Below are 57,671 nucleotides of genomic sequence, written 5' to 3' on the forward strand. Positions count from 1 at the left end.
TCGTCCCAAGAATGAAGCAAGGCGGTCGCCTGTTTTATATCGGAGCAGGTACTAGCGGTAGATTAGGTATCGTAGATGCCTCAGAATGCCCTCCAACATTTGGGGTTCCATTTGACTTAGTTATTGGTATAATTGCTGGTGGTGATACTGCTATCCGCAAGGCTGTTGAGTACGCCGAAGATGATGAAGAACAAGCTTGGAAAGATCTTGAGCAGTACGATATCAACGAGCTAGATACTGTAGTAGGAATTGCGGCTTCTGGACGTACACCTTATGTTATCGGAGGTTTGAGAACTGCTCGTAATAATGGTGTTTTGACGGGTTCTGTTTCTTGTAACATAGGAAGCGAAATTTCAAAAGAGGCAGAGTTTCCTATTGAAGTAGTCGTAGGCCCAGAATTTGTAACAGGTAGTACACGCATGAAATCAGGAACAGCTCAAAAACTGATTCTTAATATGATTTCGACCTCGGTAATGATACAGTTAGGACGTATTCGTGGCAACAAAATGGTGGATATGCAGCTTAGTAATCACAAGTTAGTAGCAAGAGCTGAAAACATGATTATCAGAGAACTAGGAATAGATAAAACTCTCGCCGAAACTCTCTTACAAGAACATGGAAGTGTTCGTAAGGCTATAGATGCTTATCGCTCTTCTTTACGTTAACAAACCATTAACACAGAGCTTAGTACTTTTAGCTTAATATTGTCGTTGAAAGAGTATAGAAAAAATTTGAGAAGTACAATTATAAGATTTTCAAAATTGACAAGGCGTTTAATACAGTTATCTCTTTTGAAAACTAATTCTTAGGATTCTCTAGCTTTTAAAATTAAATTTTACCGAAAAATCAAGAAACACATAGGTAATGATAAATAAATCATCTTTTTGTCTTTATTTTGTATTTCGAGAAGATTGGTGAAATAATATTTGGTAATAGGCTTGCTATCTTAAATTTTATTTTACTTTATTATTCAATTCCTTAAGAAACCCTTTGAATTACAAATGAAAAAAGTTGTTTTGAGCTCTCTAATACTTGCTGCATTTGCGATCAATGCAAAAGCAGAAGATTTCCCTGAAGACATCAAACCATTGATGACTAAATATACTTGTACTGCTTGTCACAAAGTAGATACTCGTTTGGTGGGTCCAGCTTACACAGATGTTGCTAAGAAAAAATATACTAACGAGAAAATCGTTGAATTGATTGCTAATCCAAAGCCATCTAACTGGCCAGGTTATCCTCCAATGGCTGCTATGAAAAACGTACCAAAAGACGATGCTATCAAAATCGCTACTTGGATTAACTCGTTAAGAAAGAAGAAATAAGAATGATACAGTTTCGAAAAACCTTGGTAATGTTGCAGTTATCAAGGTTTTTTGCTTTTAGTACTTCAAATTAATTTAAAGTACAACTAATGGTCTTTTTTTTGTGTTATGATACAAATCACTTTATGTAGATTTACTAGTGGTTCAATGGTTTATATCTAATCGCTACGACTATGCACAAATATCAGGTAATTTTTCAGTTTGAACTAGATGAAGAGTTACTCTCTAAAGTACCTCAACATCGTAACTTTATAGGAGAGTTGATTCAGAAAGGAATCATAGACTCGTATGCGATTTCGGCAGAATCTACTCAGGGCTGGATTGTCATGAATGCTAATAGTAAAAAAGAAGTATTACAAACATTAGAAAAATCACCTATATACCACAAATGGCGTGTAGAGGTGGAGCAGCTTGTGATTTATGACTCACAACTGTATCGTTTTCCTAAACTTGTTATGAACTAGTAGGTAATAAAAGCAAAGGAGTGATAGGGTAAACCTATCACTCCTTTGCTTTTATTACCTATTCAATAGTGCCTATTGAGCAGCAGTTTCTGCTTTTACTTCAAATGCTTCTGGTAGATTTTTCAAAAGAGTATTGAACCAGTTAATGATTTTCTTTACATCAGAAGGATAAACTCTCTCACGATCAAAGTCTGGAGCAACCTCACCCAATATAGCATAAAGCTCTTCGTCTGAAGCATTTTTAGTATTTAATTCAACACCCTCACTATATTTTTCTTTAAGAGCAAAGAAAATATCAGCCAAAGGAACTGAACTATCTTGATGATCAGACATATATACTGAAATATCTTTCAAAACTGATACGCGTGCATTAGCTCCTACCACAGAACGTTCTTTTTTTCCATCAAGGCTTTCTACGATAACGCCAGTACGAGTAGGTTTTAAAATTCTGTATAATCCGCTTTTACCTGAAATATTAGCTACTTCTTTTAGTAATTCCATATGATATCTTAATAATTTGTTTTTACAAAATTAGTTATTTAAGGCTTTGACAAGTGTACTTGATAGGAGTATTTCGTCAAAAAGACATAAAATTATTCTCAATTAGGGTTTAAAACCTTGATTTAGCTCATCAATATATGATAGAATCTCCTCACGACCAGTCCCATTAACGGATGAAGTCACAAAATATTGCGGCATTTCTTCCCATGTTTCTAGCATTATTTGTTCATATATGGCAAGATTTTTATTCACCGCAGTATTTGAAAGTTTGTCGGCTTTTGTGAAAATGATGCAGAATGGGAGTCCATTTTCTCCAAGTTTTTGCATAAACTCAACGTCTACTTTCTGTGGTTCATGTCTTACATCGATAAGGACAAATGTACATACAAGGTTGGTTCTGAGTGTAAGATATTCATTAATCATTTTTTCGAATTTCTCACGCTCAACTTTGCTTACCTTGGCATAGCCATATCCTGGCAAATCGACCAAATACCAGTCTTCATTAATGAAAAAATGATTGATAAGTTGCGTTTTTCCTGGTGTTTGAGATGTTTTAGCAAGGTTCTTTTTTTTCACGATGCTATTGATAAGTGATGACTTTCCTACGTTGGATCTTCCTATAAAGGCATATTCAGGCTTATCAGGCTTAGGACATTGCTGATAAGTGGAATTACTCATTAAAAAAGACGCTTGATTGATTTTCATGACGTTAAAATTTATGGTGAAAAGCGATAAGCCCTCCTTTTTTTAAATTATGGATTTACTAAGTCTAGTATTTTGTAAGAAATAGTAATATATTAGCACAAATAATACCCTCTCAGGGTGTCTTTGTGTCAAATAAGTTTGTTAGTTTTAACAAACATCCGCAAATTTACACAATTTTAATTATCCGCTCTCTTACTCTACTATATAAGAGTTAATTGTAAAATATTGTGACAGATGGGATTTGGTTACGTCTATATGACGTAATTGTAGGTGACGTGGTTTATAAATGTCACTTTTTTTTTATTGTAACGACTCGTAAATTTGTTATTAAATCCTTAACACCTGATAAATTTTTCTAACCATGAAGAAAAATTACTATTCGCTATTGTTTACAATAGCAACCCTAAGTACGGTCTCGACGACAGTCGACGCTCAAAATGACCTACCGCCTAACGCTGTTAATGGCAAGTGTTATGCGAAATGTTTGAAGCCAGCTCAGTTTACCACTAAGTCTCAGCAATTTGTCTCTAAAGAAGCAGGCAAAACGTTGTCTGTTGTTCCTGCAGTGTTGGGTACAGAGACAAAATCAATTGTTGTTAAAGAAGCTGCAAAACGTTTAGACGTAGTTCCTGCTGCTTACAAAACAGTATCGGAACAAGTATTGGTAAAAGAGGCAGGCAAAACTGTAACTGTAATTCCTGCGGTTTACAAAACAGAAACAGAAACTATCTTGGTAAAAGAAGCTTCTAAAAAGCTTGAAGTTGTACCTGCACAGTACAAAACAGTAACAGAACAAGTATTTGTAGGTGGATGTCCAACTGGCTCATATATGGCTGGTTCATGGGACAATCAACGAAGAGCTTTTGTTCGCCCGGATGGTTCTGAATTAGCAGGATCTCCATGTAAAAAATTAGAAGTAGTGCCGGCAGTATTGAAAACTGAAACAGAGCAATATGTAGCTAAGCCTGCTTCAAAAAGCTATACTGTAATTCCAGCAGTGTACAAAACTGAAACAGAAAAGTATGTACTAAAACCTGCATATTCTCGTTTGGAGGTTATTCCAGCAGAGTTTAAAACTGTAACAGAAACAATCTTAGTAAAAGAAGCATCCAAAGTATTGACAGTGATTCCTGGGACTTTCAAAAAAGTAGCAGAAAGACGTTTAACAAAAGAAGCTTCTAAAACTTTGACACCAAATGTTTTTACTTATAAGACTGTAACTGAGCAAGTATTGGTAAAAGAAGCTGCCAAAAAATTAGAAGTTGTTCCTGCTCAATATAAAACTGTAACTGAGCAAGTATTAGTAAAAGAAGCTACTACAGCTTTGGTAACAACTCCTCCTGTGTACGAAACTGTTACTGAAAAAGTAAAAATTCGTGATGAATATACAAAATACGAAAAAGGTAAAGCTGACCCATCATGTTTGTCTGCAAACCCTGATGACTGCCGTATCTTGTGTCTAGTAACTGTTCCTGCTGAGTACAAAACTATTACGAAACAAGTATTGAAAACTCCAGCGGGTACTAAAGAAGTCGTAACTCCTGCACAGTACACTACTATTACTCGTCAAATTTTGGCTTCACCAGCTACAGTAAAGGAAACAGTGATTCCTGCTGAATACAAAACTTTCTCGAAGCAAGTATTAGTAGCTCCTGCTGACTTAGCTTCGGCTAAAGATGTTGTTGCTGAATACGAAACTTATACTAAGGAAGTTGTAGACCAACCTGCTAGAGTTGTTGAAAAGGAAATTCCTGCTGAATACAAAACTATCAGCAAAATAGTTATTGCAAAATCAGCATCAACTCGTGAAACAGCTATTCCAGCTGAATATGCTTCGGTAACTAAACAAGTTTTGGTAAAAGACGCTGAAGTAAAAGAACAAGTAATTCCAGCAGTATATGCAACTCGTACAAAACAAGTAGTAGGTACTCCTGCAAAATCTGTTGAAATCGATGTTCCTACACCTTGTGTAGCTCCTGGTACAACTCCAAATGCTGCTGTGGCAAGCATCAAGCTTCCAAATGGACAAAGTTGTTATCAAGTATTGACAAAACAAATTGTAGCAGCTCCTGCATCTACTCGCGAAGTTGTAATTCCAGCAGTGTATGCTACGCGTCAAAAGCAAGTATTGGTGTCTCCAGCTACAACAAAGGTTGTTGAAACTCCTGCTCAATACGAAACTCGTGTTCGTCAGTTGTTGGCTGCTCAAGCTACAACAAAAGAAACTGAAATTCCTGCTGAGTCAAAAACTTATACTAGCACAGTCGTTAAGTCTGCTGCAAAAACTACTGAGAAAACTATTCCTGCTGAATATGGTTCTTTTGTAACTACAACAAAAGTTGCTGATAACATGTATGCTGATTGGGTAGAGGTAATTTGTGGTAACAAATTGACGGTAGAAAAAATTATCCAAATTCAACGTGCATTGAAAGTAAAAGGATATGATCCAGGACCTATCGATGATGTAATTGGACCAAGAACTCGTGCAGCCTTGACTCAATTCCAAAAAGATAACAATCTTCCATTGGGTAATATTAATATCGAAACATTGAAAGCTTTAGGCTTGAACGATAACTAATAGGATTAGATAAGGATTTTAATAGCAGAGCTCCGTAGCAACACTACGGAGCTTTTTGCGTTATAAAAGGCAGTGCTTTGGGTACAAAGATTTCTGGAAATTTGTAATTTGATGAATAATACCATTTTCTCTTGACATCCACTTTCATGAAACTGTTAACTTCTATACTAAGCTTACTGTTGTTCCTGAACCATTCGCTAAAAGCTCAGGACAAGATAATGCCTGTTGATAATATCCTAGATGCAACATTTTTTCAAGGTACCTATCAAGAAGTATTACTAGAAGCTAAAAAGTTGCGCAAACCGATTTTACTTACTTTTTCAGCAAGTTGGTGTCAGCCTTGTCAAAAGCTTGAAGCAGAAAGCTTCTCAGCGCCAGAGGTAGCCTCATTGTTAAGTTTAAGGTATGTTTCGAAAATTGTAGATGTGGAACAATTTGTAGGCATGGATGTGGCTGATGTATATAAAGTTTCAGAATATCCTATTACAATTATTTTGGATGAAAAAGGTCGTGAACTTGAAAGACTCAAAGGTTTTTTCCCCCCAGATTATTTGATAAAAACCCTTCTTAAATACAAAAAGACCTCTTCAAAATAGGAATCTTTGGGTTTATCTTCTTTTTCAAAATCCCATACCAAAATATTGCCGTATATTTGCGGTAATATTATACGAGCTAGCCTACTATGACATACATACCAAGGCACTCGAATTGCTTAATCAATGGAAAACTTACAGAACGATTTAATATTGAGGGCTGCACGTGGGCAGCAAGTAGAGCGTGTGCCTGTTTGGATGATGCGTCAAGCGGGTAGAATTTTAGCTGAATATCGTGCCGTTCGCGAAAAGGCAGGGAGTTTTATTCAATTAGCTACAACGCCAGAATTGGCTGCTGAAGTAACTATCCAGCCCGTGGATATTTTAGGGGTAGATGCTGCTATTATTTTCTCTGATATATTGGTTGTTCCCGAAGCTATGGGTTTACCTTATGTGATGGAAGAAAAAGTAGGTCCTATTTTCCCTACTACCATTCATTCGATGGCCGATGTAGAAAAACTACGTGTTGCTAATCCCGAAGAGGAACTGAAGTACGTATTGGATGCCATCAAAATTGTAAAATCAGAGTTAAATGGTCGTGTACCTTTAATTGGTTTTGCTGGAGCTCCATTTACGCTACTTTGCTACATGATTGAAGGGAAAGGCTCAAAGACTTTTTCTAAAGCAAAAAAAGCATTGTACTCTGAGCCTGAATTATCACATGCTCTTTTGCAGAAAATTACTGACACAACTATTGCTTACCTAAAAGCTCAAATTGCCGCAGGTGCTAATTTGGTTCAGATTTTTGACTCTTGGGCAGGTATCCTTTCTCCTGAACAATATCGTATTTATTCATTACCATATATTGCTCAAATTTGCGATGCAATTACAGAAGTGCCTGTAACAGTATTTGCTAAAGGTGCATTCTTTGCTCGTGAGGATATGGGTAAGTTAAATTGTGATGTTGTAGGTCTTGACTGGAATATGGATATTGCTGAATCAAGAAAATTGGTAGGAAATTCAAAAACATTACAAGGTAATCTTGATCCATGCGTATTGTATAGCTCATTTGACGAAATTAAAAAGCATACTCGTTCAATGATTCAGCAATTTGGAACACAGAAATACATAGCAAACTTAGGACATGGCGTATATCCAGATACTAATCCAGATAAAGTAAAATGCTTTATCGATACCGTAAAGGAATACCAAGCTTAGAGGAAAGTTTCGGATATCGAATGTTGGATTTCGGAAGTATAACCTCACTTTTTGGGGGAGTTTTTTTTACACTTCTGCAATCAGAAATTCCCAATCCCCAATTGTTTGATAGACATTATCAAAAAGGCTCAGTACAAATCGTACTGAGCCTTTTGAATTTCTACAAAGCTATAATGAGATGATTATAAACTGCTTTTATTGCTTACTTCGCACTGTAGTTTGGAGCTTCCTTCGAGATAGTAATATCGTGTGGATGGCTTTCTTTCACACCAGCTGCTGTGATTTTCACGAAGCGTGCTTTTTGCATTTCAGTGATATTTTTAGCACCACAGTATCCCATACCTGCTTTCAAACCACCTACCATTTGATAAATGATTTCAGATACAGAACCTTTGAATGGCACGCGACCCACGATACCTTCTGGAACTAATTTCTTAATATCATCTTCAGCATCTTGGAAATAACGGTCTTTCGAACCATCTTCCATTGCTTCAAGAGAACCCATACCACGGTAAGTCTTGAACTTACGTCCTTCGAAGATAATTACTTCACCTGGAGCTTCGTCAGTACCAGCCAACATTGATCCAATCATTACTGTACTAGCACCACCAGCGATTGCTTTTGCAATATCACCAGAGAAACGGATACCACCATCAGCAATAATAGGAACACCTAAGTCAGCTACTGCTTTAGCTGCCTCGTATACGGCTGTAAGCTGTGGCATACCCACACCAGCAATAATACGAGTTGTACAGATACTACCAGGACCAACACCTACTTTAACAGCATCGGCACCTGCTTCAGCTAGAGCTCTTGCACCTTCACCAGTAGCCACGTTACCTACGATGACATCAAGGTTTGGAAATTGAGCTTTAACACGCTTTAAAGCTTCAATTACACCTTTAGAGTGCCCGTGAGCTGTATCGATACTAATTACGTCAACACCGACTGCTACAAGCGCTTGAACACGCTCCAACAAATCTGGTGTAACACCAACCGCAGCACCTACGCGCAAACGACCCAATGTGTCTTTTGATGCGTAAGGATTGTTTTTGCGCTTGATAATATCTTTATAAGTTACCAAACCAATCAACTTGTAGTTTTCGTCAATGATTGGTAATTTTTCAATTTTAAATTCTTGTAAAATGCTTTCTGCATCGTCCAAAGAGATTCCTTTTTTAGCTGTAATCAAACCATCTTTAGTCATGATTTCATTAACAGTTTTAGTCAAATCTTTTTGGAAACGTAAATCACGGTTTGTCAAGATACCGATTAATTTACCTTCTGAATCGATAACTGGAATACCACCAATTTTGAATTCACGCATGATACGGTGAGCATCACCAAGTGTTTGACCGTCAGTAAGCGTTACAGGATCGATAATCATACCTGATTCCGAACGTTTTACTTTTCTTACTTGCGCAGCTTGCTGTGCAATGGTCATATTTTTGTGGATAATACCAATACCTCCTTCTTGAGCCATCGCAATAGCCAAATCAGCTTCGGTAACTGTATCCATAGCAGCCGAAATCATTGGAGTATTAAGCGTGATGTTGCGAGTAAGTTTGGTCTGAGTGCTAGTTTCTCTCGGAAGAATTTCTGAGTAAGCAGGAAGAAGCAATACGTCGTCGTATGTTAATGCTTCGTATAAGAACTTGGATGTGTCTAACATGGCAAATAGCTTTGATTTGTTATTTGCCAGACAAATTTACGATGAGTTTTGTACTTTTAAAAGAAAAATCAAAAAATGATTATTATTTTTTTGTAAAATTCGAAGTATGTCTTCATTTTAACTTGCCATATTATCTTCAAAATCACGCTATTTCGCTTTAATGACACTTTTGTTGTCTTGGAATCTTAAAATTATAGCAATATTTTTTTTAGTACATTTTTTAGATAAGCATCACATCTATTTAATAAATTCTTAAAATCAATTCGTTAAATTTGTTATTATTTATAATCAATCTAAATAGTTTAATTTTTAATCAAGTTTAAAAATTAAACTATTGATGATTTTGATGGTCATTGATAAAAGTATAAATACCTTATTCACTGTTATTGCTGTAACGAAAGCACCCAAACGTATGCGTAAAATCCTTTTTGTATTTCTTTTTCTTTTTTCAATTGCTTCTCAAGCTCAGGTTCTTAAAAAGAAAACCACATTGCTGATGGGAGGGAGGTTTGATATAACTGTTGTAGCGAAAGATACAGCGATTGCCAAACAAAGTATCGAGGATATTATTAATGAAATTTCTAGGATAGAATATTTGATTTCAGACTGGAAAAGTACGACTCAAATTTCGGATGTAAATCGCAATGCTGGAATCAAACCTGTAAAAGTTGACCCCGAAGTATTTGAGTTGACAGAAAGAGCACTACATTTTTCGGAAATAACAAACGGGGCTTTCGATATTAGTTTTGCAGCAATGGATAGAATTTGGAAATTTGATGGTTCTATGAAACAAATGCCAACGCCAGAGGCAGTTAAAAAATCAGTAGAAAAAGTAGGTTATCAAAATATTGAGCTAGATAAAGCAAATAGTACGATTTTTTTGAAGAAAAAAGGAATGAAAATTGGCTTCGGAGCATTAGGTGAAGGTTATGCCGCCGACCGCTGTCGCGAAATGATGTTGGCAAGAGGTATTCAAGCGGGTATCGTGAATGGCTCTGGTGATATGAATACTTGGGGTGGTCAACCAGATGGCACGCCTTGGACAGTTGGGATTACCAATCCGATGAAAAAAGATACCGTTTTCGCTATAGTACCGCTTGTTAAAAGTGCCGTAGTTACTTCGGGGAGTTATCAGAAATTTGTCTTATTTAATGGAAAACGCTATTCTCACATCATCAATCCTGTAACTGGATACCCAGCCACTGGGCTTTGTAGTGTAACGGTTTTTGGGCCAAGTGCCGAAACAGCTAATGGCTTTAGTACTTCTATTATGGTTTTGGGAAAAGACAAAGGATTGAAGCTATTGAAAAAATATCCTGAATACAGTGCTATCTTGATAACTGATGAGGGAAAGGTAGTAACTACTAAAAACTTGAATATTAAAGATTTTACCTTAAAATAGGAGGGGGAAGATATTTTTCATAGGGTGCGACTGAAGTTGCACCCTATGAAAAAAAATTAATAACAATCCGAAAGAATTTGTTCATGTGCTTGGTAGTGACTCAAAGACAGAGAAAGTTCTTTCTTACAGATTTGTTCTAAGATTAGCATCACATCTTTTTGCATAGCCAACGATCCACAAATCATAATTACGCCTCCTGTTTTCAACACAGTAGCTATTTGATTGGCATCTTTTTTAATCAAGTCCCCAACATATAGCTTCTCCGTCTCACGTGATAACGCGACGGCAAGTTTATTCAATTTCTTTTGTTGACTGTACTCGTCCAACTGAGATTGATATAGGCTAAGCGAAGATTTATCTCTGAATCCTGCATACAAATGGCAAGGAACCTGCTTATTATTTTGATTAAGCATTCCTAAAAATGGTCCAATACCTGTACCATTACAAATCATGATGACTTCGGGACTATTTTTAGGGAAATGAAAATGGCTATTTTGAACAATCTTAGCTTTGAATGTATCTCCAGCTTTGAGTCGATGCAAAAAGCCTGAGCCTAGTCCATTTTCATGTAATCTTACACTTAACTGAATTTCACTTTTATCTACAACTCCAATTGAGTACAGGCGTTCACGATGGTCGTTAGCTGGATATATCGCCAGTAAATCTCCAGATTTTACTTTTGTCCATCGCTTAGTTTTGAACTTAATCAAGAAAGTATCTTCATGTTGGCTCGAAGTATTTGACACTACTTCTAAATTCCTAAAGTTGTTAGGTTGTTTCAGAGGAGCTTTACTCGAAATACTAATGCCTGTTTTAGCTGACCAAGCTTCTGCCCAAAGCGCATAATCTTCCTCCGATTTATCATTTACTGTATGAATATCTAACAATGGTTTCGCCCAAGATTTACTGCCTAGAGAGTGATGTACCTCATAAGCAAATTGACAGAAATCGGGATAAGCACGAGACCCAAAGCCCACCACAGATATTTGGATTGATGAAGGTTGAGAAATGTCAGTCGATAATAATTCTTGAAACTTGCTTGCACTATTTGGCGCATCACCCGCTCCGTAGGTAGAGGTAAATACAACCAAATGCTCGGCACTTGGGTAACTTTGATATTCGTTGAGTGTCGAGATATAGGTTTTTTCTCCAAGTTTAATCAATTGTTGATAAAAACCATTGGCGAAATCCCATGTACTACCATTTTCAGAGCCTACTAAGATAACAAAACGGCTTTCTTCTGCTGTAAATTGATTTTTAGATTTTCCAGAAAGTCTTTTAAACGTAATAGCAAAACCAGTGTATATAAAAAATAGGATATTACCAGAAGCAATAGCCAAAATGATAGCCAAGATGATGCTCGCTCTACCTGTATGCAAATCAAGGCTGAGCGTACTCATAATTTGCGTAAAAGGGTAGGCTTGTTCGGCAAGTATTTCGCCCGTAATTTGATTTACGGCGATTTCACGGTCTTTGAGTTTGATGGTAAAATAGTCTTCAGGATCTTCCGAAAAAGGGAATTCGATACTTTTGACATCTGCCAGTGAAGTATTTTTGAAAATAGGAAAATCTTCAAGTTTCTTTTGAGGTGTATCTTTGATTTTATCAAAATCAACATCTAAGGTTATTTTAGCCGCTGGAAATACTTCGAAGCGAACTAATGAAAGATAAGCCCCTGTAAGCGCAATTAAAAGAATTGGTAGTAAAGACCAACGACTCAATATGACATGGTAATATTGTGCAAAGCTATCTTTAGGAATACCTTTAAAAAAGTTACGTATTCCTTGCTGACGCTGAATAAGGAGTAAAATGCCAGAAATCGTAATCAAGAATAACAAGAATGCTGTGAGTCCTACAAAAAAACGTCCTAATTCATGTAAAAATAAAGAACGGTGTAAAGCATTAACCCATTCAAAGAAGGCACCTTTCTGCTTGGATGCTCCCAGAAATTCTCCAGTTTTAGGATGAATATATCCCTCCTGAATATCTTTTGGGAAATCAGAGCTTTTTGCTACTAAAGAATGAAAATCATCTACCTCTATCTGACTAATTGAAGGATATTGTTTTTTCCAAAATGGAATACTTTCAGCCAGAGTTACTTGACTAAGGGGTGGAGTGCTAGGTCTGTTGATTTTTTCTAAAGCTGGCTCAAACGACAGAATAATACCTGTAATAGAGGCAAGAGCTAGAAAAAGAAAAGAAGATACCGCCAACGTGAGGTGACTGTATCTCCAGATAGAGAGATGCATATTTTGAGAGTTGGTTGAATTAAATGCAAACGGAGAAATACATAAGAATTTTGAACAGTTTTTGTCTTTTTCTCGAATATGTTATTCAATAAATAAAACACTACCGCCCTTAAATTTTCCCATCAGTTGTCAACTGAATTGATCAACTGATGGGAAGAACACAAAATAAAGCCCTGTTTTTGAATTACACGCTATGCCTTTGTGCCTTTTGTCTCTTATTTTAGTTTGCAGGACTAAATCTTACATAACGGATATAACCTGTTCCTTCGCTTTTAGCCGCTAAGCCATCAGTTGTTAGTGGAACCTCCAAATCTTTTACGTAATAGGGTTTATCCTCAACGGCACTCTCAAAACGAATTTTGTAATTTGAGTTCAACTTCGCATTTTCGATTTCAAGAACAACCACACTACGGTCGCCACCTGTTACCGATGCACCTGTGATAGCGCTTAAGTTACTAGGTTTTTTCGAAAATGCTTTATGCCATTCTTTTAGGTCTTTGTACCATTTTTTGTCAGAACCTAATACATACAAAGTTTTGTCATAAGCTCCTTTGGCATCTACGATAGATACAACCATATAGGCTCCTTCGCCCATATAGTTAGTCATTTGAATCATACATTTGTATTTCGTTGTTTGTGCTTGTGCTGTGTTAGAAACACCCAACGATACGATTAATGCAATAACGGCTAGTTTTAAGAATTTAAACATTTTACTACTTTAAAAAAGTGATAGATATTTTAGATTTTGAAAGTGATTCGTTTTCTGAAGCTAAATCAAAAGCTGTTTCGTTGAAATTAGTAACGGCTTCTTTTTTGGCACCAACCGATACCAAGTATTTCATAATGGTATCGTCTTTGGCAATCATTGCAGCTTTGTGAAGCGCTGTGATACCTTCCGAGTTTTTAGCGTTCACGTCAATACCAAGAGCCTGAATGCGTTTCAAAAGACCTAAGTCATTTTTCATAACGGCTAAGTGATATAAGGTATTGCCATTTTTTTGTGGAGTAGCGGCAGTCAATCCTTTTTCTTCCAACATTTTTAACTTGGCATCAAAGTCTTCCGTTTTTGGACCGAAGCCTACACGACCTTCGCCACCGCCTTGTGGTGGACCTTGAGAACCTCCCTGACCGCCAAAACCACCTGCGCTATAAGATTGTACCAAATAGGCTAACAAGTTTTCACCATCTTTGTTTGTTACTTTTACATCAGCACCTTTTTCTATCAGATACTTAACAACTTCAGGAGAGTTTCCTTTAACGGCTAGTGAAAGAGCCGATTCTCCTTTATTATTGGTCTGATTGATATTTGATACCTTTGATACCAACAAATCCAATGTTGCTAAATCTCTGTTTGATGCAGCAGCGAAGATAAATGGTGTATTACCTTCCTCATCTGCTTGGTTTACATTAACACCTTTTGTCAAGAAATGCTCGATAATTTCTTTTTGATTGGGTCTACGAACCAAGAAATGTAAAACGTTTTCACCAGCTTTGGTAGTAGCAGTAGGTTTTACTCCTAGACTTTCTAAGTATTCAAAGAATTCCAAATTAAGTGTAGTTCCTCTTCTACCTCCTTGCGAAGCAACCACAATAGCATTGTCGTTTGGCGTGATACCTTTTTGTGCTAAAGCTTTCAAAAGGTTAACGTTTCCACTACGAGCAGCATAGCCAAAAATATTATTTCCGTTTTTGTCAACACTCTTAAGATCTAACCCTTTTGACACTAAGTAATTAGTGATTGCCAAATCTTTATCTCCAGCAACAGCGAGTAATAAAACGTTTGCACCATCTTGGTTTACGTCTTTTTTCAAATTAGCTCCAGCTTTTACACAAAGGTCGATTACTTCTGGTGTAAGTCCGTTGCCAGCAGCAAAGTTTAATGGAGTTGTTCCATGAGCATCAACCATACTTGCTTTTGAGCCCTTACCAATCAACAACTGCATGATTTCGATATTGCCCTTTGCTGTAGCCCAGTGCAAATAGATACGTCCATCATGCGTGATTTTGTTTACATCATTTCCAGGTTGTTCCAACAAATACTTGATGGTTTCGTTCGGCGCGCCAGAGTTGATGGCCATCACGACAGCGTCCATCGCCTGACGGTTGAGTTCAGATGGGTTACTACCTTTTGCTACTTCAGCTTTTACCGCCTCAGTATTGGGTTGGGTTCTCCAAAAAGATTGTTCTAATAAGGTATTTCTTTGTGCGCTTGCAGCAAAGCTAAAAAGCGCCAAAGATGCAGCAATGAAGATTCTTTTCATTTGAAATATGTATGTTTAATCGGGTTGAAGTTTTGACGACTCAAAACAAGTAAGCTTTAGGCTTATTTAGAATTAGTACAAATATAAATTAGAATCTTTGTTTAATCACAATGCTCATTCTCAAATTTAGAAAAACCATTAAATAGACGAAGAATAGAACAATGTTTACTTTGACCTGAAAAATAAGAAAAAGTAAAGTTGTCGAATGACTTTTTTTGAAAAATGATATTAATAGTTCGGTGAATAATTTCAATGTGAAAACGCTATAAAATTAGAATAATTTTCTTTGTGTAAGAGCGACCATAAATCTATTTCCTGCTAATAGGCATAATTATTCGACCGAATGCCTTATTGAATGTATAAACTCGATTTTAGATTTTGAAATAGAAAATAATAACAAACACACATAGTAGAAAACGATTTTACTCCGTAAATCAGGTTAAGCTAAAAGATTGTTTTTGATTAACTTGTATCGTGTATGCTATCAAGTAAAAACCTCGAACATCTTAATTCTGTGAAAACGTACCCTCTTTTTTTATTTTTTTTCCTCGTGCAGATATATACTTATGCACAAGTACCCCGTAAATGGTCTTTTACACAATCCAAAATGGGGTCGCCTTTCTCCATAATAACATATAGTAATGATTCGGTAAAGGTTGTGAGAAGTATATCAAGGGCTTATCTATTGGTAGATTCGCTCAACAGCGTTTATAGTGACTATGATTTGCGGAGCGAATTGAGTGTGTTGTCGCAAAAAGGCGAAAGTCTCAAGGTGTCGGATGCACTTTGGGATATTTTGGAGAAATCTCAATATGCTTTCTTGAAAAGTAATGGTGCTTTTGATATTTCGATAGGTCCGTTGGTCAAACTATGGAGAACAGCCCGAAAGCTCAAACAGCTTCCAAGCGACACTGCTATTCGAAATGCACAGCAGCGTGTAGGGTTTAAGTTTATAAAAATGAATCCTACCACTCATGAAGTGAAGTTACTTCGAAACAATATGCAACTCGATTTGGGTGGAATCGCAAAAGGATATATAGCTCAAAAAGTAGTAGATTTTTTAACGAATGAAGGTTTAGTATCGTCACTGGTTGATGCTGGTGGAGATTTAGCGATGGGACAAGCACCACCAAGTAAAAAAGCTTGGAGTGTTGGAGTAAATATCCCTTCCTCAGAAGAATTATTACCTCGATATTTGTTTCTTCAAAATGCTGCTGTTGCCACATCTGGCGATATGTATCAATACGTAGAAATAGATGGAAAGCATTATTCACACATCGTGAATCCCAAAACAGGCTTAGGACTTATACATCAACGCAATGTGACAGTGATTGCTCCAGATGGGGCTACTGCCGACTGGCTTGCAACGGCTTGTAGTGTATTACCCGTAAAAAAAGCACTAAAACTCTGTGATAGTTTTCCGAATACAGGTTTACTGATTGCAGAGAAGAAAGGTAAAATGATTCTAAAATGGCAAAATAGCTATTTTGAGAAAATGATGGAATAGGGACAAAGTATCAAAGGCACATAGGCACAAAGTGTGTATCACTGTAGAGACGCAAGCATTGCGTCTCTATTAATATAAAATTTAAAAAAATCACTCAACCACTCAATCACCAATCACTCAATAACCACAAACAAACTGTGAGGGTCTGTTGGGTAGTCTTGGAAAAAGAAAGAGTATTTTAATAAAATATATTTCTATTTAGTTTACAGTCATCTCAATTAAACTTTGCATATCAACCTCATAATTTTTCTATGAAAAAAACTCTTTTGACCTTGAGTTTATTTACCGCTGTTTTTGGTATCTCCGAAGCTCAAAACTTCCAATCTTATGAACAAACCATTCCTAATACTACTGTCAAATTTAAAATGGTAGCGATTCCAGCGGGCGAACTATCCTTAGGTAGCTCCGAAAGTGAGTTAGGACATGAGCCAGATGAATCACCGCAGGTAAAGGTAAAACTTTCAGCTTTTTGGATGGGCGCTACGGAAGTCACTTACGACGAATATCAATTGTTTTTTGAGGAAGAACGTGACCCTGAGCCAAAGCCTGACGCCATTACTCGTCCTAGTCCGCCCTATATTGATTTTACTTTGGGCATGGGAAAAGTAGGTGGTTTTCCTGCTAATTCGATGCAGCAGTATGCAGCTTTGATGTATTGCAAATGGCTTTATCATAAAACAGGTATTTTCTATCGATTACCTACAGAAACAGAATGGGAATATGCTTGTCGTGCAGGAAGTAAAACTCGTTTCTTTTTTGGAGAAAATGAAAAAGACCTTGCTCAATATGCTTGGTATGGTGCCAACGCCGAAGGACATTATCATCGAGTAGGTGAGAAAAAGCCAAATCCTTGGGGACTATATGATATGTTGGGCAACGTAGCCGAATGGACAATGGACCAATACGATGAAGGATTTTATCAAAAACTAAGTGCAGGACAAGAGAATCCTTACTCAGAAAAGTTAAAACGCTATCCGAGTACAGTACGAGGAGGCAATTATAAAGATGAAGCAAAAGAATTACGAAGTGCTAATCGCCTAAAATCAGACCCTATTTGGAATCGTCGCGACCCACAAGTACCAAAAAGTAAATGGTGGAATGCCGATGCGCCTTTTGTAGGATTCCGTATTGTACAACCTTTACAACAGCCTTCGGCAGAAGAAGTCGAAGCATTTTTCGCAAAAGTATTAAAGTAGGTTGTGAGTGAACAGGAGCACAGGCACAAAGTGCTAAGACAAGTTGCCCTTACCGAAAGACCTAAAACTATTGCGGATTTGGGATTGCTGATTTCGGAAATATGGAAAATTACCTTTACTTTCTATAAAAAAGTATCATATACTTCCGCAATCTAGCATCCGAAATCCAACATTAAAATACCTCTCATTTTCTAAAACTAATTCTAACTATGAGTCAAACTAGACGCGATTTTGTTAAAAGTACATCGCTAATTACTGGAAGTTTAATTGCTGCTCCGTTTTTGTCGGAAGCGAGTATGTTTAATAGTCTTGTCGACGATACCATCAAGGTTGCCTTGATAGGTTGCGGTGGACGTGGTACAGGTGCTGCTATTCAGGCATTGAGCACTAAGCAAAATGTGAAATTGATTGCAATGGCTGATGCCTTCCAAGACCGTTTAGACAGTTGCTACAAAGAAATTACAGGCGATGATTTCGAAAATTTGAAATCAAAAATTGATGTCCCTGCCGACAGACGTTTTGTGGGATTTGATGCCTATCTCAAAGCAATTCCTTTGGCAGATGTGGTTATCTTGACTACGCCTCCAGGTTTTCGCCCTCTACACTTTGAAGCAGCAGTGAATGCAGGTAAACACATTTTTATGGAAAAACCTGTTGCCACAGACCCTGCTGGTGTACAACGAGTACTTGCGGCTGCCGAAAAAGCAAAAGCGAAAAAATTGAATGTCGTAGTAGGTTTACAACGTCATTACCAAACTTCTTACCGTGAACTTATGAAGCGCCTTCAAGACGGCATGGTGGGAGATATTGTATCTGCTTCGGCTTGGTGGAATAATGATGGCGTGTGGGTAAATCCAAGAAAGGCTGGTCAGACCGAAATGGAATATCAAATGCGTAACTGGTATTATTTTAACTGGTTATGTGGCGACCATATCACCGAACAACATATTCACAATATTGATGTAATCAACTGGGTCAAAAACTCTTATCCTGTCAAGGCAAGAGGAACGGGTGGTCGTGAGGTACGAAAAGGAAAAGATTATGGCGAAATTTTTGACCATCATATCGTTGAGTTCGAATATGCCGATGGGACAATTCTCAATTCACAATGTCGCCATATCAAGGGGACTTGGGCAAAAGTAGATGAATTAGTAGTGGGGACAAAAGGTAAAATTATGTTTGATGCAGGACATATTACTGACTACAAAGGAAATACCTTATTCAAACACAATGGTAGCAAAGACCCTAACCCTTACCAAGTAGAGCACGACGAATTGTTTGAAGCAATCGCCAAAGGGCAATATAAGTTTGCCGATGCCGAAAACGGAGCTAAATCAACCATGACTTCTATTCTTGGAAGAATGGCTACTTATTCGGGTCAGGTAATAACTTGGGATAAAGCTATAAATTCAGGCTTAAACCTAGCACCAAAAACATTTTCTTGGGATGCTGATATGCCACTCAAACCAGATGTAAATGGTTTGTATCCAGTAGCAATTCCGGGTAAAACTAAGTTTGTGTAATATTTAGCATTGAGCTATTAGCTTTCGGGTTTTTGTCGAAAGCTAATAGCTTAAATTTTAAGGCTGATACCGTTTAGGCATCATTAAGTCTGTATTAGAAAAATAAGTGTTCTTGTGTAAATGAATTTTTTTTCTAAAATTGTGCTACAATCTAATTACAACAAACTTATGCAAAACAATCAGTATTCACCTTATTATTCACAGGAGGCTGTTCAGGCCGAACAGGCTCGTTATATGACCAAAGTATTTGGTTGGATGTCTTTGGCTTTAATTGTTACAGCAGCGGTTTCATTGGGTGTAGCGAGTACGCCTCAAATCGTTGATATTATTTTTAGTAGCAAGTTTACCTTTTATGGATTGATGATAGCTGAAGTTGGGGTAGTGTGGTGGTTATCGTCGCGAGTGGCAACTATGTCAGCTACGTCTGCTACGGTGTGGTTTTTTCTGTATTCGATTTTGAATGGATTAACACTTTCGGTCATTTTCTTTGTATTCACTGCCGATTCGATTGTATATGTATTTGGTATTGCAGCCTCAATGTTTATGGCAATGGCGGCTTATGGCTACTATACCAAAAAGGATTTGACCTCTTGGGGTAGCCTTTTGATGATGGGTGTTATCGGTTTAGTAATTGCAGGTGTTGTCAATATCTTCTTGCGTAGCGATATGTTTGGAATGATAGTTAGTTCTATTGGTGTATTGATTTTTGTAGGCTTAACAGCGTACGATACTCAAAAAATCAAAGAAATGAATATCATTGGCAACGAAGGAACAGACGAAGATCATAAAGAAGCAATCATGGGGGCATTGACTTTGTATCTCGACTTTATCAATCTTTTCTTGTATTTACTTCGTTTACTAGGAAATAGAAGAAATTAATACAAAAGCATTTTTCTTAAAACTCCTCATCTAAACTTAGGTGAGGAGTTTTATTTTTGAAGAAAAGTACAGAAGTGTAATTGACTTATTCATGAAAATATGCTCAAACACTTATTGGTTTAATCACAACTACTTATGAAGGTTTTTAGAAATATTATTTTAGGCTTATTGGCGCTAATTCTAATAGCTGTCATTGGGACTTTTACGACGGTTGATAGAACAGAATTGCACCAGACCGAATTTTATGCTCAAATGCAAAACTGGTTGGCTAATTATGCACCCGATACCGACCCACAGTATGATTCGGTATATGTAGGTTGGGCAAAAGTAAATCTAACCCCTTCACAACCATTGGCTACGGCAGGATACGGCAATCATGATGGCAAACCTTATCAGAGCGTACATGACTCTATCTATGTGCGAGCAATGGTGTTTGATAATGGTCGTAAGTTTGCGATGGTTTCTTGCGATATGCTTATTATTCCACCAGAAGTACGTTTAAGCTTGCAAGATAAACTTGGTAAAATTGGCTTTTCATGGGAGCACGTGTTTATAGGCGCTACACATACGCATAATAGCATAGGTGCATGGGGTAAAAATGCTATTGGAGAATTATTTGCAGGAAAATACCATCCTGAAGTAGTGGAGGATATCGCTAATAAAATTGTCAAGGCTATCCAATTGGCTGATGCTAACACCACTGCCGCCGAAATCGGCTATGGACAAATAGACGCCCCAGAGTTGGTGTTCAATAGATTGGTTCATGAAAAAGGTACGGTAGACCCGACTTTACGTTTATTGAAAATTCATAAAGACAATGGACAAAACGCCTTGATTTGTGTGTATTCGGCACATGCTACTACGCTCAATGCCGATAAAATGGTTTTGTCAAGAGATTACCCTGGGGTCTTGGTGGATAAGCTTGAAAAAGACCAAGCCAATTTTGCGATGTTTATGGCTGGCTCTGTTGGCAGTACAGGCCCAATAGGAGAGGAGATGAAAGATGATTACGCTCAACTCAACCGTGTGGCTGATGGTCTTTATCAAAAAATTGCTAAAGTTAGTCCACAAATTAAAACAGGGCTTGTGGATAACCTTCATGCTTCGGTGATTCCATTATCGATGCGTGACCCACAGGTACGAGTGTCGCAAGACCTACGTTTTCGTCCTTGGGTATTTCAAACATTTTTTGGAGAATATCAAGCCGAAATGAAGGTTTTCCAGTTGGGTAATACGATTTTTGTAGGTACTCCTTGTGATTTCAGTGGCGAATTGATGCCAGATGTTCTCAAAACTGCACAAAATCAGCATCTAAATCTTATTGTTACTAGTTTTGATGGAAGTTATGTAGGGTACATTACCGAAGACAGCCATTATGATTTGAATAGATACGAGACTCGTGTGATGAATTGGTACGGTCCTCAGAATGGACAATATTTTCAAGAAATTATCAACAGCATTTTAACCAAAAATGCTCCTATTGTCAAACAGCCAGATGCTTTGCAAAATCAAACGGAACAATAGGCTTCAGATTCTAATATTTTGGGAAAGAAAGGCAGATATTAATTCAATGTAAACAAAAGTTGTTGTCTAATTTAGAATCATTCTGAATTAGCGAAAATCCTGAAAAACATCTAAGTAATCATGCTTAAGCACAATAATTCCCTAGCTTTTTCAGGTAAAAAAAACACTTCATGTAAATTTTTATCAGTAAATTGCGACTTGATTTCTGAAATTGTTGCTAGGTGACCCTTTAAAAGGTGTAATAGCAAAATGAATCTAGCAACGAGCAAAACACAAGTCTCTCATTCAGAATATTTTGACTAAAAGCACCGAGAGAGAAGAGCCGTTGTAGGCAAATTTCAAAACTTAAAGACAAAGAAATGAACTATCAACCATCAGACTACCTTCCGATTATTGTCCAAATAGGGGCAGCACTTGCATTCATCGTATTGACAATGGTGGCAACTCACTGGTTAGGTCCAAAAAGACATAGCAAAGCCAAAGATGATGTTTTTGAATGTGGTATCGAGTCAGTTGGAAATGCTCGTACGCCAATTTCTGTAAAGTATTTCCTTGTTGCAATCTTGTTTGTGCTTTTCGACGTAGAGATTATCTTTATGTATCCTTGGGCTGTAAATTTCAAGACTTTGGGATGGGACGGCTTCTTGGAAATGATTGTATTCATGAGTCTTCTATTAGCAGGCTTTATTTATGTACTGAAAAAAGGAGTGCTTGACTGGGAAAAATAATTCTCAAAGCCTCTTTCTCTATAAAACCTTCTGCCTCAACAACTAGTTAGGTAGTAAGACATCAAATATTATTAATTGAATAAGACAATGAGTGATAGAATAATAAAGACAGTAGATGCCCCACAGGGACTAGAAGGTCAAGGATTCTTCGCTGGAAAACTAGATGACTTGGTTGGTTTGGCGAGAGCAAACTCCCTTTGGCCTTTACCATTTGCTACCTCATGTTGTGGTATCGAATTTATGGCAACCATGGCTTCGCACTATGACTTAGCTCGTTTTGGTGCAGAACGTCTTTCTTTCTCAGCACGTCAAGCCGACGTTTTGATGGTAATGGGTACCATTGCTAAAAAAATGGCTCCAGTTGTAAAACAAGTGTATCTTCAAATGGCCGAGCCTCGTTGGGTAATCGCTGTTGGTGCTTGTGCTTCGTCTGGTGGTGTGTTTGATACTTACTCTGTTTTACAAGGTATCGACCGCATTATTCCTGTCGATGTGTATGTGCCAGGATGCCCTCCTCGTCCAGAACAAATCCTTGATGGCTTTATGGAAATTCAGGAGCTAGCTAAATCAGAACAAAGAAGAAGAAGAGAATCCCCTGAATATAAGGCATTGTTGTCTTCTTATGGTATTGAATAGTTATAAAGCAAAAATTATAACTAAATATCCCTTTTTCATTAGTCTATCATTTCAGCGTTTACAATGACAAACGAACAAATTGCTCAAGACTTAGTAGCGAAATTCGGAGAGGATAAAATTTACGGAATCATGGAAAATTACGGTCTTTTGAACGTAACTACATCTGTAGATACTATTGTACCTCTTTTGCATTATTTATATCAACATCCCACTTTCAAGTTTCAATTTCTTACCGATTTAGCAGGTATTCACTTCCCCGATGCTGTAGGTCAGGAATTAGGTGTCATCTATCACTTACATAGTCTCGAAAATAATGTACGACTAATAATAAAATTGTACGTTCCTATTGAGTCTCCTAAAGTGCCAACTATCACAGGGCTTTATGCTACGGCCAACTGGATGGAGCGCGAGGCATTCGATTTTTATGGTCTTATTTTTGAAGGACATCCCAATCTTATTCGCATTTTGAATGTGGAAGATATGGACTATCATCCTATGCGCAAAGAGTATCCAATGGAGGATGCTACTCGTCAAGATAAGATTGATGCTTTATTTGGAAGATAATAATCGATAACTATCGGGTTGCTACTCGGTAGCTCATTCACTCAAGCGAAATATGTCAGATGTTGCTTTAGTGTCGAATCCTAACGTAGGAATCGACAAATCAGAAGAAAACAAAAAATATGTCAATGAGTTGACCACTCTCAACCTTGGTCCTACTCACCCTGCAACCCATGGTATTTTCCAGAATATCCTTACCATGGATGGGGAGACAATCATCGATTCTGAACAAACGGTAGGGTATATCCACCGTGCGTTTGAAAAAATTGCTGAGCGTCGTCCTTTTTATCAAATTACAACGCTTACCGACCGTATGAACTACTGCTCGTCTCCAATCAATAATATGGGTTGGCACATGACTGTAGAAAAGCTGTTGGGTATTGATGTGCCTAAAAGAGCACAATATATGCGTGTGATTATGATGGAGTTGGCTCGTATTGCTGACCACATTATTTGTAATTCCGTGCTAGCTGTAGATACTGGAGCCATGACTGGGTTCTTGTACGTAATGCAGTGGAGAGAGCATATATATGAAATTTACGAAGAACTATGTGGTGCTCGTTTGACTACCAACATGGGACGTTTTGGTGGTATGGAGCGCGACTTCTCTGCCGAAGCTATTCGTAAAATCAAACATTTCTTAAGTGAATTTCCTAAAGGTCTTAGAGAGTTTGAAAGTTTGGTTAAGCGTAACCGTATTTTCATGGATAGAACTACAGGAGTAGGTGCTATCTCTTCTGAAAGAGCTTTAAATTATGGCTTCACAGGGCCAAACCTACGTGCGACAGGTGTAGACTACGACGTACGTGTGATGAACCCTTACTCTTCTTACGAAGACTTCGAGTTTGAAATCCCAGTAGGTACAACTGGTGATACCTATGACCGCTTCTTGGTTCGTGGCGAAGAAATGTGGCAAAGTTTACGTATCATTCAGCAGGCAATGGATAACCTTCCCGAAGGACCTTATCATGCTGATGCTCCTCATTATTATTTGCCTCCAAAACAAGAAGTTTATAACAACATGGAAGCATTAATCTATCACTTTAAGATTGTGATGGGTGAAATTGACGCTCCAGTTGGCGAGGTTTATCATTCTGTAGAAGGAGGTAATGGCGAATTAGGTTTTTATTTAGTTTCTGATGGTGGGCGCACTCCTTACCGTTTGAAATTCCGTCGCCCTTGCTTCATTTATTATCAGGCTTTCCCTGAAATGATTAAAGGCTCAACACTTTCTGATGCTATCATTACGATGTCATCTATGAACGTGATTGCTGGTGAATTGGATACCTAGTCTTAATCCTTTTCTCCTAAAATTGACCCAATAGTTATAGAAGAAATATTTAGTTAGAAGCGAAAAGGGGTATTTTGTAATACTCCTTCCGAAATACTAATACCGAACATGACGAACACACAAACCGTTCAGTTTCCAGCAGATACGTTGGAGAGGGTACACAAAATCATCAAACGTTATCCAGAAGGTAAACAAAAGTCAGCACTTCTCCCCATCCTACACTTAGCGCAGGCAGAGTGGCGTTGGTTGAGTTCTGAAGTAATGGATTATGTAGCTGGCTTGTTAAATATCAAACCCATTGAGGTTTATGAAGTAGCTACATTTTATACGATGTTCCACCTCGAACCCGTAGGCGAACACGTAATTGAATACTGCCGTACAGGACCTTGTTGCCTAATGGGTGGAGGTGAAGTATACGACCATTTAAAGAAAAAATTAGGGGTCGATACGGGTGGCACTTCATCAGATGGTAAATTTACAGTAAAAGAGGTAGAATGTCTTGCTGCATGTGGTTGGGGCCCTGTATTTCAGATTCGTGAAAAATACTATATGAATCTTACTACAGAGAAGGTAGATGCTATTATCGAAGAGCTTTCAAAATAATCATAATAAACCATTTGATACTTAATTCCTCTACCTAATGATAGCTTTTTTGAAAAATACCTTTAGAAGACCTTATCACCAAATTAGACATTATGTTGCGCCTCAAGGACCAAGAGATTTTGATAGCGAAACATTACCACTAGTAGATAAGGATGTTTCATTAGAACAAGTAATTGAAAAAGTTCAAATCAAAGAAGAATTACCTTTTGATTTAAAAGAAAAGCTAGCATTCTGGAGAGAAAATGGTTACGTGGTGCTCGAAAATGTTTTGCCAACCCAATGGTTAGATAACCTTTGGAATGAAGTTGAAGACACAATCGAGAATCATGAAAAATATGATTTGACGGCTTTAGTTTACCAGTTTAATAATACCAAAGACGCCAAACTAAAAGATATTCCTAAAGAAAAGCTGAAAGATATTGGGGCTCGTATCAACGATTATCATAGTGCTTCTATTGGAGCTAAAAAAGTGATGACTCACCCTAATATTGTGGCGTTTTTAAGAGCAGTATTAGACAACGATCTTACGGCTTTTCAAAGTCTGGTATTTAAGTATAGTAGCCAACAAAGTACACATCAGGATTATCCTTGGGTTACATCGGGTGTTCCGAGCCATTTAGCTGCTGCTTGGATTCCCTTAGAAGATGTACACCCTGATTCTGGACCTTTGTTCTATTATCCTGGCTCTCATAAATTGCCGAAGTTTCATTTTGGAGTAACAGGTATTTTGTACAAACACGGTTTGTCGCTGTTTAGCCCTGATCAATTTGGTAAATATTTGGATAAAATATGTGCCAAGTTCGGAATTCAAAAGAAAGTACTTTTGATTAAAAAAGGAGATATTTTGATTTGGCACGGAGCATTAGCACATGGTGGAAGCCGTATCAATAATGCTGAAATGACACGTAAGTCGTTCGTTTGCCATTACTCAACAGTGCAAGCCCAACCTAAGCACCGTGCAGAAACCAAAGATGTGTCTCAAACAAGCTATTATAATGGGGTAGCAATATATGCAAACCCTGCAAATTTGGCACAAGAAGATATTATTTCACAAGGAAAAGATTGGATTGAATAAACTCTTCCTGCTTTTCTTGAAAATAACATTTCATGCTTTAATGTATTTTTTAATCACATGAAAATATTAACCCAACATATTGATGTACCTGGTATTGAAACTATCGACGTTTATCGTCAGCATGGTGGATATTCAGCGGTAGAAAAAGCCATCAAGACAATGGCGCCAGATGAAGTAACTGAAGAAGTGAAAAAGTCAGGTTTGCGTGGTCGTGGAGGTGCAGGTTTCCCTGTAGGAATGAAATGGTCTTTTTTGGCCAAACCAGAGGGTGTTCCTCGCTATTTGGTTTGTAATGCCGACGAATCAGAGCCTGGTACGTTCAAAGACCACTATTTGATGATGAAGTCTCCACATACCTTAATTGAAGGTATGATTGTATCTTCTTATGCTTTGGGTGCAAACACATCATACATCTATGTGCGTGGTGAGTTGATGTATGTGATTAATATCCTTGAAAAAGCTATTCAAGAAGCTTATGACAAAGGATTATTAGGTAAAAATATCTTAGGCTCAGGGTATGACCTCGACCTTTTTGTACAACCAGGTGGTGGTGCATATATCTGTGGCGAGGAAACCGCTTTGCTTGAGTCTTTGGAAGGTAAACGTGGTAATCCACGTAATAAGCCTCCTTTTCCTGCGGTAAAAGGGTTGTACCAATGCCCAACTGTAGTGAATAACGTAGAATCTATTGCGGCTACTTCATGGATTGTAAACAATGGTGGTGAAGAATATGCAAAAATTGGTGTAGGTCGTAGTGCAGGTACTAAATTGATTTCGGTATCTGGACACGTACGTAAACCAGGTGTTTATGAAATCCCATTAGGTATTACCGTAGAAGATTTTATCTATTCTGACGAATGGTGTGGTGGTATTCGTGATGGACACAAGCTCAAGGCTGTTGTAGCTGGAGGTTCGTCAGTACCAATCTTACCAGCAGAATTAATCTTGAAAACGACCAACGGTGAAAATCGTTTGATGACTTATGAATCATTGTCTGATGGCGGTTTTGCTACAGGTACAATGTTGGGGTCAGGTGGTTTTATCGTAATGGACGAAACTACTTGTATCGTACATAATACATTAACATTTGCTCGTTTTTATCATCATGAATCTTGTGGACAGTGTTCACCATGTCGTGAAGGTACAGGCTGGATGGATAAAGTAATTCATCGTATTGAGCATGGAAAAGGTCGTATGGAAGACATTGATTTGTTGGTTGATGTTGCAAAGAAAATCGAAGGAAATACTATTTGTCCATTAGGAGATGCCGCTGCATGGCCTGTGGCAGCAGCTATTCGTCACTTCCGTGACGAGTTTGAGTGGCACGTAAAACACCCAGAAGAGGCTACCAAGCCAGGTGCGGTGTTTATGCGTGAAGGCGCTAGTTGGACATTGTAAGATTTACCCATATTTTTCTATTAATAAGTCTTTTAAAATTTGATTATTTAGGGTAAAACCTTCAAATTTTCAAATCTTCAAATAAGAGAACAATGAAAGTAACTATTGATAACATCACTATTGAGGTAGAACCGGGTACCACCATTATGCAGGCTGCTCGTCAAATTGGTGCGCATGTTGCCCCTCCAGCGATGTGTTACTACGAACCACTCAAAGGTTCTGGTGGTAAATGCCGTGCTTGTTTGGTGAAAGTAACTGCGGGTTCTGAAAAAGACCCTCGTCCAATGCCAAAATTAGTACCTTCTTGTATTACTCAAGTACAGGATGGTATGATTGTAGAAAATACTACCAGTCCACAAGTACTTGAAGCTCGTAAAGGCGTAGTTGAATTCTTGTTGTTGAATCACCCTCTTGATTGTCCTGTGTGTGACCAAGCTGGAGAGTGTCACTTACAAGATTTTACTTTCGAACACGGTGTTTCAAAAACTCGTACTATCGAAGAACGCAATACTTTCGAACCTCAGGATTTGGGTCCATACATTCAATTGAATATGAACCGTTGTGTACTTTGCTATCGTTGCGTGTACACAGCAGATCAAGTTACTGAAGGACGTGTTCATGGGGTAATGCACCGTGGTGACCATGCCGAGATTAGTACTTATATCGAGAAAGCTATTGATAACGATTTTTCAGGAAACGTGATTGATGTTTGTCCAGTAGGTGCTTTGACTGATAAAACGTATCGTTTCAAAAACCGTGTATGGTTTACTAAGCCAGTAGATGCTCACTGTGATTGTGGCAAGTGCTCGGGTAAAGTAACTTTGTGGTATCGTGGCGATGAAGTAATTCGTGTAACTGCTCGTAAAAATGAGTGGGGTGAAGTACAAGACTTTATCTGTAACACTTGTCGTTTTGAACGTAAGAAAACTTCTGATTGGACTATCGAAGGCCCAATGAAAGTAGCTCGTCATTCTGTGATTTCAGCGAATAAATATGGTGCAAGCTCTATTAAACCTGCTTTCCCATTGAAACAAGCTGCTGAACAGTATAAGCAAATTGACGATAATCGTGATCGTTCATTTTTGGAACCACAAAAGCAGTTGAAATAATTTTTGTCGCTACTGTCAACAGTAGTCAATAGCACTAATATTGTATATTCATGGAACTTACATCCACAGTATTTACCGCAAAAGCCATATATGTAGGTGTTATCTTTGCTATCACCTTGGGCGTAGCAGCGTACTCTACTTATTTCGAGCGTATTTTTGCTGCCTTCTTTCAAGACCGTGTTGGTCCAGATAGAGCGGGACCATTTGGTATCTTACAGCCTCTTGCCGATGCTGTAAAGATGTTTATGAAAGAAGATTTTATTCCTGCTAATTCAAGTAAATGGCTCTTTATTCTAGGCCCATGTTTGTCAATGTTTACAGCACTTATGACTTCTGCTGTAATTCCGTTTGGCGATACTATTGACTTAGGAAATGGCGTAAAATTTGACTTGCAAGGTATCGATGTAAATATTGGTATTTTGTGGGTATTTGGTATCGTATCACTTGGCGTTTATGGTATCTTAGTAGGGGGTTGGGCTTCTAACAACAAGTACTCTTTATTGGGTGCTATCCGTGCGGCGTCTCAAAATATCTCTTACGAATTAGCAATGGGTCTTTCAATCATCTCTATCTTGATGATGACGGGTTCTTTGTCAACCAAAGCAATCGTTGAAGCACAACAAAACGGACACTGGAATATCCTTTACCAACCAGTGGGGTTTATTCTTTTCATCATTTGTGCTTTTGCAGAGTGTAATCGTACTCCATTTGACTTACCAGAATGTGAAACTGAATTGATTGGTGGTTATCATACAGAGTATTCTTCAATGAAATTAGGTTTCTATTTGTTTGCAGAATATATCAACATGTTTGTTTCAGGTGCAGTAATGGCTACTTTGTATTTTGGAGGTTATGACTATCCATTCTATGAAACTGTAGTAAATTCATTTGGCGAAAACGTTGCAAACCTCATTGGTTTCGGTGCATTAATCGGAAAAGCATTATTCTTTGTATTTGTGTTTATGTGGGTGCGTTGGACATTGCCACGTTTCCGTTATGACCAACTGATGAATTTAGGCTGGACAGGTTTGATTCCAATTGCTATGTTCAATGTAGTATGGACTGGTCTTATCATTTTGTTGCCAGCTGAATTTAACTTGTCAAGCTGGGCTTCAATTGGTGTTGCAATCGCAGGTATTCCTGTATTGATTGTAGGTTTGTTTATTTATCACTCGATTGCTGGAGGAAAGAAAAAGAAAACAGCATTGGCTCGTTAATCCCCAATAGCCTTCAATATCCCAACTTTTACTGACTTGGTATGAAATTAAGTAATAGAACGAAAGTATTAGAACAAGAAGAATTGACGCTAGCAGAGCGTATTTATTTGCCAGCGATTGCAGGTGGGATGATGACTACCCTCAAGCACTTCTTCCAAAAGCCAGTAACGATTCGTTATCCTGAGCAAAAAAGATATTTAGGCCCTGTATTTCGTGGGCACCATATCTTGAAAAGAGATCAAAATGGAGCAGAGCGTTGTACAGCTTGCGGCCTTTGTGCCGTAGCTTGTCCTGCTGAAGCAATCTCTATGGTAGCCGAAGAACGTAAAAAAGGAGAAGAGACTTTGTATCGTGAAGAAAAATACGCTAAAGTATATGAAATCAATATGCTACGTTGTATTTTCTGTGGACTTTGCGAAGAAGCTTGCCCTAAGGAAGCTATTTTCTTACGCCATGACAAAATGGTACCTGTTTTCAACGATCGTAACGAAGTGATTTTCGGTAAAGATAAACTCGTAGAGAAAATGGATGACCGTTATCTACGTGATGGTTGGAAATAAGAAACATTTATAGATTTAACAGCTGAAGGTATTTTGTACCTGTTTAAATTCGAAAAATATGCAATTTTGGTACTTTCTTACAGCCCTTACGTTAATTAGTGCGTTGATGGTTGTACTTTCCAAAAACCCAATTCACAGTGTATTGTATTTGGTGTTTACGTTCTTTTGTATTTCAGGACACTATGTATTGCTAAATGCACAGTTCTTGATGGCCGTTAATATCATCGTTTATGCGGGTGCTATTATGGTATTGTTCTTGTTTGTAATCATGATGCTCGATCTACGACGAAACTCCCCTGATTCAAAAACCAACCTAACCAAGTTGGCAGGTGCTGTTGTTGGCGGTACAGTATTAGTTATCTTTATTGCGGCAACACGCAAAATCAATTTAGGTACTGGGGCCGATAATGCCTTTTATAACTCTCAAACAGGTATGGTTGAGAACTTAGGTCAGATTTTATATCGTAACTATCTTCTTCCTTTTGAGTTAGTATCAATCTTGTTTTTTGTAGCAATGGTAGGTGCTGTAATGTTAGGTAAGAGAGAAGCAGGAGAAAGAAATTTCTAGGTGAATATTCTATATCATCAACAAAAAAGGGAGCTGAAAGCTCCCTTTTTTGTTGACTAAAAATATAAAATTTAGCACTTTGTCAAAAGCTAAAATTCAAAGTCAGGTTAAAAATCATATCCAATTGAGAATCCTGTTACGTTGGCTTTGGTAGAAGGCTGTGTTATGCCTTTTAAAGAATCTGTAGAACCTAAGTTAAGTCTTTCATACCGAATCTTTATGGTGAGCTTCTTTATCTTTGCTGCGGCCTCTATTGAAGGAGATAAGTGTTTGGACAGATTAAATTCTGTATTTGGAGCGGTAAGATTTTTTTCATCTGTCTTAAGTTTTGATATAGCTGGATAACTTACTCCTATTCTTAAAGTCAACTTTACTTTCGATTTGGTTGTATAGTTTAACTTAGCACCGAGAGTAGGAGATAGAAACTTATATTTTTCCTCAAAAACGGTTTGTTCTCCCTCTTGACCGTAAATCAATGCACGGCTCCACATTTTACCTTCTAAACCAATAAAGGGTTCTATACTAATATTAGTACTATCGCTAAGCTTAAACGGCACACCAGCATCGATATTTGCATAAAAGCCTGATAAACTAGCCTTAGGCTGATTATACAATGGATTGATATTGGCCGTGTAGGGTGGAGTAGTTTTATAATCACTAAAATTGATGCTAAAAGTATTTCCATTCGACTGAGTAGCATAGGGTTTATTAATATCCTTATAAGCACCCAAGTCAAGGTTAATATTAAGTTTGTTGGAAGGTTTTAGCTCAAACTTTATTCCTGCTTTTCCTGTCGTGTAATTTTCAATCCAGTTAAACTGTTCAATAGATACTTGAGGTGTGATAGTCAATGGCTTTGAATCATCCACGGACTGAGCAATTGTGCCTGTGCTTGCACCTCCCAGTAGTAAACTTACGAGTAAAGCCTTTTTCATGAATGTATAATTTGTTTGAATATGTAAAAAATAGGTCAATAATTGACACTCAATTAGGTACAATTTTGTACGTATACTTTATAATAACACAAAGTTGAAGAAAATATTTGATACTTTGTGTTAAAAATTCTTAAGTGTAGATACAGACATTGATTTTGGTTAGAATGAGTCTGCAAAACCACTGGAAAAGCTCTATAAAATTTGGAAACCCAAGGCATAATACTTAGCTTTACTTAGATTATCTATAAACCAAATTGTTATAATATATTGGCCATCATGGTCATTTTATTACCTTTTAATAATTTCCCTTAGGGTAAAATTCATCAAACCAAATGAGTATATTGGAGCCGTCAGACAATAATCTATTGGGGAAAAAGCCAAGTATTTACTCTGATCATCTGGCATTGTATGATCAGTATGGAGCATTAGCCTACGGGGTAATCCTTCAAATTCTTCCCAATGAACAACTAGCACAAGAGGTGCTAGTATCACTGTTTAGTTCTGTATCCTTGCAAGGGTGCAATGAAAATGTGGTGAACAAAACTATTTGTATTATACGTAATGCAAGAGCTAAGGCTGTAGAATATAAGACAAAATATGCTAGTTCTACATCGCCTCCTATTAACGAAAACCTAGTTTCGGAAGACGCCATTCCAAAACTAGTGTTTGACTTATCGTTTAGACAAGGCTTAATGCCTGAAGTGATTGCCGAAAAACTCAACATTTCAAGAGAAAGAGTATTAAAGGCTTTCAACGAGTATTTTAGACTATTTCGTTAATCCTAATTTTGAACTAAATTGAATACGCAAACATACATAGAAAGTGGTGTTCTGGAAGCATATCTGTTGGGCGTGGCTAATGAGTCCGAGCAACAGCAGGTAGAACAATATGCTTATGAATTTCCAGAAATTGCTGATGCACTAAGCCAACTGAGCGTTACAATAAATCAGCATTTTATGGTACAGGCTGTACCACCCCCTCCTGTTATTCGTGATAGATTGAAATATAAAGAAGAAACGAATGACTTAAAAAAATGGGAATTTACTGAGCAAGGGGGACATCATCAAGAAAAACCTAAAGAGGAGCCTAGTTATCTAGAGGTAGAATACAACAATACGCATATTAAAGTACATAAGTTTTGGCGCCCAGCCTTTATTGCTGTATTTGTGTTGTCCAAGATATTTTTAATTTTGGCAGTGTACTTTTATTTCAAAGCAGAATCTTTGGTAAAAGAAAATACCAAACTTCATCAAGAAATAGAAACAAAGATAAATCATTAGAAAATAGAAACACCTGCCCAGAAAATCCAGACAGGTGTCGTTCACTAACCATTTATATTTTTTCTGTTTATCTAGAGGTTAAAGCACCTGTTTTCCCAAGAACAGGTGCTTTATTTTGTCTATTTTACGCCGTCTTTTTGCCCACGAGCTACTGCTTTATCTCCTACAAGCTTACCGTATTTCAAGCCGTATTCACAGTCCATACGATAGTGAATCCCACCCATCAAACGTGACATTGATGCTTCTGAAGCCATATCATTGAATTTGCTTGCATCCGACGGGAACAAATACCCTAATACTGTAGCTGCTGCCGCAGAAAATGTTGAGTGACCTGACGAGAATGCAGGAAAGTTTGGTACGCCTGTCAAAGTCTTAATACTTGGGTCGGCTTGACTAGGACGAGGGAAGTAATAGTACGATTTGGTGTACCAGCAACTAATCGCAGCGTCCATCATGGCTGTATTCAATAGAGCAAGGTTGCGTGCTGCACGAAACTCAGATTGTTTTTCGGCTACTATATATTTTTCAGCAATCGCATTCCAGTGACCTGGAGGAGTGGAGGTTCCAGCTCCGTCTGCCCAGAAATGTACAATGGCAATATTTTCACGAGTAGCATTGGTCGTTACATATTCTTTTACTTCGGCTACTTGCTTTTTGAACTCCGCAGAATTATAAGAAAGTGGAGGGTACAAAATACTCATTTGCTGTAACTCAGGATTACTCATATTCCATGGTTTTACATTCCCAAAGAAAGGAAGCATTGGTGGGCGAGGAGCATCTTCTAAAGATTTCCAAGCTACTTCGCCTTTTTCTTCAACTCGTTTTGAAAGACTATCCCATTGTGCTTTTACACCAATGGCATTACGCATACCATCTGAGCTATAACGAGCTAAAATTTTAGTAGCAATTGCTTTTCCTAGCTTTTCTCCTGCTTCAATATCTGAGCGAGTAGACGCACCAGCCCAAAGTTTAAACCATTTTTGTTCTTCTTTCTTTTTGTATAAAAACAAAGTGTCTTCTGTCGAAGGGAAAAGACGCTTCATGAATTCATACGAAACGGCTGCCATTACTGCGTCTTCAGATGGATACGAAGGAAGAGTAGATTTGCTAACAATAACAGGAGTAATACTAGCATCTACCTGATAAGGTGCCTTTCTTTTATACTGTTGTTTGTAAGCCATAGCCGCAACCAATGCGTCATATTGTGCTACAGATACATACGCATACGAGCGTGACGCGTAAGGAGGGTTCGCAAATGGAAATATTGGATCTGCATTAGGGTTTGCCGAATTCGGAATTGGGTATTCACCTGTAGCATTTTCGGCAGGAGGAAGGTTACGTTTAGCCACCAAGCTACGCATAATCTGATTCCAGCGTAAAATTCCGCCACCAGCCCAATAACGAATAGCCAAGCGTTGCTCGTCACTGATATTTCCCATGGCTGTTTTTACCTCCTGAAGCTCTTTTTGATAGTTCGCCGAACTTACATCTTCGGGTGCTGTCAATGCTACTTCTGTGGCTGTTTGTAAAATATATGGTTTCCAAGTTCCAGCATCGGCATCAACCTTGGCCGGAACAAGTGTATCTAATTCGGTACCGTCTCTTTCTAAGCTTTTTTCACAAGCCCAAATAACTGCTAATGCTGCCGTTGCTGCAATTAGTTTTTTTATAGATAAAAATGAAGATTTCATGATTCAAGAATTATATTTTTTAAAGAGAATAAAAAAGCCATCAATGTTTTGATAAACTATTTACGCTTACACTGATTTATTAATGACCACCTTTATGCTCATCTGTCGACATATTACCCACGTGGTTTGCATCGCCTGGACGACAAATTGGACCAGTTGGGATACCGCCACCACCTTTATTTTTACGTAAGTCAATATATTGAAGAATACTGATGGAGAAAGTTGTAGACTTTCCGACGTTTCTACCTGCAACAACCTGTCCGATAGTTCCCATGATTTGTAAGTCTTTCAATTGAGGAATACGGTAGGCTGCCACCACACCGATACGGGTCAAGTCCATTTTGGCACATAATCCTGGCATATCATTTCTACGAATATCGATGTCGCCATTTACAATATTTTGCTCATAAGTAGCTTCTAATTGCCAACGATATGAATAGTGACCAAATTTAGCCCCTAAGTTTACCACATCTGGCATCATCATTTCATTGGTGAAGTATGCTTGGTCAGAAAAATACATTTCACGGTCAACACGAACATTGCTACGATGGATATATGCACCTTGTGCTGTAAGCGCCAATTCGTGAGGAAGTGTATAATACAAAATTCCACGAGCAAAGACTGTCTTGCTTTGCATACCTATTGCCAAAGGCAAATAGTCGGCAACGTAGTTGTTGGTAGGAAGAGAACCACCCACAGAGCCAATAACTGACAGATTTTTGATTTGAGCAAGTCTATATTTCAACGCTAGCGTAAGGTCTTGTACTCCACTCATACCTTTCAGAGTACCTTTAGTTGCTTCTGTTTTAACATAAGGAAGCATAAAAAGAACATTAAAGCGGTCTGAAATACCATAGTTACCCATGGCTGTAATAGTTTGAGTATTTACATTCCCCAAATTTTTATTTTCTCTGAAAAGTGTACCTTCCCAATATTTGTTCCATGAGTCATGTGTATAGCCTATTCCACCACAAAAATTATTTTTTGCCATGAAAATACCATCTGTCATATTTTGTGCAAAAAGCGATGAGCTAAATGCAAGAATGCTTGATACGAGTAATAGTCTAAATTTCATACTGTTATATATAAATTGGAATTTTGCTATCAAAATAGTTCATCATTGAGTCATAGGGTGCATCAAAAAGTGCACCCCGACCCGTCTAAATAGAGTTTAGAAGCGATGAGAAAGGGTTGCCGAAATAAAGTAATCTGCAAAAGCAGCATCGCCATGCTTACCGTATTTCAAGTCAGCTACACTCTGGATTCTGTTGCGAGTAGTAGCTATAGGTACTGTGAGAGCAAATGTATTTTTTCCTTTTGAGTAAACAATACCAGGCTCTACTGATATGATATAACCAGGACGACGGAAGCCTTCGCTCTTGCCAAAAACATCGTGTGCAGGAACACCTTCGATACGACCTCCAAAACTTACCGAAAGACCAGCTTTCGATAAGAGCGCATAACTTGCACCTACACGACCAGCAAACTGGTCTGCTACAGAATGGTACACAACAATTTCATTTGCTGCGGCTTCTTTTGTTCCTGATGTTAGTGTATTATTTACGTTGCGTGGATTGAATAGATAAAATCCATTAAAATAAAGTACAGTCTTAGGAAGTACTTGTTGATACCCTTGAATTTCAATGTTTGCACCCCATCCGCCATCTCCAAGCTGAATAGATTGATCTACAGCTTTAGTAAGTAAATATTCTTTTCCTTCTTTGTCTAGTTTGTGAAACTGGTCTTGCACATTCGAATTGCCAGTTGGTGCTTTTACACCAAGTCCTAACGCAATATTGCCTTTGGCATGTTCTAATGGATCTAATAACCAGTAAGTAGCTGTTAGTCTCATATCGCCAATACCTGTCGAATGAGTATCAAAGTATTGTGTATTAGCAGCGGTATTGCCATAATGCTCGTATTTGGATGCACGAACATTGACTGCAAATGGAATATTCAGGGCAAAACTCAAACGGCTGTTATAAGCATACGAAATACCAAGGTCAAATCCCTGCGAATCGTTGATTACTTCAGTATTGTTTAAGGCTCTTTGTGTTTGCTCTTCAGTACCTACGAAGTGTCTGTGAGAGTGAAGATTTCTAAACCCTAATGAAACTTGCCATTGTCCAGGTTGTAACATCGATGAAGAACTAGTTCCGTTACCAGTTGAGCAGCTCATGTGGCGAACAGCAACACATCCTTGTGAAAAATTTTTAAAATTTATTAGAAAAATACAAAAAAAAGTAATTGCGATTGAGGAGAAATTTTTCATATAATGCTGAATTTTAGCGTTTTGTATGGACATAGAGGCTCTGTTGGATAAAATTTACCCAAAGTAACCTATGCGATAGCTATAGCTACCGCCAACAAATCGTACAAATTAGCATTGCCGTGGAGGCGGCGATTGAGTATCTACAGAACGGGTTTCTGGAGTGAATAAATGAAAGGTGTTTTGACGTGGCTGAATCCAGTCAATAACAAATACAATGTGCTTCTTATCTGAAGACATGTATTCTTTCAAGAAGTTTTTAAGTAATTGAGAAGATGATTTTTTAGAGAAGTCCCCAGCTTTGTCAGTCACATGCTCGTTGATATGCGATGCAAGGTTAAAAAAGCGGTCACGGGCAGATTGATCTATTTTACAAACTGTATAAAGGGTATCATTGACTAATTTCTGAGAAATCATTTGATAATGAGTATCTCCTTGTCTGATAGTTCCACTTACTTTTTTGTCGGTGCTCCAATCAGTTTGATAAGGAAGAGACAATGGCATTTTGAGTAGTACATAGTCTTCTTTACCAGAAATAGGCTGAACTGTATGCGCAAACGAACTTTCGGCTCTATTGGTCTCAAACCAATAGACTACCGAATACCCCATCATGTTATACAGAAGGAGCCCAACCAGTAATATGGAAAGAATACGTTTCAACGGATAGATATTTGCACAATGATTCTAGAGCAAATTTACAGAAAAATATACCAAAAAAATCAGGGTAAAAATCGATTCTTAGGAATGTACAAGTTTTATGAGGTATTTGAAGGAAATAAAAACCGTTTTGTCTGATTATTTCTGCCATGAAAAAGCCCCAATCATCTATCATGATTAGGGCTTTTGAAAAAAAATATACAAGTTATTTCAAAAAAGCTAAGTTATTAACGTTTCGGCCTACTTTTTTACCTTCTTTCAACCCAACTTCATTATCTTGACGAGTATGAATTCCCCCATAAAAGCGTGACATGGCAGATTCGTCGGCAAATTCATAGAAGTTATTAAAACTTCTGGCTTTAAATGGCGTACCTGTCGCAGCATCATTTACTCGACCTACGTGCGAATTATCGACGAATTTAAAATTGTTTCCATACACATACGTCAATACTTCGGCAGCTGCGCCAGATTGAGTCGCGTGTCCCGACGAATAGCCAGGGAAAGGTGGTGCTGGCCAAAATGGTGTCCACGTAGGGTCTATGGATCTCCGTACCATGGTGTAGGGACGTTCGTTATTGAACAAAAATTTGCATTTCCAACAAAGAATAAAAGCATCAGCTACGGCAATTCCTGTGCGAGCAAATCCCTCAACGGCTTTTCCTAAAGTAGTTTTTGAAGTTTTGGCTGCGATGTTGGCCAAGTTGTATGAATGTCCTGGTGGCGTAAAAGTCTCAACAGGGTTATCTGCCCACCAAACGGCAATTTCTTTTTCTTCAGAAGTTAAAGATTTGTTTTTAGTATAAACTTCTAAATACTGTGCAAAATATTGAGATGCAATATTCGTAGAAAAAGCAATTGGAGCTGGAGGTATAAGCGTGGCATTTGTCGGAGCAAAAGTTCGGTTATTGCCCCAAGTTGGCTGCATAGGGATTTTCTGTCCATTCTCGGTAGCTTGCCAAGCTCCTGGAAAAATAGGCACTTTGTAATCCGAAGGAAAATTACGCTTATAGCCTTCATGTCCACCGTCGGTTTTTGACCACTCAAAAATGGCATTGGCAATGTTTTTCCCAAAAATAACAGAGCGTTCGATTTCATCGGTGTTTGAGTTACCCTTAAAAGAGGCGGTCATTGCAGTCTCAAGCGAATCAATTTTCTTTTGATTATTGGACGCCTGTGCCAAAGAACTTTCGGCATAGAGGGCTTTTAAAATAGTTGCTTGCCCAGCATTGAGTGCTAATGCCCAGTTATAGCTTTTTCCAGATTCAATAACAGGAAGTTTACTTAAATTGGAAAGCTGACCTGCCAAGGAATTATGATCTAACAAACCCGGAACAATAGATTCGTACATGGTAAGCCCTCCTAATCCGTAAGCACGTGCTGCTACAGGAGGTGTGTAACCGTTTGTGCCTTTGGTTAGAGTGAGCTGTAACTCGGCCCAATTAGAGGCTATTTCATACGTAAAGGCATCGGCTGGATTGGTCGTATTTGAAGGATTAACATCTGAGTTTTTAGAACATCCAGCAAGAAAGATCGAAAAGAGACTAAGTACAAATAGCTGTTTGAGCACAGATAATCTGTAGTTGAGTAATTTTTTTTTCATCATATTCTTTAGTAAACTACTACTAAAAGCAGTGTGATTTGGATTGGGCGGTTGATTGTATAAGCATTATAACACAAAAATAATGCCTAATAATGTGATATTTTGATGAACTAAAGAAGAACGATGGTTTGGTAAATCTATCTATCATAGACGAAACTCAAACGAAAAAATATACCGTTTTATGGAATAACTAGGGATTTCGACAAAATCTATGAGACATTCATTAATTTAGTATTGTTTTTAGTAAAAAACCTAATCCTTAAGTTGTAAGTATTTTAGAAATTTATACAAATGAGACTTGACCAAGAAACCATAGAGCGAATCAAACAAACTGCTCAAGTAGCAGATGTAATAGGCGACTATGTGTCGTTGAAGAAGAAAGGGGCGAATTTATGGGCTTGTTGTCCTTTTCATGGCGAAAAATCACCGTCTTTTTCGGTGTCTCCTGCCAAAGGTATTTATAAATGTTTTGGTTGTGGTAAAGCAGGTGACTCTGTGCGTTTTATTATGGATATCGAAGGTTTGGGTTATGGCGAAGCCCTTCGACACCTTGCTAAGAAATATAATATTGCAATTCAAGAATCACCTCTAACAGATGAGCAGTTACAAGCACAGAATGCCCGTGAAAGTTTGTATATCGTCTTGAATTTTGCCAAAAATTATTATCAAAATAACTTATTTCAACACGATGAAGGGCAGTCGATAGGGTATCCTTATTTTAAGGAAAGAGGTTTTTCTGACAAAACCATCAAAGCGTTTGAGTTGGGATATAGTCTTGATATTTGGGATGCTTTTACTAAAGATGCACTCAAAAATGGCTATAGCATTGATGTGCTGGAAAAAGCAGGCTTAACAATTCGTAAGCCAGAAGAAAACAAAATGTTTGACCGTTTTCGAAGTCGTGTTATTTTTCCTATTCACAATGTTTCTGGCAAAACTATTGCCTTTGGTGCTAGAATTCTTCGAGCTGATAAAAATCAGCCTAAATATTTGAATTCTCCCGAAACAGAGGTTTACCACAAATCCAATATTCTTTACGGAATCTATCAAGCCAAAAACGCTATCCGCTCAAAGGATGTTTGCTATTTGGTAGAAGGATATACCGATGTGATTTCGTTGTATCAAGCAGGTATTGAAAACGTAGTGGCATCGTCTGGTACATCGCTTACTTTGGAGCAAATACGTTTGATTGCAAGATTTACACAAAATATTACGGTTCTCTACGATGGTGATCCTGCGGGTATCAAGGCATCTTTGAGGGGAATGGACATGATTTTGGAAGAAGGCTTGAATGTAAAATTAGTAGTTTTTCCACAAGGAGAAGACCCCGATAGTTATGTTCAAAAGATTGGTTCTGACGCATTTGTACAATATATATCAGACCATGCGTCTGATTTTGTTACTTTTAAAGCCGAACTATTCCTGAAAGAAGCTGGTAATGATCCTTTTAAGCGTGCCGAATTGATTAAGGATATGGTAGGAAGTATTTCTAGAATTCCAGATTCGATAAAACGCTCGGTATTTTTTCAAAAAACGGCAAGCTTAATGCAAATCGATGAAGGATTATTAATTACAGAAAGCAATAAGTTAACACTTGAAAAGGTTAAGCAAAAAGAAAAAGACGCCCAAAGAGATAACAATCGCCAAAGACTCCAGAACGATTTACCTTCGGGTATAACTTTGTCAACTTCTACACAAAGCCCATCTACTTTTGATGATGGTATGATGAGCTTTTCGGAGGAGGATAGTTTTGGCTATGAAGAGTTTGGAGGAGCACCTGTTACGGTGTTGCCAACGCCTGAACCTACTCCTTTATCTTCGATAGTGTATGCCACAACTTTACATGAACAAGAGTGTATTCGTTTATTGATAAATCATGGTACACGAGAAGTGGATCCAGCGGTAGCACCAGGGATTACGCTTATGCAATATGTATTAGGCGAAATAGATGGTTTACAATTTAATACACCTATTTATCAGGAGATGTTGATGCTTTGTCGTCAAAAATTCTTAGAAGGCACAGTGGCAGATACTCAATATTTTTTATCACATCCAATCGCAGAAATACAATCCGAATCAATTAACCTAGTGGCTGAAAAACACTCAGTGTCAGAAGCATGGCTAAGTAAACACGAAATATTTGTACCAACTGAAGTGGATAAATTGGCAGATATGGCTTACACGAATATTTTGCGGTTACAAAAGGCTCATAATGAGGACTTAGAGGATTCATATATGAAAAGATTAAAAGAGTCGAAAGATTTTGAAGAACAGCTTCTGATATTGGGTAAGCTTAAGGAAATTAAAGATAGACTGATTGTAATTGCTAAAGAATTAGGAACAGTCGTTGTTCGATAAAAGAAGATATACTAATACTATTATTAAATAACCATTACCAACAATTTTAAACCGCTATCGGTCTATGAAAAAAACATTATTTCTGGTACGTCATGCACAAGCGTCGAGTTCGGTAAGCCCAGATATATTTCGTCCACTCACACCAAGTGGAATGATTGATGCTGCACGTATGAGCAGACATTTGGCCGATAAATTGGCTGGAATAGAATTACTACTTACCTCTAATTCAGAACGCACGCGTATGACCACACAAGTGTTTTGTGAGCAATTGAAGCTAGATGAAGGAATGATTCAAGAGGAAGCTTCTTTGTACGAAAGTACACCAAAATATTATCTCGATGCAGTGAATGCAATACCAGAAAATATTACAGTAGCAATGCTAGTAGGGCATAATCCAAGTATTAGTTATTTTGCCGAATATCTTACACATGAAGATATTGGATCAATGCCAACCTGTGCAGTAGTAGGAATGACTTTTGAGAATTTAACGTGGGCAGAGGTATCCAAAAAAACAGGGCACATGTTTATATATGATTCACCTGATTCGATTATTAGTATAACCTAAAACTTTGATAGAAGAGAAGGGGTTTTCTTTATATCAATTCAATTTATAAAACCGAGTGATACGATGAATAAGAATCAAAAAATCCTTCGTTGGGTATTTGTTATTTTTACAACTATTGTAGTAATTCTGGCTATTGATATGGCCCGAAATACTACAGCACCATGGAATAAAAAGAAACAGTTAGTAAGGGCTTGGGAGGGAGATTCTACCAATACTGTAGAATTATCCGATACAACAAAAACGAAATAGTTTTCCATAAAAAAGGCTAAATCTCATGAGATTTAGCCTTTTTTATTATTTACAAGTCTTATCTATGCACCAGCGATAGTTTTGAATTCTTCAACATCGATAGCTTTTTTCTCAACTTTCACTTTTTCAACAATTACAGCAGCTACTTTGTCTGCATATACTTGGTTGAACATATTCATAAAGTTGTCTTTCTTAGACTTATCTGTCAAGTAGCCATTAGCAATACGCTCAATCATTTCTTCCATTTGAGCATCGCCAGGACCGTACATACCGAATTGACCACGAACCATGTCTTTAGTCTTTTCAACTACTTCAGGATAGTCTACTTTTACTTCAAATTTATCAGCGATTTCGTTTTTGATAAAGTTCCAACGAACGTCACGTTTCACTGCTTCGAAATCTGCTTCGATTTGTTCCATTGTAAATTTACCTTCGTTTACTTTTACCAACCACTCTTTCAAGAATTCTTCAGGAAGCTCGATAGAGATATTTTCAAGAAGCGCCTTTTCAGCATCGATTCTCAACAAATAGTCAGATTCGCGAACGTAGTTAGATTCGATGATTGAAAGAATTTCTTTTCTAAATTCTTCTTCTGAAGATACTTTACCAGCACCTAGTACTTTATCGAACAATTCTTGATTCAATTCAGTCACACCTTGACGAGTAATGTCTTCGATTGTGAAAGAAACTTCACCAGTCAAAGCTGCAACATCGTCACCTTTTTTATTAGTTGCTAAACCTTTTGATTTTTCGTCAACAAATACGCTGTCGATATCAAATGTCAATGTCGCTCCTTTTTCTGCACCTACAAAAGTAGCCTTAGCTTCGTCTTTGATAGATTTTGTTGGAATTGCTGATTTTTCAGACCATTCACCTTGAGAGAAAGTACCAAAAATCATATCGCCATCTTCTACTGAATCAGCATGGATTTGCTCAGCAAATTGCTTTTTCAAGTTATCGATAGTTTCTTCAATTTCTTTTTCAGTAGCTTGAATTTCGTAAGAAGTAACAGCTGGAATAGCGTCGAAATCTACAGTGAAATCACCAGCCAAACCCAACTCATAAGAGAATGTAAATTCTTTTTGAGTATTCCAGTCGATAGACTCTTGGTCTTCAACTACTGGCATTGGATCGCCAACAATATTCAATTTGCTTTCTTTGATATATTCTTGAACAGAACTACCCAACAAGTTGTTGATTTCTTCTAGTAAAACAGATTTACCGAACATTTTTTGTACAACAGTCATTGGTACAGTTCCAGGACGGAAACCTTTGATGTTAGCACGTTTGCGGTAATCTTTAAGTGTTTTCTCAACTTGTGATTTGTAATCCTCCTCAACCAATGCTACGATAAGCTTGGCGTTTACGTTGCTACTTTTTTCGAGCGTAATGTTCATTTTCTTGAGATTTCTGATTTGCAATTAAGGATTGCGGCTTGATACTTGAAGGTGGATAATTGTTGAAATCAAAAATTTACGTTTAAGTAATGCGAGAATGAGTCATCTCTTGAATGGAGGATATAGAAATGGATAGGCGCTTTATTTGAAGGCTGTCCTAAACGTTTCTACATTTTCGTTTACTTAAATGTGTAAATCTGATATCCGCAACCCGTGTATCCACAATCAAAAAAGCCCTCAAAACCTTGTCGGTTGAGAGGGCTTTGAGATAGTACGGGCGGAGGGACTCGAACCCCCATGCCTCGCGGCGCCAGATCCTAAGTCTGGTATGTCTACCAATTCCACCACGCCCGCTTGCGTTTTGGAGTTGCAAAATTAGTGAAGAGATTCGTCATTCCAAACTTTTTACGAAAAAAAATGAAAATATTTTTTCTGTTTTTTGCTGTTCGTGTCGCAACTAATTGTTTTTCAGTTGATTGTTTTGAAATATATTTTTAAAAAAATAAATTAAAAATTTACTGCTGATTCCTTCATAAGGGTTCAATGTTCAATCTACACTACTTTGTCCACTACTTGGGCCATTGTCCATTCATGATCTCTTTACCTGAAATCTTTTTGGGGTCTAAAACCACATGTTTGACTGTTTTGCGTTTCCAAGTATAAATGATATGTACCATGCCATCGGTCGATTGAATGACGGCAGGATATGAAAATTCCCCAGGTTCAGTTTCTAATTCAGTGACCGCAGACCATTTTTTGCCATCAGAAGAAATGGCAACATTGATAGGAGAGCGAGGTCCTCCCCATTTGCCTTCATATCTAATCGTATGATTATATACCAAAAGATGTCTGCCATCTTTGAGCGTTACAGCATCCGTTCCTGAATTGGGATTAGGAAGGCTTGTTTTTTGAACTTCGCTCCAAGTCATACCATTGTCGTTTGAATAGGCTTCCAATACCGCATCGTTTTGACTACGACATAGTAGCTGAAGTTTGCCTTTAGGGTGAAACAGTACACTTGGCTGGATGGCCATAATATTTTTGCCATCGTTTAAAAATGCCGTTTTCTGCCATGTTTTTCCTAAATCTTTACTATATTCAAAGTACAATTTCCAGCCATCTAGTTCGGTACTAGTTGGACACAAAATAGTTTTGTTATTTAACCAAACGGGTTTGTTCTTGATAGGACCTAAAATTCCATCAGGAAGCTTTTCGGGTTCAGACCAAGTTCTGCCCTCATCTTTTGAACGTCTAATCATTCCCCACCAATGAACAGGGTCGGGGCCTACTTTGTAAAATAATAATAAATCACCTTGAGGTACTTGGAACAATACCGGGTTCCAACAAGGGTAGCGTACATTCGAAGATTGAATGCCATTGGCTAGTTCGATGGGCTTCGACCATATTCCGTGGCTATATCTACTGGCATAAATAGAAACATCTGGATTTTTTTCGTGTGTACCAGCAAACCACGTAACCAAGAAACCATCCTTAGTTTGTACAATACTTGAAGCATGACATTCGGGAAATTCAGTTGTTGGAAAAATGAATTCTGAATTGATAATGCCTTCAGGAGACGTTTGTGCTTGACCGTTGTAAAAAAATAGAAGTATGAAAATGCTTTTACTGAGCAATCTAAATAGAGATTTCATAGATATAATACAGTTTGTTAGAGATGTGGTATTGAAGTTACAGAATTCTTGGAGAACTCATATCGAAGAAGCCTAATAATAACTTAGCCTAACAAGTTTGAGAAATAATGAGCTATTTTGACTGTCTTTTTTGCCTAAAATTGAAATTGATAAACTTTTAAAAATATGGAAGTAAGTGCTAATTGGGTATTTATTCTAATCATCATACCCATATCTGGGATTTTAGTAGGTGCTTGGGATCTTACCAAAAAGAAAATCTACATCTGGCTTTTGGTCATGCTTTGGGGTGTTGTGGGAATTATATATTTGTTTAGTAGGCGTAGTTTTTTGCAAGAAGAAAAACTTGTGAATTTTCCTATTGAGAAAAAGCACTATTATGGCTCGTATGTCATTGCTAGAGAGTTTTTTTCGGGCGATCAAGTAGACTGGCAATACGACCACTTTAGATTTGAGATAAAAGATAATGACTCTATTTATTTTCACCAGACAAACGGAGCTACAGTCAATAAAACGTATCGTGGAAAAATTTCAACTATCAAGCTAGATACTAATGAAAATTTGGTATTACAGATGGATGCCCAAACACACCATATTCTCAAAACAAATCCTAGGTTGTATTTGAAAGACAATGAGTTGTTTTTGGTCTTTAAATCAAAGAAATATCATAATGTCTATTTCAAAAAAGGCGAATGGAAAGAGATAGAGTAGATTTATTGAGTGAGTTAGTAAATTGTGAATTAGTAGTGAGCTGGGGATTTGTCAATTTCAGAAATCCGATATCAGAAATCCGAAATTGACAAATCTTTTCTCGTACTATCAATTCTCCGTTCGAGTTATATTGTCGTTCCTCCGTCGGCTTCGTAGATACCACCTGTGCAGTAGCCAGAGGCGTCAGAAGCGAGAAATAAGGCTAAACCAGCTATTTCATTTACTGTTCCCATACGTGCAATAGGTAAGCGTTTGACGAAATGATTAAGTACTTGTTCATTTTGCCAAAGAGCCTCCGAAAACTTAGTTTTGATAAGCCCAGGGCAGATGGAGTTAACTCTAATGCCATCGCTTCCCCATTCCTTAGCAGTTACCTTCGTGAGCATATTCAATGCCGCTTTCGATACCGAATAAATACCTAAACCTGGGTCGGGTGTGAGACCTGCAATAGAACTAATATTGATGATAGAACCTCCTCCACGTTGTTTCATGATGGGATGTACTAATTTGCTGATTTCAAAAGGTGCTTTTACATTGATGTTCATAATTTTGTCGAATGCCCATTCTTCACAGCCTAATACAGGTCCATATACAGGATTGGTGGCTGCGTTGTTGACAAGAATGTCGATACCGCCCAACTCATCAACTACTTTTTGAATAAGTGCTTTACAGCTTGGGATATCGCCAGCATTGGCTGCTATGCCTATACAAAAGCCACCTTCGGCACGAATACTTTCGGCAACTTTATCTAGTTCTTCTTGTTTTCTGGAATTAATGACGACTTTGGCACCACAAGCAGCAAAATGGCGTGCAATCGCTTCTCCGATTCCTTTGCTGGCACCTGTAATAAGGGCTACTTTGTTTTCAAGACTAAAAATTTGATTGGCATTCATTTTTTCAATAGTTAAGATTGTTTTAGCGTAATTTATTATGCTTGCATAATAAATTTAAAAGGATTTTTTCAAAAACCCAAAATAGGGGCAGTTTCTATATGTTGTTTCAATTCACTTTCAAATGTCTTATCTTGCAGAAGGTTTATCCGTAATTGATTACAGACTATTTCTAAAAGTAAATTATGAAACCAGAAACTAAAAAAGATAAAACGTTACCGCCATTTGTTTCTTCTTGGAGGCAATTGTATTGGATTGTTGTCGGCAACCTCGTACTGATGATATGTTTATTCCAACTATTCAGCGAATATTTTCGATAGACTAAAATACCACTAGTAAAAGCTTGGTTATAGTTTATGAATTTTGTGTTTCTAAATCGCAAGCTTTGATTTTATAACTGATTAAATAGATGAAGAATATTGACTGGTTGGTCTTGGTAGTTACCCTTGGAGGCATTGTAGGATTTGGTATGTGGAAGGGACGTGCTTCCAGACAAAATATTGAAGGATTCTTATTGGCAGACAGACAATTGCCATGGTATCATGTTACGTTATCGGTAATGGCTACGCAAGCGAGTGCTATTACGTTTTTGTCGGCCCCTGGACAGGCATATACTGATGGTATGCGCTTTGTACAATTTTATTTTGGCTTGCCTTTGGCAATGATTGTGCTGTCGGTGACTTTTATTCCGATGTTTAAAAAACTCAATGTTTACACCGCTTATGAGTTTTTGGAAGGTCGTTTTGATTTAAAAACACGGGTACTGACTTCTTTCCTATTTTTGATTCCTAGGGCACTTTCTACGGGTGTGACTATTGCAGCTCCTTCTATTATCTTATCGACCATTCTGGGTTGGGATTTGTACTGGACCAATATCATGACGGGTTTGCTTGTAACACTTTATTGTATGTATGGTGGCTCAAAAACCATTTCATATACCCAAATGCAACAAATGTTTGTGGTATTGATAGGGATGTTTTTGGCGGGATACATGGTCGTACACCTTTTACCTTCTGAAATAGGTTTTGTAGATACGCTAAAAGTCGCAGGTAAAATGGGAAAACTCAATGCCATCGACTGGAAATTTGATTTGAATAATCGCTACAATGTTTGGTCTGGCTTGATTGGTGGTTTCTTTTTGCAGTTATCTTATTTTGGTACAGACCAATCGCAAGTAGGGCGATACCTATCTGGAGAATCTGTAGGTGAAAGCCGTATTGGTTTACTCATGAACGGTATGCTTAAAATACCGATGCAGTTTTTGATTTTATTGGTTGGAGCCTTGGTTTTTGTTTTTTATCAGTTCAATCAACCACCACTATTTTTCAATCAAACAGGTTTAGATAAAATTGCCAATACGCAAGAATACCGACAAATAGAAGCCAAACATACACAGGTTTTTCAAGAAAAAAAGGTAGCAGTAGCTCAAATGTTCGATGCCCTCAAAAGTGGCAATGAACAACAAATCGAGCAAACAAAAGTCAAGGTGACTGAGGCCGATAAGGCAAGCGGTGAATTAAGAACAGAAGTAAAAGATTTATTGAAAAAGACTAGCCCCGAAACAGATACCAACGATACCAATTACATATTCCTATCATTTGTAACAAAATACCTTCCTGTTGGGATGGTGGGGCTATTGATTGCTGTGATTTTATTGGCCTCTATGGGCTCTATGGCATCGGCATTTGGTTCGCTTACCTCTTGTACTATTATTGATATTTATAAAAGATTGCTACATCCTGAAGATACCGATCAACATTATTTGACCGTATCACGCTGGGTCACGCTTGGTTGGGGAATTTTTTGTATTATCGTGGCGCAATTTACCGCTAATATCGGAAGCTTGATAGAGGCAGTAAATATCTTAGGGTCTTGGTTTTACGGAACTATTCTTGGAGTATTTTTAGTGGCTTTTTATTTCAGAAACATCCAAGGAAACGCTGTGTTTTGGGCCGCAATTTTAGCAGAAATTATCGTGATTTATACATGGTGGATAGACCTAACGGCATTTTTATGGTTAAATCTTATCGGCTGTGTATTAGTGATTGTTTTTGCGTATTTGATTCATTTACTAACACCTAAAAAGATTATAGGTTAATGGTTATTTGTTAGATAGTTAGCTTATTGGGTAGCTACCGCTGACCATTCCCTAATTCTATAAAGATTGATATGTTTTGTAAGTATCTTTACAGCTTAATTTTGTGTTCTCTTAAAACAAACAACAAACCATTACCTCTGTCTCATGATTACCATTCAAAACCAATACCTCAAAGCAACGATTAATCCCAAAGGTGCTGAGTTAGTGAGCCTTGTACAGTTATCTAGCCATATCGATTTTATGTGGGAGGGAGATGCTGCTTATTGGGGTAAACACTCGCCTGTACTTTTTCCAATTGTTGGTTCGCTGAAGGATAATACCTATTTCTACGAAGGAAAAGCTTATCAATTGGGACGTCATGGTTTTGCAAGAGATAGCATATTTGAAATAGAAACGCAGACAGAAGATACGGTAACTTTTTTGCTAGCTTCTGATGAAAATACAAAAACGGTATATCCTTTTGACTTTGAGTTTAGATTAAAATATACTCTTCAAGAAAACCAATTGGAATTACAATACATTGTGGATAACTCTGGGGATAAGTTACTTTGGTTTTCGGTGGGCGGTCATCCAGCCTTCAAAGTTCCAATAGAAGAAGGGCTTGCGTATGAAGATTATCGATTAGTTTTTAATAAAACCGAAGACTTTGCTCGTTGGCCTTTATCGCCGGAAGGTTTGATTATGGATACGCCAGAAAGTACTGTGTTGACTACTCATGAAATTCCACTTACCAAAGAGCTATTTCAGCAAGATGCTTTGGTCTACAAAAACCTACAATCTGACTGTATCACATTAAAGTCAAATTCGGGGCAACATCAATTAGAGTTTGGGTTTAAAGGGTATCCATTTTTAGGAATTTGGGCAGCTAAAAACGCTAATTTTGTATGTATAGAACCATGGTGCGGTATTGCTGACCATGTAAGTCATAACCAAGATATTACTCAAAAAGAAGGTATTATCGCCTTAAGCCCTTCCGAAACTTTTACTCGTTTGTGGAGTGTAAAACTGATATAGGAAGATTTTATGAAAATAAAAAGGTGCAAGATTTAAGAAATAAATGTATAAAAACATTAACTTAAATCTTGTGCCTTTTTTCTTTATTTTCAGGATGTTAGAGAAAAGTCAGTTAACCTTCAACGCTATCTTTTATGAATACCAATATGAAAAAACTACTACTTCTTTTGCTTGTCTTTCAAGCACTTCTTATTAGTTGTAAAAGCGGACAAACGCCTAATTCTTCTTCTAATTCAACCGTAAATGTTACGTTTTTGCATCTCAATGATGTGTATGAAATCGCACCGCTTGAAGGAGGTAAAGTAGGAGGAATGGCTCGTGTAGCTACAGTTCGAAAGGAGTTATTAGCTCAAAATCCCAATACGATTACTTTGTTAGCTGGAGACTTCCTAAATCCTTCTTTAATAGGAACTTTTAAGCATGAAGGGAAAAGTATTAAAGGCAAACAAATGGTGGAGGTAATGGATGCCATTGGGATGGATTGGGTAGGATTGGGAAATCATGAGTTTGATGTAGACGAAGCCGAATTAGTAGAACGAATCAACCTTTCTAAATTTAATTGGTTGGCTTCAAATGCTTTTCATAATACCCCAAAGGGCGTAGAGCCTTTTACCAAAAATGGCGCTCCATTTCCTAAGACTACAATTTTGACTTTCAAAAATGCTTCAGGAACCTCTGTAAAAGTAGGTATGTTCTCGGTGGTATTGCCAGCCAATAAGAAGAACTTTGTAGTATATGACGACTTTTTTGAATCAGCTAAAAAAGCGTATCAAGAACTCAAACCTCAATGTGATTTTGTAGTGGCTATCACTCACCTCAACAAGGTAGACGATGCAAAACTAGCTGAAATATTACCAGAGGTAAAACTTTTGATAGGTGGACACGATCACGACAATATGATTCAGAAAGTAGGAGATGTTGTTATCGCAAAAGCGGATGCCAATGCAAAAACAGTTTATGTGCATCATTTTTCTTTTGATACCAAAACAAAAAAACTAAGCCTTACAAGCGAACTACGCAAAATAGACGATACCATTGTAGAAGATGCCTCTGTGGCAACTATTGTACAAAAATGGGAGCAAATTTTGGATGCAGCTATCAAGAAAATGGGGCTTGATAAAAATGATGTGGTAACTACTTTGGACACACCTCTCGATGGACGTGAAAGCAGTATTCGCAATTTTCAAACTAACCTTGGTACTGCTATTGCCAAAGCAATGTCAAAAGCATCAAGCAAACCCAACGACTGTGCGATATTTAATGGTGGTTCGGTGCGTATCGATGACCAAGTGGGCGGTAAGGTGACGCAGTTGGATATCATGCGTGTATTGCCTTTTGGTGGAAAAATCGTGGAGGCCGAAATGAAAGGTAGGTTGCTGGAACAGGTATTGAATACTGGACTGAAAAACAAAGGTAATGGTGGGTATTTGCAGTGGGATAAAATTACCTACGATGATACAAAAAACGAATGGACGATTAATGGGAAGTTGTTAGATGTCAATCGAACCTATTATGTGGTTTTACCTAAATTTTTGATAGAAGGGAAAGAAACAAATCTAGGTTTTTTAACAGATAAAAATCCTGATGTATTGAAGGTAATCGAACCCGATGCGAATGATACTAATGACGTACGCTCAGATGTGAGAAAGGTATTGATTGCGTATTTGAAGACAAAATGATTTTGTTGATTTGAAAACGTGAGAATTTGAAAATTTGGGGATTTGAAAATGCCTTTTTTAATCTTGCATCCTAGGTCAGTGTCTCACAGACCCAAAGTCTTCCGCTGTGCTGCCGCTAGTTGTCGAGTGAGACACTCGCCACGGATAGTGCATTTTCAAATCTGCATCCTAGGTCAGTGTCTCACAGACCCAAAGTCTTCCGCTGTGCTGCCGCCAGTTGTCGAGTGTGACACTCGCCACGGATAGCGAAGTCTCATCCTGCATCCTAGGTCAGTGTCTCACAGACCCAAAGTCTTCCGCTGTGCTGCCGCCAGTTGTCGAGTGAGACACTCGCCACGGATAGTGCATTTTCAAATCTGCATCCTAGGTCAGTGTCTCACAGACCCAAAGTCTTCTGCTGTGCTGCCGCTAGTTGTCGAGTGAGACACTCGCCACGGATAGTGCATTTTCAAATCTTCAAATCCCCAAATTTTCAAATTAATAAGAACCTATTTCTTCTTTTTGATAGGATTCATTACTGGAAGTTTTGCAGTCCATTCTGCCACGCCTTTTTCGATAGCATCTTTGAAGAAACCGAAGTTTGCGTCGCTTTTACCTAACTCAAGGGCTTTTTGTGCCAATGGAACAGCCTCTACGAAATTGTTCATTTTAGCTAAAATTTGCGCTTTTGTCCATACATTTCTGAACGTTTCTACAGCACCAACCGACGAGTTAGCCAATTTTAATGCTTGCTCCAACTTACCTTTTCCTAACAAAAAGCCAGCCGCATTATTCATCGTATTGGCATTGTCAGTAGCAGCTTTTGCAATAGCGGCTTCAATCATTTTGGTAGTTTCAACGCCAATTTTAGCAGAAACTTTTTTGTCAGCCCAAGAAAAATTTAAGTTGGCAGTACTATCTGTAATATCAGATAAATCAAAACTAAAAGACTCAACTTTAGCATTACCACTTGCCGAAGCTTTTACACGAAGAGCATCTTTTTCTTGGCTATAAGATTGCTCAGAAGCAGTAATATCTTTGTTGAAAATCAACGTCCATTCGCTTGGCGAAGGAATTGAGAATATAGAATATGTGCCAGCTGCTAATTTTTGACCATTGACTGTTACATCATTTGACAAAGTGATTTGTGTAGCAGCGTTTGCACCTGTACGCCATACTTTATCGTAAGGAACCAAAGCTCCAAAGATTTCACGACCACGTACATTCGGACGAGAATATTTGATAGCAATATCAGTTGTCCCAACAGTTTGAGAAACCGATGCTGCCGAACTAGGTTGTGGCAAACGCAATTGAGCCGAGGCTGCAAATGAGCCTGATACGAGTAAAGCTAAGAGGATTTTTTTCATGAGATTGGTAAAAATGATGATTAGAATGAATTGAATACAAAGCTAAAAGTCTTTCGTGGAGATAGACTATTTTTTCGCTCAAATGCTCAGAAAGCTAGCTATGTAAGGTTGATTAAGATTTTAATTCGAGACACAATATCCTTGCTATCCCAACAGAATATCCTCAACTTTGTAGGCTCAATTAAAAATCCTTATTCCATGCACAGAAAGCAACTTCTTCAACTGCTAGAGCAATACACGCCTGCCGATGCTACAGAACAACTACACTATGAGGCCATTCGGGAGTTTGTCAACCAACAACCAGACTGCTTTGAACGTACTCTACTCATAGGTCACGTAACAGGTTCGGCTTGGATTGTCGATGCCGAACGTAAACATACATTGTTGACACATCATCATAAACTGAATCAGTGGTTTCAGACTGGTGGACATTGCGATGGTGACCCAGATGTATTGGCAGTAGCCTTACGCGAAGCGGAGGAAGAAACTGGTTTGACATCTGTAAAGGCTATATCCCCTCAGATTTTTGATATTGATGTACATATTATTCCTGCCCGTAAAACCGAGCCTGAGCACTATCACTATGATGTTCGTTTTTTGATAGAAGCTGACAAAAACGAACCTTTGGTTGTGAGTTCGGAATCAAAAGATTTGGCTTGGGTAGCTATTGCTGAAGTAGCCAATCTCAACAATAGCGAATCAATTATGAGAATGGCTAGAAAGAGTTTAGTAATTTGAAAATGAGATAATTTGATGATTTGAAAATTTCAGTTTTAAATGAACATCATTTTCAAATCATCAAATCCCCAAATTTTCAAATTATAATATCAGTCCTTCTATCAAGGCATCTATATCATTCATATCGTTGTACACGTGCGGTGCGATACGAATAGCCTGTCCTCTGAAAGAAACCTGAACGTTACGAGCTTTGAGCGATGCTTGTATTCGAGCAATATCAGCTTGTGGAGGAATACGTAAACCAACCAAGTGTTTGCTACGATATGGTAGATCATCTACCCAAAAACCTTTTTCTTGTAATAATTTTAAAGGTTCTTCCAGTAATTGATGGCAATAAGACTCAATATTTTCAACCCCCCAATCAAGAATTTGCATCAATGAAGCACAAAACATGGGATTCAATATGAAGTTGCTTCTTTCGCCCACATGATAGCGATCTGCAAAGGGACGATATTCAGTCTGATAGTTGACCAAGTTTTTAAACTCTTCTGAGCCTACTCTATTAATCCAGTTACGTTCTAAAGGGCGACCTTCGTCAAAAGCAGGACCAAAATACGCTGCACCTGCCGAATAGGGTCCTAGTAGCCATTTATAACCTACGTTAATAATGGCGTCTGGTTGTATTTTTTGTATATCAAAAGGCATAGCGCCAATCGACTGTGTACCATCCAACACCAACCAAGCTCCGACTTCACGACAACGCGCCCCTAATGTTATAAGGTCAAATCGTGTACCATCAGCCCAATGTGTTGGCGACACTACTACCATACATGTATTTTGATTGACAGCGTCTAATAAACGCTCATTCCAGATTTTACCACGATTTTCTAGGGTGTCTGGAGGTAAAATATAACGAATAGCTAAGCCTTTGTCTTCAGCAATTTCTTCCCAAGCATATACATCCGAGGGGAATTCTTCATGCACCATCAGGATTTCCTGTCCCGATGCCAAACCTGCTTTGAAGGCTAAGTTTTTGGCAACGATTGCCATGCCATAAGAAGTGGATGGAATGAGAGCAATGCGTTTGGGTTCAGGACAATTAATCAGCTTTGAATATGCTTCTTGTACTGGAGCAGTAGTTTCAAAAAAGCTTTCTTGGGTAATACGTTGTGGTTGCGATTTGCGTAAAATTCCTTGGATACCAGCCTCTTCTACCGACTTCAGGTTGGGCGACATGGTAGCACAATTGATATAATGAATTCCGTCTTCGAGACTAAAAAGATGTTTTTGACAGGTTAACGACATTTAGTTTGAATTTAGAAGTGAACGTCTTTCAAAGATAGAGTTTTTTAGGGAATAGTTGTGTTGAGTGAACAGGGGCAAAGGCGCAGAGGCACAGAGTGGATAGGGATTAGGGGTTAGGCAAGGAGGGAATAGTTTTTTTATTGAGTGAACAGTAGCAAAGGCACAAAGGCACAAAGTGGGTTTAAGGGATAGGGGATGGGTAAGATAGTAAATTCCTAGTTCAGGACTTAGCCTTGGACTTACTTTTTAAACAGTTTTAAAACGGAATCAATAAATGGTTAAATGTAATATTCTTTAAACTCTCTCATTACGGGTGAATTTATTCACCCACTAAGGGGAATCATTGATTTAGAACTAGCTAGATGTCAACTTTAGAGAGACTATATCCCTAAATCCACTTTGTACCTTAGTGCCTTTGTCCCCGTTCCCTCAATAAAAACTATTACCTCCTTGCCTACCCCCTGATCCCTAAATCCACTTTGCACCTTTGTGCCTTTGCTACTGTTCACTCAATTAAAAAACTATTCCCTCCTTGCCTAAACCCTATCCCCTAACTCCACCTCTGTGCCTTTGCCCCTGTTCACTAAACAATGATAAATATTTCCCGTCAAAGAAACATTTATTATTACAAATCGTTATATTTAAAAAGTTTAATAAATTCTTGGATAGTTTAAATATGTTAATCAAATGGAGCTACCTATTTTTAATTATAACTATACAAACGAGGGCAAAGGACAAAAGAAGGACTTGGAGGTGGTAAAGGACGAAAGATGGTTAGGAAACTCCTTAGTAGGATATATGGTCGATGAACAAAATGGTGAATGGCTTGTGTCCTTAGTTTTTATTTCAAATGATAATCCTTTAAAATTTGCTATTCGACGATTGGAGCGACACCATTCTGTCGAAAAGGCAAATCAATATTCGATACTTTCTCAAAAAACAGCTAGAATGCTGCAACCTTGCTATCAAAGTTTTAGCAACTAGGCAGTGAATTGTGAATGATGAGTTGTGAGTTGTGAATAATGTTTTTTTATCGCTAAATTTCGAGTGAAAAACACCATTTATCAATAATTTACACTTACAATTCATCATTCACAATTCATCACTCACAACTCAAATAAAATCCGAAGCTACCAGACCTCGCTCTCTTACTTGTTCTTCTTTTTCGAGACGTAGTAAAATCCTTCTGAAAATTTCTTGTAAACTAATGCCTTGATGTTGGGCAATAAATGGCAAAAAGCTGTTAGAATCCAAATTTGGCATGGTATTAATATCCAAAATATAAATTTTTCCGTCCGACACACGTACATCTGTGCGTGACATTCCTCTTAATCCTAAGGCATGATGTACACGCAAAACCATTTCCTGCATGGCTTGACAAGTCTCCGCATCTAAGTCATGATATAGCACTTTTTCGGTACGACCGTATTGTTGTCCTGCAATGTAAATTTCTCGCTCATCGTCAGGGCGAATTTCAAGTGGATTCAAACAAATATAATCGCTTGCTTCTTCGTTAGGAATTACACCAACAGTAAACTCTCGACCCGAAAGATACGGTTGGATAATCATTTCATCTTTTTCCAATAATTGCTGATAAGGAATATTTTCTTTATCAAATACCAACATATTTTGGTGGAGGCTTCCAAAGCGAGGCTTGGCAATAAAACGAGTAAAGTCGGAAGTACTAACTTCACTCAAAGGAATAATAGCAGGCGTAGCAACACCCACTTTGGCACATACCTCTGGTAAGTGTAATTTATCTTTGGCCAATAACTGCGACTGATAATTGCTAGCGGTATGTTTTATTCCATTATCTTCGAGCCAGCGAACGATGTCGTGCTGTCCTTCGTCACCAAAACCATAACATACGTTGAATACAATGTCAAATTGTTTGAGAAAATTGGCAAATTCGGAGGTGAATCCTACAAAATGAGTAACATAGGGGTAATATTCTTCGGGTGTGGAGGCTAAAAAATTAGCTACAGTACGAGCAAAGATATTTTCCTTCCATGGGGTA

At 37.9% G+C, this 57,671-nt stretch carries 52 protein-coding genes and 1 tRNA gene (2 of these 53 cut by a window edge); 34 read left to right on the plus strand and 19 right to left on the minus strand.

From position 1 onward, the window contains the following. From murQ to QM491_RS08250, 3 genes are all read left to right on the plus strand, one after another. A protein-coding gene (murQ, locus tag QM491_RS08240) for an N-acetylmuramic acid 6-phosphate etherase (protein WP_283327026.1) crosses the window boundary here: on the plus strand, window positions 1-665 show its 3' portion. The gene continues 172 nt to the left of window position 1, outside the view; the window shows 665 of its 837 coding nt (coding positions 173-837); its start codon lies beyond the left edge, outside the window; it ends in the stop codon at window positions 663-665. A 336-nt stretch (window positions 666-1,001) separates the two neighbouring features. Next, complete coding sequence (locus QM491_RS08245) at window positions 1,002-1,325, plus strand: c-type cytochrome (protein WP_095161374.1); 324 nt, start codon at window positions 1,002-1,004, stop codon at window positions 1,323-1,325. A gap of 173 nt (window positions 1,326-1,498) precedes the next feature. Beyond that, window positions 1,499-1,789: a hypothetical protein gene (locus tag QM491_RS08250; RefSeq protein WP_283327027.1), complete on the plus strand. Its 291-nt coding sequence runs from the start codon at window positions 1,499-1,501 to the stop codon at window positions 1,787-1,789. Window positions 1,790-1,861: 72 nt separating this feature from the next. Here the strand turns inward: QM491_RS08250 and QM491_RS08255 are convergent, their stop codons facing one another. Together QM491_RS08255 and yihA are read right to left on the minus strand one after the other, a co-directional pair. Further along, window positions 1,862-2,290 carry a DUF5606 family protein gene (locus tag QM491_RS08255; RefSeq protein WP_283327028.1) on the minus strand — a complete coding sequence of 143 codons (429 nt, stop codon included), beginning with the start codon at window positions 2,288-2,290 and terminating at the stop codon, window positions 1,862-1,864. 102 nt (window positions 2,291-2,392) lie between these two features. Then, window positions 2,393-2,995 carry a ribosome biogenesis GTP-binding protein YihA/YsxC gene (yihA, locus tag QM491_RS08260; RefSeq protein WP_283327029.1) on the minus strand — a complete coding sequence of 201 codons (603 nt, stop codon included), beginning with the start codon at window positions 2,993-2,995 and terminating at the stop codon, window positions 2,393-2,395. 361 nt (window positions 2,996-3,356) lie between these two features. On the opposite strand from yihA, the gene QM491_RS08265 reads away from it, so the two are divergent. From QM491_RS08265 to hemE, 3 genes are all read left to right on the plus strand, one after another. After that, window positions 3,357-5,573: a peptidoglycan-binding domain-containing protein gene (locus QM491_RS08265; protein WP_283327030.1), complete on the plus strand. Its 2,217-nt coding sequence runs from the start codon at window positions 3,357-3,359 to the stop codon at window positions 5,571-5,573. Between the two features lie 146 nt (window positions 5,574-5,719). Continuing rightward, complete coding sequence (locus QM491_RS08270; protein ID WP_283327031.1) at window positions 5,720-6,169, plus strand: thioredoxin family protein; 450 nt, start codon at window positions 5,720-5,722, stop codon at window positions 6,167-6,169. Window positions 6,170-6,292: 123 nt separating this feature from the next. Further along, window positions 6,293-7,324 (plus strand): uroporphyrinogen decarboxylase, encoded by a 1,032-nt coding sequence (hemE, locus tag QM491_RS08275; RefSeq protein ID WP_283327032.1) that lies wholly within the window; start codon window positions 6,293-6,295, stop codon window positions 7,322-7,324. A gap of 202 nt (window positions 7,325-7,526) precedes the next feature. Here the strand turns inward: hemE and guaB are convergent, their stop codons facing one another. Next, complete coding sequence (gene guaB / locus QM491_RS08280; RefSeq protein ID WP_283327033.1) at window positions 7,527-8,996, minus strand: IMP dehydrogenase; 1,470 nt, start codon at window positions 8,994-8,996, stop codon at window positions 7,527-7,529. 346 nt (window positions 8,997-9,342) lie between these two features. Between guaB and QM491_RS08285 the strand changes: the two genes are divergently transcribed. Continuing rightward, window positions 9,343-10,398, plus strand: coding sequence for an FAD:protein FMN transferase (locus tag QM491_RS08285; protein WP_283327034.1), 1,056 nt, complete (start codon window positions 9,343-9,345; stop codon window positions 10,396-10,398). Window positions 10,399-10,454: 56 nt separating this feature from the next. Here the strand turns inward: QM491_RS08285 and QM491_RS08290 are convergent, their stop codons facing one another. From QM491_RS08290 to QM491_RS08300, 3 genes are all read right to left on the minus strand, one after another. Beyond that, entirely contained in the window at window positions 10,455-12,647 is a 2,193-nt protein-coding gene (locus QM491_RS08290) for a PepSY domain-containing protein (protein WP_283327035.1), read from the minus strand. Between the two features lie 220 nt (window positions 12,648-12,867). Next, on the minus strand, window positions 12,868-13,356 hold the full coding sequence (locus tag QM491_RS08295) for a DUF2271 domain-containing protein (protein ID WP_283327036.1): 489 nt from the start codon (window positions 13,354-13,356) through the stop codon (window positions 12,868-12,870). A 4-nt stretch (window positions 13,357-13,360) separates the two neighbouring features. Continuing rightward, window positions 13,361-14,908 carry an ankyrin repeat domain-containing protein gene (locus tag QM491_RS08300; protein WP_283327037.1) on the minus strand — a complete coding sequence of 516 codons (1,548 nt, stop codon included), beginning with the start codon at window positions 14,906-14,908 and terminating at the stop codon, window positions 13,361-13,363. Window positions 14,909-15,515: 607 nt separating this feature from the next. On the opposite strand from QM491_RS08300, the gene QM491_RS08305 reads away from it, so the two are divergent. The 16 genes from QM491_RS08305 (at window position 15,516) to QM491_RS08380 (ending at window position 31,283) form a co-directional block, all read left to right on the plus strand. Continuing rightward, on the plus strand, window positions 15,516-16,415 hold the full coding sequence (locus QM491_RS08305; RefSeq protein WP_283327153.1) for an FAD:protein FMN transferase: 900 nt from the start codon (window positions 15,516-15,518) through the stop codon (window positions 16,413-16,415). A gap of 251 nt (window positions 16,416-16,666) precedes the next feature. Beyond that, on the plus strand, window positions 16,667-17,611 hold the full coding sequence (locus tag QM491_RS08310) for a formylglycine-generating enzyme family protein (protein ID WP_283327038.1): 945 nt from the start codon (window positions 16,667-16,669) through the stop codon (window positions 17,609-17,611). A 209-nt stretch (window positions 17,612-17,820) separates the two neighbouring features. Next, window positions 17,821-19,134 carry a Gfo/Idh/MocA family protein gene (locus tag QM491_RS08315; RefSeq protein ID WP_283327039.1) on the plus strand — a complete coding sequence of 438 codons (1,314 nt, stop codon included), beginning with the start codon at window positions 17,821-17,823 and terminating at the stop codon, window positions 19,132-19,134. Between the two features lie 168 nt (window positions 19,135-19,302). Then, window positions 19,303-20,013: a Bax inhibitor-1/YccA family protein gene (locus QM491_RS08320; RefSeq protein ID WP_374761247.1), complete on the plus strand. Its 711-nt coding sequence runs from the start codon at window positions 19,303-19,305 to the stop codon at window positions 20,011-20,013. Window positions 20,014-20,148: 135 nt separating this feature from the next. Next, window positions 20,149-21,537, plus strand: coding sequence for a neutral/alkaline non-lysosomal ceramidase N-terminal domain-containing protein (locus QM491_RS08325; protein ID WP_283327040.1), 1,389 nt, complete (start codon window positions 20,149-20,151; stop codon window positions 21,535-21,537). A 359-nt stretch (window positions 21,538-21,896) separates the two neighbouring features. Next, the gene (locus tag QM491_RS08330) at window positions 21,897-22,265 is read left to right on the plus strand and encodes an NADH-quinone oxidoreductase subunit A (protein WP_283327041.1); all 369 of its coding nucleotides are present in this window, start codon (window positions 21,897-21,899) and stop codon (window positions 22,263-22,265) included. Window positions 22,266-22,352: 87 nt separating this feature from the next. Further along, window positions 22,353-22,901, plus strand: a complete 549-nt coding sequence (locus QM491_RS08335) for an NADH-quinone oxidoreductase subunit B (protein ID WP_095161392.1) — start codon at window positions 22,353-22,355, stop codon at window positions 22,899-22,901. Window positions 22,902-22,964: 63 nt separating this feature from the next. Beyond that, window positions 22,965-23,465, plus strand: coding sequence for an NADH-quinone oxidoreductase subunit C (locus QM491_RS08340; RefSeq protein ID WP_283327042.1), 501 nt, complete (start codon window positions 22,965-22,967; stop codon window positions 23,463-23,465). 52 nt (window positions 23,466-23,517) lie between these two features. Beyond that, window positions 23,518-24,753 (plus strand): NADH dehydrogenase (quinone) subunit D, encoded by a 1,236-nt coding sequence (nuoD, locus tag QM491_RS08345; RefSeq protein ID WP_283327043.1) that lies wholly within the window; start codon window positions 23,518-23,520, stop codon window positions 24,751-24,753. Window positions 24,754-24,861: 108 nt separating this feature from the next. After that, a complete protein-coding gene (locus tag QM491_RS08350) occupies window positions 24,862-25,356 on the plus strand; it encodes an NADH-quinone oxidoreductase subunit NuoE family protein (RefSeq protein WP_283327044.1) in 495 nt (164 codons plus the stop codon). A 37-nt stretch (window positions 25,357-25,393) separates the two neighbouring features. After that, on the plus strand, window positions 25,394-26,431 hold the full coding sequence (locus QM491_RS08355; RefSeq protein WP_283327045.1) for a phytanoyl-CoA dioxygenase family protein: 1,038 nt from the start codon (window positions 25,394-25,396) through the stop codon (window positions 26,429-26,431). 57 nt (window positions 26,432-26,488) lie between these two features. Continuing rightward, the gene (gene nuoF, locus QM491_RS08360) at window positions 26,489-27,829 is read left to right on the plus strand and encodes an NADH-quinone oxidoreductase subunit NuoF (RefSeq protein WP_283327046.1); all 1,341 of its coding nucleotides are present in this window, start codon (window positions 26,489-26,491) and stop codon (window positions 27,827-27,829) included. Window positions 27,830-27,921: 92 nt separating this feature from the next. Beyond that, window positions 27,922-28,938, plus strand: coding sequence for an NADH-quinone oxidoreductase subunit G (locus QM491_RS08365; protein ID WP_166551711.1), 1,017 nt, complete (start codon window positions 27,922-27,924; stop codon window positions 28,936-28,938). Between the two features lie 50 nt (window positions 28,939-28,988). Then, a complete protein-coding gene (gene nuoH, locus QM491_RS08370; protein WP_283327047.1) occupies window positions 28,989-30,155 on the plus strand; it encodes an NADH-quinone oxidoreductase subunit NuoH in 1,167 nt (388 codons plus the stop codon). A gap of 41 nt (window positions 30,156-30,196) precedes the next feature. Then, on the plus strand, window positions 30,197-30,715 hold the full coding sequence (locus tag QM491_RS08375; protein WP_283327048.1) for a NuoI/complex I 23 kDa subunit family protein: 519 nt from the start codon (window positions 30,197-30,199) through the stop codon (window positions 30,713-30,715). Between the two features lie 58 nt (window positions 30,716-30,773). Beyond that, a complete protein-coding gene (locus QM491_RS08380) occupies window positions 30,774-31,283 on the plus strand; it encodes an NADH-quinone oxidoreductase subunit J family protein (protein WP_283327049.1) in 510 nt (169 codons plus the stop codon). 107 nt (window positions 31,284-31,390) lie between these two features. On the opposite strand, the gene QM491_RS08385 is transcribed toward QM491_RS08380, so the two are convergent. Then, a complete protein-coding gene (locus QM491_RS08385; protein ID WP_283327050.1) occupies window positions 31,391-32,218 on the minus strand; it encodes a hypothetical protein in 828 nt (275 codons plus the stop codon). Between the two features lie 332 nt (window positions 32,219-32,550). On the opposite strand from QM491_RS08385, the gene QM491_RS08390 reads away from it, so the two are divergent. Together QM491_RS08390 and QM491_RS08395 are read left to right on the plus strand one after the other, a co-directional pair. Beyond that, window positions 32,551-32,997, plus strand: a complete 447-nt coding sequence (locus QM491_RS08390) for a hypothetical protein (protein WP_283327051.1) — start codon at window positions 32,551-32,553, stop codon at window positions 32,995-32,997. Window positions 32,998-33,015: 18 nt separating this feature from the next. Continuing rightward, window positions 33,016-33,498 carry a hypothetical protein gene (locus tag QM491_RS08395; RefSeq protein WP_283327052.1) on the plus strand — a complete coding sequence of 161 codons (483 nt, stop codon included), beginning with the start codon at window positions 33,016-33,018 and terminating at the stop codon, window positions 33,496-33,498. A gap of 119 nt (window positions 33,499-33,617) precedes the next feature. Here QM491_RS08395 and QM491_RS08400 read toward each other — a convergent pair whose 3' ends face one another. The 5 genes from QM491_RS08400 to QM491_RS08420 all read right to left on the minus strand — a co-directional run bounded on the left by QM491_RS08400 (window position 33,618) and on the right by QM491_RS08420 (window position 39,718). Next, on the minus strand, window positions 33,618-35,189 hold the full coding sequence (locus tag QM491_RS08400) for a vanadium-dependent haloperoxidase (RefSeq protein ID WP_283327053.1): 1,572 nt from the start codon (window positions 35,187-35,189) through the stop codon (window positions 33,618-33,620). 79 nt (window positions 35,190-35,268) lie between these two features. Beyond that, on the minus strand, window positions 35,269-36,264 hold the full coding sequence (locus tag QM491_RS08405) for a transporter family protein (protein ID WP_283327054.1): 996 nt from the start codon (window positions 36,262-36,264) through the stop codon (window positions 35,269-35,271). 96 nt (window positions 36,265-36,360) lie between these two features. Beyond that, window positions 36,361-37,368, minus strand: coding sequence for a hypothetical protein (locus QM491_RS08410; protein WP_283327055.1), 1,008 nt, complete (start codon window positions 37,366-37,368; stop codon window positions 36,361-36,363). A gap of 201 nt (window positions 37,369-37,569) precedes the next feature. Then, the gene (locus tag QM491_RS08415) at window positions 37,570-38,070 is read right to left on the minus strand and encodes a hypothetical protein (protein ID WP_283327056.1); all 501 of its coding nucleotides are present in this window, start codon (window positions 38,068-38,070) and stop codon (window positions 37,570-37,572) included. A 250-nt stretch (window positions 38,071-38,320) separates the two neighbouring features. Further along, window positions 38,321-39,718: a vanadium-dependent haloperoxidase gene (locus QM491_RS08420; RefSeq protein WP_283327057.1), complete on the minus strand. Its 1,398-nt coding sequence runs from the start codon at window positions 39,716-39,718 to the stop codon at window positions 38,321-38,323. A gap of 288 nt (window positions 39,719-40,006) precedes the next feature. Between QM491_RS08420 and dnaG the strand changes: the two genes are divergently transcribed. From dnaG to QM491_RS08435, 3 genes are all read left to right on the plus strand, one after another. Then, window positions 40,007-42,073 carry a DNA primase gene (gene dnaG, locus QM491_RS08425; protein ID WP_283327058.1) on the plus strand — a complete coding sequence of 689 codons (2,067 nt, stop codon included), beginning with the start codon at window positions 40,007-40,009 and terminating at the stop codon, window positions 42,071-42,073. Between the two features lie 64 nt (window positions 42,074-42,137). After that, window positions 42,138-42,638, plus strand: a complete 501-nt coding sequence (locus tag QM491_RS08430; RefSeq protein ID WP_283327059.1) for a SixA phosphatase family protein — start codon at window positions 42,138-42,140, stop codon at window positions 42,636-42,638. A 63-nt stretch (window positions 42,639-42,701) separates the two neighbouring features. Then, window positions 42,702-42,887 carry a hypothetical protein gene (locus QM491_RS08435; RefSeq protein WP_283327060.1) on the plus strand — a complete coding sequence of 62 codons (186 nt, stop codon included), beginning with the start codon at window positions 42,702-42,704 and terminating at the stop codon, window positions 42,885-42,887. Between the two features lie 62 nt (window positions 42,888-42,949). Here the strand turns inward: QM491_RS08435 and QM491_RS08440 are convergent, their stop codons facing one another. The 3 genes from QM491_RS08440 to QM491_RS08450 all read right to left on the minus strand — a co-directional run bounded on the left by QM491_RS08440 (window position 42,950) and on the right by QM491_RS08450 (window position 45,936). Continuing rightward, a complete protein-coding gene (locus QM491_RS08440) occupies window positions 42,950-44,284 on the minus strand; it encodes a trigger factor (RefSeq protein WP_283327061.1) in 1,335 nt (444 codons plus the stop codon). 272 nt (window positions 44,285-44,556) lie between these two features. Beyond that, window positions 44,557-44,638, minus strand: a tRNA-Leu gene (locus QM491_RS08445). Between the two features lie 215 nt (window positions 44,639-44,853). Next, window positions 44,854-45,936, minus strand: a complete 1,083-nt coding sequence (locus QM491_RS08450) for a sialidase family protein (RefSeq protein ID WP_283327062.1) — start codon at window positions 45,934-45,936, stop codon at window positions 44,854-44,856. A 165-nt stretch (window positions 45,937-46,101) separates the two neighbouring features. Between QM491_RS08450 and QM491_RS08455 the strand changes: the two genes are divergently transcribed. Further along, on the plus strand, window positions 46,102-46,644 hold the full coding sequence (locus QM491_RS08455) for a hypothetical protein (RefSeq protein WP_283327063.1): 543 nt from the start codon (window positions 46,102-46,104) through the stop codon (window positions 46,642-46,644). Between the two features lie 125 nt (window positions 46,645-46,769). On the opposite strand, the gene QM491_RS08460 is transcribed toward QM491_RS08455, so the two are convergent. Further along, window positions 46,770-47,537, minus strand: coding sequence for an SDR family NAD(P)-dependent oxidoreductase (locus tag QM491_RS08460; RefSeq protein WP_283327064.1), 768 nt, complete (start codon window positions 47,535-47,537; stop codon window positions 46,770-46,772). 406 nt (window positions 47,538-47,943) lie between these two features. On the opposite strand from QM491_RS08460, the gene QM491_RS08465 reads away from it, so the two are divergent. From QM491_RS08465 to QM491_RS08475, 3 genes are all read left to right on the plus strand, one after another. Continuing rightward, the gene (locus QM491_RS08465) at window positions 47,944-49,632 is read left to right on the plus strand and encodes a sodium:solute symporter family protein (RefSeq protein ID WP_283327065.1); all 1,689 of its coding nucleotides are present in this window, start codon (window positions 47,944-47,946) and stop codon (window positions 49,630-49,632) included. Between the two features lie 144 nt (window positions 49,633-49,776). Beyond that, window positions 49,777-50,646 (plus strand): aldose 1-epimerase family protein, encoded by an 870-nt coding sequence (locus QM491_RS08470; protein WP_283327066.1) that lies wholly within the window; start codon window positions 49,777-49,779, stop codon window positions 50,644-50,646. 146 nt (window positions 50,647-50,792) lie between these two features. Continuing rightward, on the plus strand, window positions 50,793-52,325 hold the full coding sequence (locus tag QM491_RS08475; RefSeq protein WP_283327067.1) for a bifunctional metallophosphatase/5'-nucleotidase: 1,533 nt from the start codon (window positions 50,793-50,795) through the stop codon (window positions 52,323-52,325). Between the two features lie 488 nt (window positions 52,326-52,813). Here the strand turns inward: QM491_RS08475 and QM491_RS08480 are convergent, their stop codons facing one another. Further along, window positions 52,814-53,671 carry a DUF2911 domain-containing protein gene (locus QM491_RS08480; RefSeq protein WP_283327068.1) on the minus strand — a complete coding sequence of 286 codons (858 nt, stop codon included), beginning with the start codon at window positions 53,669-53,671 and terminating at the stop codon, window positions 52,814-52,816. Between the two features lie 198 nt (window positions 53,672-53,869). Between QM491_RS08480 and QM491_RS08485 the strand changes: the two genes are divergently transcribed. Then, window positions 53,870-54,409, plus strand: coding sequence for an NUDIX hydrolase (locus QM491_RS08485; RefSeq protein ID WP_283327069.1), 540 nt, complete (start codon window positions 53,870-53,872; stop codon window positions 54,407-54,409). A gap of 81 nt (window positions 54,410-54,490) precedes the next feature. Here QM491_RS08485 and QM491_RS08490 read toward each other — a convergent pair whose 3' ends face one another. Next, entirely contained in the window at window positions 54,491-55,654 is a 1,164-nt protein-coding gene (locus QM491_RS08490) for an aminotransferase class V-fold PLP-dependent enzyme (protein WP_283327070.1), read from the minus strand. A gap of 687 nt (window positions 55,655-56,341) precedes the next feature. On the opposite strand from QM491_RS08490, the gene QM491_RS08495 reads away from it, so the two are divergent. Beyond that, window positions 56,342-56,638 (plus strand): hypothetical protein, encoded by a 297-nt coding sequence (locus QM491_RS08495; protein WP_283327071.1) that lies wholly within the window; start codon window positions 56,342-56,344, stop codon window positions 56,636-56,638. 129 nt (window positions 56,639-56,767) lie between these two features. Here QM491_RS08495 and QM491_RS08500 read toward each other — a convergent pair whose 3' ends face one another. Further along, window positions 56,768-57,671: the 3' portion of an ATP-grasp domain-containing protein gene (locus QM491_RS08500; protein ID WP_283327072.1), read on the minus strand. It continues 44 nt past the right edge of the window; 904 of the gene's 948 nt are visible here — the last part of the coding sequence; its start codon lies beyond the right edge, outside the window; its stop codon occupies window positions 56,768-56,770.

The organism is Flectobacillus longus (genome assembly GCF_030056705.1).
Taxonomy (GTDB): Bacteria; Bacteroidota; Bacteroidia; order Cytophagales; family Spirosomataceae; genus Flectobacillus; species Flectobacillus longus.

Excerpts from the sequence above, each read along its gene's own strand:
- QM491_RS08245 (WP_095161374.1), top strand. The coding sequence starts at position 1,002 with ATGAAAAAAGTTGTTTTGAGCTCTCTAATACTTGCTGCATTTGCGATC.
- QM491_RS08250 (WP_283327027.1), top strand. The coding sequence starts at position 1,499 with ATGCACAAATATCAGGTAATTTTTCAGTTTGAACTAGATGAAGAGTTA.
- QM491_RS08255 (WP_283327028.1), bottom strand. The coding sequence starts at position 2,290 with ATGGAATTACTAAAAGAAGTAGCTAATATTTCAGGTAAAAGCGGATTA.
- yihA (WP_283327029.1), bottom strand. The coding sequence starts at position 2,995 with ATGAAAATCAATCAAGCGTCTTTTTTAATGAGTAATTCCACTTATCAG.
- QM491_RS08265 (WP_283327030.1), top strand. The coding sequence starts at position 3,357 with ATGAAGAAAAATTACTATTCGCTATTGTTTACAATAGCAACCCTAAGT.
- QM491_RS08270 (WP_283327031.1), top strand. The coding sequence starts at position 5,720 with ATGAAACTGTTAACTTCTATACTAAGCTTACTGTTGTTCCTGAACCAT.
- hemE (WP_283327032.1), top strand. The coding sequence starts at position 6,293 with ATGGAAAACTTACAGAACGATTTAATATTGAGGGCTGCACGTGGGCAG.
- guaB (WP_283327033.1), bottom strand. The coding sequence starts at position 8,996 with ATGTTAGACACATCCAAGTTCTTATACGAAGCATTAACATACGACGAC.
- QM491_RS08285 (WP_283327034.1), top strand. The coding sequence starts at position 9,343 with ATGGTCATTGATAAAAGTATAAATACCTTATTCACTGTTATTGCTGTA.
- QM491_RS08290 (WP_283327035.1), bottom strand. The coding sequence starts at position 12,647 with ATGCATCTCTCTATCTGGAGATACAGTCACCTCACGTTGGCGGTATCT.
- QM491_RS08295 (WP_283327036.1), bottom strand. The coding sequence starts at position 13,356 with ATGTTTAAATTCTTAAAACTAGCCGTTATTGCATTAATCGTATCGTTG.
- QM491_RS08300 (WP_283327037.1), bottom strand. The coding sequence starts at position 14,908 with ATGAAAAGAATCTTCATTGCTGCATCTTTGGCGCTTTTTAGCTTTGCT.
- QM491_RS08305 (WP_283327153.1), top strand. The coding sequence starts at position 15,516 with ATGGGGTCGCCTTTCTCCATAATAACATATAGTAATGATTCGGTAAAG.
- QM491_RS08310 (WP_283327038.1), top strand. The coding sequence starts at position 16,667 with ATGAAAAAAACTCTTTTGACCTTGAGTTTATTTACCGCTGTTTTTGGT.
- QM491_RS08315 (WP_283327039.1), top strand. The coding sequence starts at position 17,821 with ATGAGTCAAACTAGACGCGATTTTGTTAAAAGTACATCGCTAATTACT.
- QM491_RS08320 (WP_374761247.1), top strand. The coding sequence starts at position 19,303 with ATGCAAAACAATCAGTATTCACCTTATTATTCACAGGAGGCTGTTCAG.
- QM491_RS08325 (WP_283327040.1), top strand. The coding sequence starts at position 20,149 with ATGAAGGTTTTTAGAAATATTATTTTAGGCTTATTGGCGCTAATTCTA.
- QM491_RS08330 (WP_283327041.1), top strand. The coding sequence starts at position 21,897 with ATGAACTATCAACCATCAGACTACCTTCCGATTATTGTCCAAATAGGG.
- QM491_RS08335 (WP_095161392.1), top strand. The coding sequence starts at position 22,353 with ATGAGTGATAGAATAATAAAGACAGTAGATGCCCCACAGGGACTAGAA.
- QM491_RS08340 (WP_283327042.1), top strand. The coding sequence starts at position 22,965 with ATGACAAACGAACAAATTGCTCAAGACTTAGTAGCGAAATTCGGAGAG.
- nuoD (WP_283327043.1), top strand. The coding sequence starts at position 23,518 with ATGTCAGATGTTGCTTTAGTGTCGAATCCTAACGTAGGAATCGACAAA.
- QM491_RS08350 (WP_283327044.1), top strand. The coding sequence starts at position 24,862 with ATGACGAACACACAAACCGTTCAGTTTCCAGCAGATACGTTGGAGAGG.
- QM491_RS08355 (WP_283327045.1), top strand. The coding sequence starts at position 25,394 with ATGATAGCTTTTTTGAAAAATACCTTTAGAAGACCTTATCACCAAATT.
- nuoF (WP_283327046.1), top strand. The coding sequence starts at position 26,489 with ATGAAAATATTAACCCAACATATTGATGTACCTGGTATTGAAACTATC.
- QM491_RS08365 (WP_166551711.1), top strand. The coding sequence starts at position 27,922 with ATGAAAGTAACTATTGATAACATCACTATTGAGGTAGAACCGGGTACC.
- nuoH (WP_283327047.1), top strand. The coding sequence starts at position 28,989 with ATGGAACTTACATCCACAGTATTTACCGCAAAAGCCATATATGTAGGT.
- QM491_RS08375 (WP_283327048.1), top strand. The coding sequence starts at position 30,197 with ATGAAATTAAGTAATAGAACGAAAGTATTAGAACAAGAAGAATTGACG.
- QM491_RS08380 (WP_283327049.1), top strand. The coding sequence starts at position 30,774 with ATGCAATTTTGGTACTTTCTTACAGCCCTTACGTTAATTAGTGCGTTG.
- QM491_RS08385 (WP_283327050.1), bottom strand. The coding sequence starts at position 32,218 with ATGAAAAAGGCTTTACTCGTAAGTTTACTACTGGGAGGTGCAAGCACA.
- QM491_RS08390 (WP_283327051.1), top strand. The coding sequence starts at position 32,551 with ATGAGTATATTGGAGCCGTCAGACAATAATCTATTGGGGAAAAAGCCA.
- QM491_RS08400 (WP_283327053.1), bottom strand. The coding sequence starts at position 35,189 with ATGAAATCTTCATTTTTATCTATAAAAAAACTAATTGCAGCAACGGCA.
- QM491_RS08405 (WP_283327054.1), bottom strand. The coding sequence starts at position 36,264 with ATGAAATTTAGACTATTACTCGTATCAAGCATTCTTGCATTTAGCTCA.
- QM491_RS08410 (WP_283327055.1), bottom strand. The coding sequence starts at position 37,368 with ATGAGCTGCTCAACTGGTAACGGAACTAGTTCTTCATCGATGTTACAA.
- QM491_RS08415 (WP_283327056.1), bottom strand. The coding sequence starts at position 38,070 with ATGATGGGGTATTCGGTAGTCTATTGGTTTGAGACCAATAGAGCCGAA.
- QM491_RS08420 (WP_283327057.1), bottom strand. The coding sequence starts at position 39,718 with ATGATGAAAAAAAAATTACTCAACTACAGATTATCTGTGCTCAAACAG.
- dnaG (WP_283327058.1), top strand. The coding sequence starts at position 40,007 with ATGAGACTTGACCAAGAAACCATAGAGCGAATCAAACAAACTGCTCAA.
- QM491_RS08430 (WP_283327059.1), top strand. The coding sequence starts at position 42,138 with ATGAAAAAAACATTATTTCTGGTACGTCATGCACAAGCGTCGAGTTCG.
- QM491_RS08435 (WP_283327060.1), top strand. The coding sequence starts at position 42,702 with ATGAATAAGAATCAAAAAATCCTTCGTTGGGTATTTGTTATTTTTACA.
- QM491_RS08440 (WP_283327061.1), bottom strand. The coding sequence starts at position 44,284 with ATGAACATTACGCTCGAAAAAAGTAGCAACGTAAACGCCAAGCTTATC.
- QM491_RS08450 (WP_283327062.1), bottom strand. The coding sequence starts at position 45,936 with ATGAAATCTCTATTTAGATTGCTCAGTAAAAGCATTTTCATACTTCTA.
- QM491_RS08455 (WP_283327063.1), top strand. The coding sequence starts at position 46,102 with ATGGAAGTAAGTGCTAATTGGGTATTTATTCTAATCATCATACCCATA.
- QM491_RS08460 (WP_283327064.1), bottom strand. The coding sequence starts at position 47,537 with ATGAATGCCAATCAAATTTTTAGTCTTGAAAACAAAGTAGCCCTTATT.
- QM491_RS08465 (WP_283327065.1), top strand. The coding sequence starts at position 47,944 with ATGAAGAATATTGACTGGTTGGTCTTGGTAGTTACCCTTGGAGGCATT.
- QM491_RS08470 (WP_283327066.1), top strand. The coding sequence starts at position 49,777 with ATGATTACCATTCAAAACCAATACCTCAAAGCAACGATTAATCCCAAA.
- QM491_RS08475 (WP_283327067.1), top strand. The coding sequence starts at position 50,793 with ATGAAAAAACTACTACTTCTTTTGCTTGTCTTTCAAGCACTTCTTATT.
- QM491_RS08480 (WP_283327068.1), bottom strand. The coding sequence starts at position 53,671 with ATGAAAAAAATCCTCTTAGCTTTACTCGTATCAGGCTCATTTGCAGCC.
- QM491_RS08485 (WP_283327069.1), top strand. The coding sequence starts at position 53,870 with ATGCACAGAAAGCAACTTCTTCAACTGCTAGAGCAATACACGCCTGCC.
- QM491_RS08490 (WP_283327070.1), bottom strand. The coding sequence starts at position 55,654 with ATGTCGTTAACCTGTCAAAAACATCTTTTTAGTCTCGAAGACGGAATT.
- QM491_RS08495 (WP_283327071.1), top strand. The coding sequence starts at position 56,342 with ATGGAGCTACCTATTTTTAATTATAACTATACAAACGAGGGCAAAGGA.